We start from the raw sequence: 56,126 nt of genomic DNA, 5'->3' as shown, positions 1-56,126 counted from the left end.
TGGCACGTGGCCCGGGTCCGTTTGACACACCATGGCTCTCGTATTGCCATGATTCAAAGCGCTCTTTGCCCCACTCGTCATGCGCCGCACGCGCTTTCTTGCTGGCGTTTTCCGGCAGCGGCTCCCACTCCAACAGGGGAAAGTCGCGCGCTTCGCTGGCCGGGGCATTTTCCCGCACATAGGCGCAGAGGATTTCCATCACCCGCACGTGGTCGCGCCCGTTGTCGTTCTGCGTGCTGTCCTGCGCGATGCGTTCGAGCGACAGCAGCCCGCCGATGCGCACCTCGATATTGGGGACGGTGACGTCGCCGCCGTCGCGCTTGACGGTCTTTTCCGCGCCCAGCTGCTCCACCGCCTTCGAGATGCGCTCGGTGATGTGGCCCTCTTTCTGGTATTTCACCGTTTCCTGCTTGATGACGGTGCCCCAGATCACGAAGGGGCCGCCCAGGAAGGCGGCGATCACCGCGCCCATGCCGAAGCCGGCATCGCCGAGGACCGACGCCTGCCCGTCGAACAACAGCCAGAGGTGCCAGAGCGTGCCGCCCAGTAGGATCAGCCAGACCGGCACCAGCGCCACGCCCAGCGCCTTGAGCCAGTCCATCGCCGGATCGCTGCGCTGTTTGCCGCCCTGCGCGTCCAGCATCAGGTAGACCAGCCCAGTCGCCAGCGCGATCCCGAGGGCGGCGAGCAGAACCTGCGCGCCCGCCTGCGTCAGCGGCAGGGTCAGTGTCACCGGCATGTCTGGCATCCGTCTCCCCGAGTGGTCGTGTCCCCTGTGCGGCGACTATGGGCCAAACCCCGCCCCGGATAAAGCCGCCGCCCTTGTCCGGGTCTGGCGCTTGGCGTATGCGCGAGGGACCAAGACCCGGAGAGACCGATGCGCCTGACCCGCTATTTCCTGCCCGTCCTGAAAGAGACCCCGTCCGAGGCCCAGATCGTCAGCCACCGCCTGATGCTGCGCGCGGGCATGATCCGGCAGCAGGCGGCGGGCATCTATTCCTGGCTGCCGCTGGGCTTCAAGGTGCTGCGCAAGATCGAGGACATTGTCCACGAAGAACAGGCCCGCGCCGGGCACATCCCCATCCAGATGCCGATCCTGCAACCGGCCGACCTGTGGCGCGAAAGCGGCCGCTACGATGACTACGGCCGCGAGATGCTGCGTATGCAGGACCGGCACGAGCGCGACCTGCTTTATACCCCCACCGCCGAGGAGATGGTCACAGACATCTTCCGCGCGCATGTCAGCAGCTACAAGGATCTGCCGCTGACGCTCTACCAGATCCAGTGGAAGTTCCGCGACGAGGTCCGCCCCCGCTTCGGCGTGATGCGCGGGCGCGAGTTCTACATGAAGGACGGCTACACTTTTGATCTGACCGAGGCCGACGCGAAACACGCCTACAACCGCCACCTGGTCAGCTACCTGCGCACCTACGAGCGGATGGGCCTGCAGGCGATCCCGATGAAGGCCGAGGGCGGGCCGATCGGCGGCGATTACACCCACGAATTCCTGGTGCTGGCCGAGACCGGCGAGTCCGAGGTGTTCTACGATGCCGAGATCACCGACCTGCGCTTCGGCAACCGCGAGATCGACTACGACGACGCGGGCGCCTGCCAAGCCGTTCTGGACGAGTTCACCGCCCGCTACGCCCGCACCGACGACACCCACGACGAGGTGCTGTTCCACGAGCGCGTGCCCGAAGACCGCCGCCGCGTCGCCCGCGGCATCGAGGTGGGCCAGATCTTCTATTTCGGAACCAAGTATTCCGAGCCCATGGGCGCCACCGTGCAGGGCCACGACGGCAAGCCGGTGCCGGTGCACATGGGGTCGCACGGCATCGGCGTGTCGCGCCTGCTCGGCGCCATCATCGAGGCCAGCCACGACGACAACGGCATCATCTGGCCCGAAGCGGTCACGCCGTTTCACGTCGGCATCGTCAACCTCAAGCAGGGCGACGCGGAGGCCGACGCCGCCTGCACGGCCCTGCACGACCAGATCGCCGCGCTGGGGCTGGAGCCGCTCTACGACGATCGCGACGAACGCGCCGGCGGCAAGTTCGCCACGATGGACCTGATCGGCCTGCCCTGGCGGATCACGGTAGGGCCGCGCGGGCTCAAGAACGGGGTGGTCGAACTGACCAGCCGTCGGACCGGCGAGAGCGAGGAGCTACCGCCCGAACAGGCGGTGGATCGGATCGCGCAGATATACGCGGGGCACTGAGGCGTCGGGCGCAGGGTGGAGGATGCCCCACCCTGCGGCTGACCCTCGGGTCGCCGTGGTCGCCTTGTGCTTTGGGTCGGGGTCAGCGCGTCACGGCCGCGCGGCAGCGGAGCGGAGGATGCAGTGGCGATGAATGCAGCGATGTCTTTCGGCGCTGGCGGACCTTGGTGATGACTGCGGCGAAAGTGCGGTCCGAGCCAAATTTGATCGTTTTTGTATGATGCGCGGAGATCGTTTAGGCGCGCAAACCTGACATTGAACCGTAGTTTCGAAGGGCATGTTAAGTGGTGCAGGTTTGTTCAACTCATGCAAAGCGTGTTGAAGAAAGTCTGCAACTTTTCTTTACCGCCCTCAGTCGAAACAGCCGAGATTCCTAGGAAAACCGGTGACTCGTTCAAATATCTGATCTGCACACCGAAGCTTTCGGAAAAGGCGATTGTCCGGGCCTCTTCCTCAGTAATTCGTGCAAGCACATTCGTATAAATGCCACTCACTTGCCGCGTGCATCGTTGAGAAATGTCAATTTTAATGTTCTCGCCATTTACAACAATCTCAACTAACCCAAAGGTGGTTAGTTCATACTCTCGTCCCTGAGACTCGATAACGGCCCAGAACATAAAACCCGCCCCTTTCGTATAGCAGAGCATGACTTTATGGTGTCCATAAAAAGAATCGCGCTCGCCGCGGACATACATAATGTGATTGCGGGACTGAACGCTCCATTCCGCCTCGGTCACACCGTCGGTGATGACCCCTAGAGCGCGCAGCTTTTCCTCGTCTACCGCGTCAATTTTCGTACCAGCTGTAGCGGATGAAAGTTCAAGGAAGCCTGTCGACACCCCCATATCGTGCACATAACTCGCGATGCGAGCCGAGAGCACTTGAGATCGCTCCAAGTCATCAGGCGATGGGTTTCGGAAAGAGAATTGATGCACTCCAAATGTCGATCCATCTAGTAGGCAGCGCAGTCGCCCGCCGAGGTAGACAAGCGTAGCTGCGCTAGCACAGATGCCGGTGATGTACTTGCGTGGCAGGATAGGGGACGGGTCGTGGTAGTGCTCCAAGACACACGAACCTACCGACGTTGAAAACCAATGATCGCGAATGAGGTGACCGATACCAATTGCCGCCTCAACATCGCCGCCGCCAGAGTCTATATACACTGTCAAGCGGGGCGGGGGCTTTGTCGTGGCTAGAAACTTGCGAAACTTGGCGTCGTCGCCCGCCTCAATCCTTCCAATCGCGTTTATGCAATAAAATCCACCGAATAGCCGCTCAAAATCGGTCTGAGGCTCGGAAAAGTGGAATATCATTTGCCACACCGCAGAGACTGCTTGAGAGAGTATTGGTATCAAGGAGGATAGCGTCGCGCAATGTCATGTCATGTCATTGTCTTCTTAGCGCAGTGAGCTGTTATTAGGTTCTATGCGGGGAGCTACGGCTTCGTCCCGCAGAGCAGCCCTCGACGCGCGGCGCCGCGAACCGTCGCCCGACGCCCAGGCCCACCCTCCCCTCTGTCCCGCGCCCCGCTCATCCTGTATAGTGCGCCTAAACAGTCAGCGCTGGAGGCGGCAGTGACCCTACGCGTTCTCACCTTGGCCGGCGGGCTGGCCGGGGCGGCGGGCCTGTCCCAGTATCCCGCCTTCACGCAGCAATACACCCAGCACCTGGCGGGCCGGATCGAGGCGCTGGCGGTCGTGACGGCGGATTTCGACGCCTCGGCGGCGCGCGCCGGCCTGACGCGGGACCAGGCCCTGGCGCAGCTGGCCGGCACGGAGTTCCTGACGGATCGTCGCGCCGACATGACCCGGGCCTTTGCCCGTCTTGACCGGCTGAGCGCGCATTACGACGCCCTGCAGGGCGCGACCCCGGTGCAGCGGCTTGCCATGCCGCATCGCCTCGGCGACGCGGCCACGCTGCGCGGGACCTGGGCGATCTTCGAGCCGGGCCTGCCGCTGACGCTGGCCGGGGTGCTGTCGGCGCTGGCCGGGTTCCTGGCGGGCGCGGTGGGCCTGCCGGTGATCCTGTCCGGACTGACCCTGCCGGTTCGGCGGCTTTTCGGCCGTCCCGCTTGACCCTGCCCCGCGTTGCCCGCAGGTTGCGGCGACCCCAGCAGAAGGCCCCGGCACATGGCAGGCGCGACCGCCCCGTTTTCCCGTTTCGAGTGGATGATCGCCTGGCGCTATATCCGTGCGCGGCGCGCCGAGGGCGGTGTCTCGACCATGACCTGGATCAGCCTGGTGGGGATCACGCTGGCCGTTTTCGCCCTGATCGCCACGCTGGCGGTGCGGTCGGGGTTCCGCACGGAATTCGTTAACACCATCGTCGGGGCCAATGCCCATGTGACCGTCTACGAACAGGGCGAGGTGCGCCAGAACGGCACCGTCGACCGCAGCATCACCGACCACGCGGCCCTGTCCGAGCGGCTGCGTTCTGTGCCCGGCGTGACCCGGGCCGCACCGCTGGTGCGCGGGCAGGTCATGGCCAGCAATAGCGGCAACAACACCGGGGTGCAGGTCTACGGCATCGCGCCCGATGACCTTGCCACCATCCCGCGCATCGCCGACCCGGTCGACTCGCGGGGCGATATCGCCCGGTTCGGGCAGGGCATCGCCATCGGCTCGGGCGTCGCGCGGGAGCTTGGCGCGGCCGTTGGCGACCGCATCCGCATCATCAGCCCCGACGGGCAGAAGACGGCCTTTGGCACCAGCCCGCGCGTCAATGCCTACGAGGTCACCTACATTTTTACCGCCGGGCGCTGGGACATCGACCGCACCCGCGTCTACCTGCCGCTGGGCGAGGCGCAGACCTTTTTCAACAAGGACGGCGTGGCCGACGAGATCGAGGTCATGGTCACCGACCCCGACCGCGTCGAGACCTTCCTGCCCGCCATCCGCGATGCTGCGGGCGAGGGATACCTTGTCTGGACCTGGCGCGACAGCGCGGGCAGTTTCCTGCGGGCGCTGACGGTCGAGGACAACGTGATGTTCGTGATCCTGTCGATCCTCGTGCTGATCGCCTCGATGAACATCATCTCGGGGCTGATCATGCTGGTCAAGAACAAGGGCCGCGACATCGGCATCCTGCGCACCATGGGCCTGACCGAAGGGTCGGTGCTGCGTGTCTTCTTCATCTGTGGGGCCGGGATCGGCACCCTCGGCACGGCGCTGGGCATCCTGCTGGGCTGTCTCTTCGCGATCTACATCGACCCGATCTTCTCGGCGGTGAATTACGTTGCGGGCGGCGGCGTCTGGGACCCCTCGATCCGCGGCATCTACGACCTGCCGGCCGAGTTGCGGCTGGTCGATGTCGTCAAGGCCAGCGCCCTGTCGCTGGCGCTGTCGTGGATCGTGACGATCTTTCCGGCCCGCCGTGCGGCGCGGATGAACCCGGTGGAGGCGCTGCGCTATGAGTGACGCGCTGGACCTGAGCGGCATCGCCAAGGGCTACAACCACGGCCAGCCTAATGAAATCAACGTGCTGCTCGGCGTGGACCTGGCGGTGCAACCGGGCGAGGTGGTGGCCCTCGTCGCGCCCTCGGGGGCGGGCAAGTCCACGCTGCTGCACATCGCCGGTTTGCTGGACACACCCGACGCCGGCCAGGTGCGCATCGGCGGCGAGGACGTGACCGGCCTCGGCGACCGCCGCCGCACAGGCATAAGGCGCGACGACGTCGGCTTCATCTACCAGTTCCACCACCTGCTGCCCGAGTTCACGGCGCTGGAAAACATCGTGCTGCCGCAACTGGCAAATGGTGTATCGCGCGGCGCGGCCGAGGCCCGCGCCCGCGACCTGCTGGCGCGTGTCGGCATCGCCGACCGAGCCGATCACCGCCCCGCCGCCCTGTCGGGCGGGGAGCAGCAGCGCGTTGCCTTCTGCCGGGCGCTGGCCAACGCACCGCGCCTGTTGCTGGCCGACGAGCCCACGGGCAACCTCGACCCCGACACCGCCGACCGGGTCTTTGCCGCCCTGATGGAGCTGGTGCGCGACACCGGGCTGGCCGCGCTGATCGCCACCCACAACCATGCCCTGGCCGCGCGCATGGACCGCACCGTGCGGCTTGACGCCGGGCAGGTGGTCACGCCGGGCTGACAATGGCGTGAAAGGGTGCAACGCCGGTTGAGGGCGCGCCGTGCCTGCCTAGGATCGCGTCAAACAGATGAAAGGTGCCCTCATGCGTTCGTTCCTGCTTGCCCTGCCCCTCGCCCTTGCCGCCAGCGCCGCCGCCGCCGGCCCGGTCTCGCTGGCCGAGGGCTGGAACCACCAGCGGCTGTCGCTGTTCAGTTCCAATGATTACAGCTACGGGCAGACCCTCGGCATCGCCTCGGACGGCGCGGTCTCGCTGACCTGGAAACCGCTGGGCCGGTCGGACTGGGGCGCGCGGGCGGCCAGCTGGTCCTGGGCGGTGGATCGGTCGGTGCCCGCCACGGACCTGGCGCAAAAGGGCGGGGATGACCGCAACATCTCGCTCTATTTCGTGTTCCTGCCCCGCGACGAGGCCGAGCGGCTGCAGGGCGCGGGTCTCTTGCGCCTGCAACGCAACGACGCGGTGCGCATCCTGCAATACGCCTGGGGCGGCGCCCACGACCGGGGCAAGATCCTGGCCTCGCCCTATGCGCCCGGCCAGCAGGTCACGGTGGCCCTGCGGCAGGCGGGCACCGGGCAGCACACCGAAAGCGTGGACCTCGCCCGCGATTACGCCGCGGCCTTTGGCGGGCAGCCCGGCGCGCTGGTGGGGCTGGCCGTCTCGGCCGACAGCGACGACACCGACACCGCCGTCCGCGCCCGCATTTCCGACCTGACCCTGCGCTAATCGCAGATGCCCGCGATCGCCGTGTCGGGGTGCACGCCCGAAACGGTGATGGGTCGCGGGGCCTGGTCTGGCGGTTGCACGGGCATGACGGCGCGCAGCCGGTTCCAGATGCGCCGGGTGCGGTCGCCCGTCGGGTCCAGCGTGCGGCAGCAGACGTATTCCTCGACCAGCGAGGCCTGCTGTTCATAGCCCAGCGCCAGAAACGGCGTCCGGTCCGCGGGATCGAAGAGATAGGGATCGGCCCCGCCGACGTGCTCGGCCGCGCCGCGCAGGGGGTGATAGCCGGTGATCGCGCGGTTCTGCCATTGCCAGACATGCGTCATCTCGTGCGCGAGGAACATCGCCGCGGGCAGGTGCATCGCCTCGGGGTAGTCGGGCAGGTAATCGGGCAGCGTCCAGTCGGGGTTGGTCAGCACATGCGTGAACAGGACCGCCCCGGCCGTGCGCGCCTCGAACGTGGGGCCATCGAGTGGCGGGGCGATCTTCTCGCGGCAGGTGGTACGCGGGCGCACCGGGTAGGTCCGCGTGGTCAGGCCGATAAAACCGGCCTCGAGGAATCGCACCTGAGAGTCGTCCAGGCTGGGGCCCATGACCTCGTCCATCAGGCGTGTCTCGCCCTCGCTCAGCGGGCGGCCGCACGCGGCGAGGCAGAGCAGACAGAGAAGGGCGAGCCGCATGGCGCAAGCCTAGGCAATTCCTGACATGGATCAAGGCGCGGGCGGCGCGGGCCGGCCAGTCTGGCGGGGCGAGCAGGAGGGACACACCATGAGGAACGCCTTGTATGTCATGCCAATGGCGCTGCTGGGCGCCTGCGTTGACGCGCAGCCCGACACCAGCGTCGAGGCCGGGCGCGCGGCCTATCAAAAGCAGTGCGCCGCCTGCCACGGGCCCGATGGGCGCGGCGCGGGGGAGTTCGGCCGGCAGCTCTTCACCATACCGCCCGACCTGACCACCCTGAGCGCCCGCAACGGCGGCACCTTCCCGCGCGACGCGGTCATGTCGGTGATCGACGGCTACGACCGCAGCCACGCCTTTTCCGCGGCCATGCCCGAGTTCGGCGCGCTCGACCTCGGCCCCGCGGTGATCGTCGAGGACGACGGGATCGGCACCCCGGTGCCCGCCACGCTGCTGGCACTGGCCAATTACCTGGAGACGATCCAGGATTAGGGGGGCGCTGCGCCCGGCACCGCGCGCAAGCCGCGCGGGCGCCAGACCGCGGGATGGCGACCCTCGGGATGTTCAGGGCACTTTATGGCCGCAATATCCGAGCGACCGGGCATCGAAACGCTGGCGGAAGCCAATCGCCAGCCCGGGGGGCGGTCTGGCGATCGCGCGGCGGGCCTGCGGCCCTTGATTCCGCGCGAGTCAAAGCCCCACGTCACCCGATCTGAAGTCATCCGGTCAAGGCCTCGTAGTTTGCTGACGCACTGGCCAGATGCCTTGCTATATCTAGGCCCGATTGCCTCGACACGAGCGTTCGTTTTCTAAAATATCTGCTGGAGGGAACCTTTGAAGTGTTCAAACTCGTCGTCTGTCAGTGGCTCGATATCCAGAAGCTTGCAAAGTTCGAACGGGCGTTTCACTAGTCGCAATAGTCTATCTCGCAAGTGCGTATCTTCAATGCTACAGATTTGGCCATGAAGCTTAGAGTCAGTTGTGAGAAGCGCATCCATATCAAGCTCTATGGCGCAGGTAAGGTGCCATGCATCCTGTGAAGATTTATCAGTTTCTTTTATTTTACGAAGTGCCGACCAGATCTCGGAAAAAACTGGTGAATATTGTTTTTCGATCTGTTGGCGCAGTTCATCTATTGGCGATCCGCCGGGAATTTCAATTTGCAGCTCGGGTAACGTTACGTGTTTCACAATGGTGACCCCCGCAAAGAGTGAAGCGTCACCATAGGTAAATCCAAATTGCTGTCCAATCGGTTTGTTGATTGTTTCGAATATCAACGCGTCAGTTGTGTGAAACTTAAGTCCTAGTTCCTCTTTCTTGCTCGCAATCGAAGCAATATATCGCGTTTGGTCGCCGCCTCTGGTTTCTCGGACTGGTATCCCATCTTCAATAGTCTGTAGGTAGCCGGTTTGAATGGGTATTTTGCCTCCCCAAAGTTGTTCGCCAGTCTCAACCCACTCCCCTTTTAAGGCAACAGCGTGATGACGTACTGAACTGTCTAATAAGACATGCATAATTGCCTCACCTTGCTGAATAGTTCTCAAACATCCAACTCCTCCACAAATCTGGCATTCTCGGAAATATACTGAAACCGCAGTTCCGGCTTCTTGCCCATCAGCCGCTCGACCAGGTCGCCGGTCTCGCCCGGCTCGTCCTCGTCGATGGTCACGCGGATCAGCTTGCGCGAGGCCGGGTCCATCGTCGTCTCTTTCAGGTCCTTCGCGTCCATCTCGCCGAGGCCCTTGAAGCGGCTGACCTCGAGTTTGCCCTTGCCGCCCAGCCCGGCCTCAAGGGCCGCGTCCTTTTCCGCCTCGGACAGGCAGTAGCGCCGCTTCGCGCCCTGCGTGACGCGGAACAGCGGCGGACAGGCGATGTAGAGGTGCCCGGCGTCGATCAGGGGCCGCATCTGGCTGAAAAAGAAGGTCATCAGCAATGACGCGATATGCGCGCCGTCGACATCGGCGTCGCACATGATGATGATCCGGTCGTAGCGCAGGTCGTCGATGTTGAACTTCGTGCCCAGCCCCACGCCCAGCGCCTGCGTCAAGTCGTTGATCTCGGCGTTGCTGCCCAGCTTCGAGCTGGCCGCCCCCAGCACGTTGAGGATCTTGCCGCGCAGGGGCAGCAGGGCCTGGGTCTTGCGGTCGCGCGCCATCTTGGCCGAGCCGCCGGCGCTGTCGCCCTCGACGATGAAGAGTTCCGTGCCGCCACGGTTGGTGGCCGTGCAATCGACCAGCTTGCCGGGCAGGCGCAGGCGTTTCGTGGCCGACTTGCGGGCGGTCTCCTTTTCCTGCTTGCGGCGCTGGCGTTCCTCGGCCCGCAGGACCAGGAAATCGAGGATGGCCCCGGCCGCCTTGGTGTCGGCGGCCAGCCAGTTGTCGAAATGGTCGCGCACGGCGTTCTCGACCAGCCGCTGCGCCTCGGCGGTGGCCAGCCTGTCCTTGGTCTGGCCGACGAACTCGGGCTCGCGGATGAAGCACGACACCAGCGCGCAGCCCCCGGTGATCAGGTCCTCGCGGGTGATCTGGGCGGCCTTTTTGTTGTTGACCAACTCGCCGTAGGCCTTGATCCCCTTGAGGATCGCCGCCCAGAACCCGGTGACATGGGTGCCGCCTTCGGGTGTGGGCACCGTGTTGCAGTAGCTCTGCAGGAACCCGTCGCGGCTGGGCGTCCAGTGGATGGCCCATTCGACCTTGCCGGGGGTGTTGAATTTCTCCTGGAAATCCACGGTGCCGGAAAATGGCTTGTCCGAGTAGGTCGCCGACGCGCCCAGCGTCTCGCGCAGGTAGTCGGCCAGCCCGCCGGGGAAGTGAAAGGTCGCCTCGGTCGGGGTTTCGCCGTCATCGAGTGCCGATTTCCAGCGAATTTCGACGCCCGAGAAGAGATAGGCCTTGGACCGGATCGACCCGAAGAGCCGCGCGGGCTTGAACCGGTGGCTGCCGAAGATCTCGGGGTCGGGGTGAAAGGTGACCGTTGTGCCGCGCCGGTTCGGGGCCTGCCCGACCTGTTCGATCGGCCCCAGCGGCTTGCCGCGGGCAAACCGCTGTTCGTGCAGCGTCTTGTTGCGCGCCACCTGCACGACCATGGACTCCGACAGCGCATTGACCACCGAGGCGCCGACACCGTGCAGCCCGCCCGATGTCTGGTAGGCCTTGCCGCCGAACTTGCCGCCCGCGTGCAGGGTGCACAGGATCACCTCGAGCGCGGATTTGTCGGGAAACTTCGGATGCGGGTCGATGGGAATGCCGCGGCCGTTGTCCCGGATGGTGATGGAATTGTCCGCGTGAAGCTCGACCTCGATGCGGGTGGCGTGGCCGGCCACGGCCTCGTCCATGGCGTTGTCGAGCACTTCGGCCACCAGGTGGTGCAGCGCGCGATCGTCGGTGCCGCCGATATACATGCCGGGGCGCTTGCGGACCGGGTCCAGTCCCTCAAGCACTTCGATGGAGGCGGCGTCGTAATCCCCGGAGCCGGAGGGGTCGAGAAGGTCATCTGACATGGGGGCTGCTCTGCGTGTTGATTGGCGCGCAGTGTGGCGCAATCCCCCCGGCGGGGCAATCGGTTCATGCCGACCCGCCCCTTGTCACGGGGTGCGAGGGGCGTAGGGTCCAGATCGGCAACAGAAGGGGGTCCGACATGCGTGTTTTCTTCACCGGCGGCAGCGGCAAGGCGGGGCGCCACGCGATCCCGGTCCTGCAAAAGGCGGGGCATGACGTGGTCAATATCGACCGGGTGCCCAGCGGCCTGCCCGACACCAACGAGTTGCTGATCGACCTGTGCGACAGCGGCCAGGTCCTGGGCGCGATGACGCAATGGGCGGGCCTCGACGAGCTTGATCGCCCGCCGCAGCCCTACGACGCTGTGGTGCATTTCGCCGCCGTTCCGCGCATCCTCATCGGCTCGGACGGCGAGTGTTTCCGGCAGAACACGCTGGCCACCTACAACGTGATCGAGGCAGCGGTGAAGCTGGGCATCCCCAAGGTGATCTTCGCCAGTTCCGAGACCACCTACGGCGTCTGCTTTGCTGCCGGAGAGCTCAAGCCCGACTACGTGCCCGTGGACGAGGACCACCCCACGGTGCCCCATGACAGCTATGCCATGTCCAAGGTCTGCAACGAAGCGACGGCGCGCTCCTTTCAGGCGCGGTCGGGCTCGGACATTTACGGGCTCCGGATCAACAACGTGATCGAACCGCACGAATACGCCGCGATGTTTCCCGATTTCGTCGAAGACCCTGCGCTGCGGCGGCGCAACATCTTCGCTTATATCGACGCGCGCGACCTGGGCCACATGGTGGATTGCTGCCTGCGGACCGACGGGCTGGGATACGAGGTCTTCAACGTGGCCAATGACGACACCTCGGTCGGGATACCCAGCGCGCAGGTGATCGACGAATTCTACAAGGGCGTTCCGGTCAAGGGCGAGATTGGGCGCTTCGACACCTTCTATTCCAACGCCAAGGCGAAACGGATGGTCGGATTCAAGCCGCAACATGGCTGGCGCGACCGCATCGGGTAAGCGGGCGCGTCCGAAAGGGCCACCCGGGGGCGGTGGTCAGCCGCGTGCGCCCAACCCCACCTGCATGAGTGTGCGGCGAAGCGGCGCGATGCCGTAGAGCGCCGAAAGCCCCCGGGCGCGCAGGTCGCGCAGGATGGGCGTCCCGGCCATGGAGGCGCGGTTGAGCGCGTCCACCCCGCGCACCCGCAGCGCTACCTCCGCGTGGCGCCGGCGGTGATAGTCGGCCAGCATTCGCGCGTCGCCAAGGTGGTCGGGGTGCTGCTCGGCCAGGTCCAGCAGGCAGGTCAGATCGGCCAGCGACATGTTCAGCCCTTGCGCCCCGATGGGCGGGACGACATGCGCGGCCTCGGCCAGTAGCGCAGTGCGCTCACCCTGCATCCGGTCGGCCAGCTGGCTGATGATGGGCCACACGATGCGCCGGCCGGCCAGTGTCAACGGCCCGCTGACCCCGGCCGAGCGCTCCGTCGCCTCGGCCTCGAAGGCGGTGTCGTACAGGGCCATCCGGCGTTGGCATTCCGGGCCGCTGTCCATCCAGACAACGGCCGAACTGGGCGTGCCATCCAGGTCGGGCAGCGGGACCAGGGTGAAGGGCCCGCCCGCGCGGTGCACCTCTGTCGAGATGTTGTCGTGGGGTTGCGGGTGGGTGACAGCGAAGACGATCGCTTTCTGCCCGTAGCGCGTGGTCGTTGCGCCGATCCCGGCCGCCCGCCGAACGGGCGAGTCGCGGCCATCCGCGCCGATCACCAGCCGGGCGCGCAGGCGGCTGTCATCGGACAGCGTGACCAGCGCCTCGGCCTCGCGCGTGACCATGGACTTGAAGCCGGTGCCGGGGCGGAAGTCGACATTGTGCAACTCGGACAGGCGACCGACCAGGTGGTCGCGCAGCACAAGATTGGAAAAGTTCCAGCCGAACGGTGCGTCGGAAATGTCTGCGGCGTCGAAATCGCGGGTCACGCGGGGTTCGGGCGTCGGGCCGCCCGCGTCGACGATGCGCATGACCTGCAGGGGCGCGGCATGGGGAGAAAGCCGGTCCCAGACATCGGCCCGCGCCAGCAGGGCGCGCGCGGGCTGCATCAGGGCCGTCGTGCGCAGATCGGCGCCCTCCGAGCCGGCATCCGTGACCGGTGGGACCGGATCGGCCAGGATCACAGAGAAGCCCGCGCTGCCGAAGGCGGCGGCGGCCGTCAGCCCGGCCACTCCGCCGCCCGAGATGAAGATGTCAGCCTGTTCCATGGGCCAGACATAGGCGCGCGCGCGGGCCGTGGGAAGCAAACTCAGACAAGCTGCGACAAGAAGGCCGCCAGGTTGTCGGTGTGGTGGTGGATATGGTCGTGATGCGCCGGCTGCGGCGCGACATGGACGGTGCGCATTCCCATGGCATGCGGCGCCGCCAGGTTGCGGGTGTCATCCTCGAACATGGCCCCGCGCTCTGCCGGCAGGTCGTCCAGGGCGAAGACCGCCTCGAACGCCGCCTGTTCCGGCTTGGGGCGGAAGCCGGCATGTTCGACGCCGTAGACCGCGTCGAAGACGTCCGTAAGCCCGCGCGCGGCCAGCACGTTGCGGGCGTAGGGTTCGCAGCCGTTGGTATAGACGATCCTGCGTCCTGGCAGGGCGGCGATGGCGCGGGCCAGGTCGGGGGCGGGGTCCAGCACGGAAAAATCGATCTCGTGGACCTCGTCGAGATAGGGGCCCGGGTCCACATCGTGTTCGGCCATCAGCCCGGCCAGCGTGGTCCCGTACTGCCGCCAGTAGAGGTCGCGCAGGCGGTCGGCCTCGTCAAGGTCGACCCCGGCGGCGTGGGCGACATAGGCGGTCATGCGCGGCTCGATCTGGGCGAACAGGCCCGTCTCGGGCGGGTAGAGGGTGTTGTCCAGGTCGAAGACCCAGGCGCGGACGTGGGAAAATGCAGCTTTGACCATGCCGCGCTACTTAATGCGGAGTCGCGGGAGCGGCAATCCGTCCGACTTGATACAATCGGGTGCAACGGGATACGGTTTGTCGAGACGTGAAGGGAATGCACCATGGTCGAGCTGAAAACGCCTCAGAAGGACGCCTATCAACTGATCCTCGAGGCGATCGACACCGGAGTCTACAAGCCGGGCAGCCGCCTGGTGGAAAGCGAGCTGGCCGACCGGTTCGGCGTGTCGCGCACGCCGATCCGCGAAGCCCTGCAGCGGCTGGAAACCCAGAGCCTGCTGACACGAGACGGCCGGTCGCTGATCGTGGCGTCATTGGATCATTCGCAACTCAGCGAGCTTTACGTCGTGCGCGGCGAACTGGAGGGGCTGGCCGCGCGGCTGGCCGCGCGTCACGCCACGCCCGAGGAAAAGCACGTGCTGCGCGATATGCTGGAGGCCGACCGCAAGCTGCAGGACGACCCCGAGGCCATGGCACGGGCCAACCGCCGCTTTCACAAGCAGATCCACCTGGCCAGCCACAACCGCTACCTGGTGCAGCAGCTCGATCTCGTGCACCGGTCGATGGCGCTGCTGGCCTCGACCTCGATCGCGGCCGAGGGGCGCACGGTGGACACGCTGGAAGAACACGAGCGCATCGTGCGCGCCATCGAGGCGGGCGATGGCGACGCCGCCGATGCCGCGCTGCGCGAGCACATCAGCCAGGCCTTCGTCATTCGGCTGCGGCTGGATGCCGAGGCCGGAGACGCGATGCCATGAGGGTCCGCTGTGCCGTGGGCCGCCGCGGGCCCGGGGCGAAGATGCCATGGGCGGTCTTGTCCCAGTAAAAGGGGCGGCTGGCCAGTTCCAGCAACCCCTTGTAGGCGGCCAGCGCGGCCAGCGGGAAATAGACATGCAGTGTCGGTGCCCATTTCATCAGATCGGGCTTTCCCGCGTCCCGTACCGCCAGCGCGGAAATGCCGGCGCCGATGACCTCCGCGCCGATGAAGAGGAGTGCCAGTGCCAGTGCGACCGGGCCGGCCACGACCCCCGAGAGGGGATGCGGCAGACCCAGCGCGATCAGCCAGAGCGACCAGAGCGCCGGCATCAGCACGAATTGACTGAGCGTGCCCAGAAACAGCAACTGCACCCCCAGGAAGGCGCGCGGGCCGAGGTCGCGCCAGAGCTGCCGGGGCCGGCGCATGTGCACCGCCCAGGTCAGCGCGTAGCCCTTGAGCCAGCGCGAGCGTTGCTTGACCCAGGGCCAGGCGCGGGCGTTGGCCTCTTCCTCGGTCACCGTTTCCAGGATCTCGGTGCGATAGCCGTGACGGGCGAGGCGGATGCCGAGGTCCGCGTCCTCGGTTACGTTGTGGGCGTCCCATCCGCCCAGGGATTCGAGGATCTCGCGTCGAAAGAACAGCGTCGTACCGCCCAGCGGCACGGCCAGCCCCAGTTTCTGGATCCCGGGCAGAACGATGCGGAACCAGGTCGCGTATTCGATCGTGAAGCAGCGCGCCAGCCAGTTGGCGCGGCTGTTGTAATAGTCCAGCCGCCCCTGCAGGCAGGCCACGCGTCCATCGCGCGCGGCAAAGCGGTTGACCACCATGCGGATCTGGGCCGGGTCGGGGGCATCCTCGGCATCGAGGACGCCGACGATGGTGCCACGGGCGAAATTCAGGGCGTAATTCAGCGCCCGCGGCTTGGTCTGGAGCGTGCCCGGCGGCACCTCGATCACCCGCATGTGGCGCGGCAGGTCAGCATGCGCCACGGTCGCGCGGGTCAGCCTGTCGTCGCGTTCGACGACCAGGCAGATGTCGAGTTTCTGGTCCGGGTAGTCGAGGCGCCGCAGCCGCGCGATCAGTGCCGTGGCGATGTCGCGTTCCTTGAAAAGCGGCACAAGAACCGAGACCGTCGGCAGGTCGCGCATGGCAAGCGGACGGGGCGGGGGTGTCTCGGGTGGACGCCGCAGGAACAGGACCGTGGCGACAAGCTTGAGCGCAATCATGATGACAAGGGTCAGGACACCCCATCCGAGCAGCAGCGCGAAGCTCGTGGCGGGCCAGGTCATCAGGCCGCCCAGCGCGGCCAGCAGGCCAATGGCCCCGATCCCGCGCGCCCGGCACACGCGCCAGCCGCGGCAACTCTCGTGCAGCGGTGTCCGGCGTTCGGCCATGTCCTGAAGGGCGGTAGGGCAGGCCAGGGCGAGCTGCGCGTCCATCTGGTCGGGCGGGCAGGGCACCAGGCGGATTGTGCACGCCTTGAACCCGGGCAGATCGGATACATCGGGCGGGGTTTCGGCCCCCGCCGGGTCGACCAGAAGCACCAGCGTGCCGGCGAGGTAACGCAGGGGCAGCATCCGCCGCGCCAGGCAAAGATGCTCGCCCAGGGTGCGCACGAGCCGGGGGTCGGCTCTCAGATGCGTGGTGTCGACCGTTTGCAGAGTCTGTGCCGGGCCTGCCTGCGCGCGGGTCCGCCGCGCCAGGGCCGCCGCCCGCGCCGCGTGGTCCAGACCTGTCAGGCCCGGCACTGCGTCCGCGTCGCCCTGCGCAGGCCGGCCGCGCGCGGTCGACCTGTGCCTGAGTGTGAGGGTCATTCCCGCCCCGTTAACCAGTTCGTCCCGTGGATAACCGTGGGATAACTTTGGTTAACGGCTGGTTAATAAACTTTGGGTTGTGCGGCGCGACGGGTCGCGATGTGCAGGCAGCGCCGGCTTTAAGCCGCGCGCGCGTCCATCGCCTTGGCGAAGCGTTCGAAGAGGTAGTAGCTGTCCATCGGGCCGGGGCTGGCCTCGGGGTGATACTGAACCGAGAACACCGGGCGGTCGTCCAGCGCGACTCCGCAATTGGAGCCGTCGAAGAGCGAGACATGCGTTTCGCGCACGCCCGTGGGCAGGGTCTGGCTGTCGACCGTAAAGCCGTGGTTCATCGAGGTGATCTCGACCTTGCCGGTGCCCAGGTCCTTGACCGGGTGATTGGCGCCGTGGTGGCCGTGGTTCATCTTGACCGTCTGCGCCCCCAGCGCTAGTGCCAGCATCTGGTGGCCAAGACAGATGCCGAAGACGGGCAAGGCCGTCCTGTCCAGAACCTCGCGTATCATCGGCACCGCATAGGCCCCGGTTGCGGCCGGGTCGCCGGGGCCGTTGGACAGGAACAGCCCGTCGGGGGCCAGCGCCAGGACATCCTCGGCCGTGGCCGTGGCGGGCAGGACCGTGACCTCGCAGCCGGCGCTGGCCAGGCAGCGCAGGATGTTGCGCTTGGCGCCGTAGTCGATGGCCACGACCCGGTGGCGCGCCTTTGTCTGGCGGGCATAGCCCTCGGGCCAGGCCCAGCGCATCTCGTCCCAGCGGTAGGACTGGGTGCAGGTCACCTCGCGCGCGAGGTCCATCCCTTCGAGCCCCGAGAACCCGCGCGCGGCGGCCAACAGCGCGTCAAGGTCGAAGTCGCCGGCCGGGTCATGGGCCAGCGCGACGTGCGGTGCCCCCTGCTGGCGGATCGCCCGGGTCAGGCGCCGGGTGTCGACGCCGCCGATTCCGATGCGCCCGCGCTTGGCCAGCCAGGCCTCGAGCCGTTCGGTGGCGCGCCAGTTCGAAGGATCGGTCGGGTCCCAGCGGACCACCATGCCCGCGGCCACTGGGTCGGCGGTTTCGTCGTCCTCGGGATTGACGCCGACGTTGCCGACATGGGGGAAGGTGAAGGTCACGACCTGTCCGGCATAGGAGGGGTCGGTCATGATCTCCTGATAGCCGGTCATGGCGGTGTTGAAACACAGTTCGGCCGTGGTCTGTCCGGTCGCCCCGAACCCCGTGCCGTAGAAGACACTGCCGTCCGCAAGGACCAGGCACGCGGTCGGTTTGGCGGTCTCGAAACGGCCCATGCTGCGCGACTCCCCTGTGGCGGACTGAACGGGGTTTACGAGCGGGGCCGGATAGGGTCAAGGCCGCCGCGTCAACCGGCCAATCCGGCGCTTGTGAGGCTGTCGGGAAATGCGCTAGGCTGCGGTCTCGTGCCGAGGACGATGGCCGCAACCGGGGACTGACAGAATGGATTTGCGCAAACGCCTGAACACCGCCCTCAAGGCGGCGATGCGGGCCAAGGACAGCGAGCGGCTGGCGACGTTGCGCCTGATCAACGCGGCGATTAAGGACCGCGATATCGCCCTGCGTGGGGACGGCGCCGAAGAGGGTGTCAGCGACGCCGAAGTGCTGGCGATCCTGGGCAAGATGGTCAAGCAGCGCCAGGAAAGCGCCCACGCCTACGAAGAGGGCGGCCGGCTGGAATTGGCCGAGAAGGAACGCGCCGAGATTGCCGTGATCGAGGAGTTCCTGCCCCGGCAGATGGACGAGGGCGCGATCACTAGGGCCGTCGACAAGGCCATCGCCGAGGTCGGCGCCGAGACCCTGCGCGACATGGGCAAGGTCATGAGCAAGCTGAAGACGCAGTACGCGGGCCGAATGGATTTCGGCAAGGTCGGCCCCATGGTCAAGGACCGGCTGGGCTAGCACGGCGACCGGCCGGGCACCACTTTCAGGGATCGGGCCGCATTGTCATGGCTGACAGCTGCGCGAGGCGGATTTGCAGGTCATCGAAGAGCGTTGCACGTTCCTCCTCTGACAGGAAGGCCCCCAGTTCGACCTCGCGGCCCGCGCCCTTGAGGGTGACGTAATTCGGGACGGGCCCGTCCTGGTGCATCCTGACTTGGACCCAGTATGGGTTGGCCGCCCAGTTGCGGTGGCCGGTCTTGCGGTCGTGGCGGTCCAGTTCCATCCGGTCGGACCACAGGCGCAGTTCCTCGACGATCTCGCCATCGCGGTAGGAGCGGGACAGTCCCCACCAGACCCCGGTCAGCATCAGCAGGATGAATGGCAGGATCCCCCAGAGCACGGGCGAGCCGATCACCGCCAGAAGCGGCACCAGCACCAGCGCCCCGGTCAGCGATATGAAGATCACGAAATCCCGGCGCAGCAGCGACCGGTAGGGCCACAGGTGTAATTCGGCGCGCGGCCCGTCGGGCGCATCGGGGGTTGTCCATTCGTAGGGCATGACCAAAATTCCAGAATTTTGGTGGCGCACCGCCGGTCGGATGACACGGCGGTCGCAAATTAAAAGGGGCCCCGGAAGTCCGGGGCCCCGAGAGGTTCGGATGTGGCCCCGCTAGTGGGCGTGTTCCTTGTCCCAGTCCTCTTGCCGGGGCAGCTGCTCGAAAGTGTGTTCGGGCGGCGGCGAGGGCAGGGTCCATTCCAGCGTGTCGGCCCATTCGTTCCACGGATTGTTCTCGGTGGAGTTCTTCGGGCTCAGCAGCAGCTTGAACAGCATCACGATGAAGAACAGGAACGACGCGAAGGCGATGAAAGCGCCGATAGAGCTGACGTAATTCCAGGTGGCGAAAGCCTCCGGGTAGTCGATGTAGCGGCGCGGCATGCCCTGACGCCCGAGGAAGTGCTGCGGGAAGAACGTCAGGTTCGAGCCGATGAACATCGTCCAGAAGTGCGTCTTGCCGACCCACTCTGGGAACTTCTTGCCCGAGAACTTGGGCATGTAGAAGTAGATGCCGGCGAAGATGCCGTAGACGGCCCCGAGGCTCATCACGTAGTGAAAGTGGGCCACGACGTAGTAGGTGTCGTGATAGGCCCTGTCTACGCCTGCCTGCGACAGCACGATGCCGGTGACACCGCCCACAGTGAACAGGAAGAGGAAGCCGAAGGCCCAGTACATCGGCGTCTTGAAGTCGATCGAGCCACCCCACATCGTCGCGATCCAGCTGAAGATCTTCACCCCGGTCGGCACCGCGATCACCATCGTCGCCAGCATGAAGTAGCTTTGCTGGGTCAGCGACATGCCCACGGTGTACATGTGGTGCGCCCAGACGACGAAGCCCAGCACGCCGATGGCGACCATGGCGTAGACCATGGGCAGGTAACCGAAGATCGGCTTGCGGCTGAAGGTGGCGATGACGTGGCTGATGATCCCGAAGGCGGGAATGATGATGATGTAAACCTCTGGGTGACCGAAAAACCACAGAATGTGCTGGTAGAGCACCGGGTCGCCACCGCCCGCGGGGTCGAAGAAGGTCGTGCCGAAGTTGCGGTCCATCAGCAGCATGGTGATGGCGCCGGCCAGCACCGGCAGAGCCAGCAGGATCAGCCACCCGGTCACGAAGATCGACCAGGCGAACAGCGGCACCTTGTGCAGGGTCATGCCCGGGGCGCGCATGTTCAGGAAGGTGGTGATGATGTTGATCGCACCCAGGATGGACGAGGCGCCAGAGACGTGCACCGCGAAAATGGCCAGGTCCATCGAGATGCCCGCCGAGGAGGTCGACAGCGGCGGATACATAACCCAGCCGACGCCGGCGCCCGCTTGGCCGTTCCCGCCGGGGGCCAGCATCGAGGCAACGCCGAGCGCGACGCCGGCCACGAACATCCAGAACGACAGGTTGTTCATGCGCGGAAAGGCCATGTCCGGCGCGCCGATCTGAAGCGGCATCAGGTAGTTACCGAAGCCCCCGAAGAGCGCCGGGATGACCACGAAGAACATCATCAGCACCCCGTGGTAGGTGATCATGACGTTCCAGAGGTGCCCGTTGGGCGTGCATTCCGCCGCCGCGGCCGCTGTGAAACGGGCGCCTTCGAGGCACATGTACTGCACGCCGGGCTCCATGAGCTCGAGGCGCATGTAGACGGTGAAGGCCACCGATATGAACCCGACGATCCCCGACACCCAGAGGTACAGGATGCCGATATCCTTGTGATTGGTGGACATGAACCAGCGGGTGAAAAACCCCCGGTTGTCCTCGTGTTCGTGGCCGTGGATGGCGGCGTCTGCCATGTGGCGCTCCTCTGCAAAACCTCTTGCTCGGACGAGTCAGCGCAGACTCCCCCGTTAGTGGGGGTTGTAGAGCGGCGCAGAGAACGAGGCAACAACCCATGCCGGGAAACGCATGGGTTAAAATGGCGCAGTGTCGCTTTTCCGGTCATGCGGATGACAGGGTCCGGCGGCGATCGCGTTGACGCAGATCAAGTTGCCGGGATTTATGACGCCATTCGCGGTCACCCCGGAGCACGACCACGGGCAAACGCGAACGGGCCGCCCCGAGGGGGCGGCCCGCCGTGCCATCGGCAAAGGCTTTCCGGTCGCGGTGTCCGGCCGGTTGTTCAGCCGAGAACCGCGTTGTCGTCGCGCTTGACCGCGATCACCGAGGAGCGGGGCAGCCCCTCACCGTCGGGCCAGCTGCCGCCCGGGTGCTGGATGCCCACGAACATGGTGCGGCGGTCGTTCGACCAGCACAGCCCCGTTACCTCGCAGCCGTAGGGGCCGGTCATGAAGCGCGCGATCTCGCCCGTGACCGGGTCGCCCACCAGCATCTGGTTGTTGCCCATGCCTTCGAAATCGCCTTCGTTGTCGTAATCGCCGTCGGTCTGGATCCAGACCAGGCCGCTGCTGTCGAAGGCCATCCCGTCGGGCGAGTTGAACATGTTGCCCGGGGTGATGTTGGACGAGCCGGCGTAGGCGTCGTCATGCACCGTCGGGTTGCCGGCCATCACGTAGAGGTCCCAGTCGAAGGTCTCGGCGGCGTGATCGTCGCCATGCGGCTGCCAGCGCACGATCTGGCCGTAGTGGTTGACCTCGCGCGGGTTGGGGCCGCCCACGGGGGTCGCGTCGCCGCCGGCGTTGGGCTTGACGCCGCGGTTGCGATTGTTGGTCAGGCAGCAGTAGCCCTCGACCGCGTGCGGGTTCACCGAAATCCACTCGGGGCGGTCCATGGTGGTCGCGCCCACGGCCGAGCCGGCCTTGCGCGCGAAGATGCGGATCTCGGCCTCGCTGTCCATCCCCGTGGTTTCGGGGGTCAGGGGCAGCCATTCGCCGGTCTGGTCGTCGTTGAACTTGGCCACGTAGAGCGTGCCGTCGTCCAGCAGGCCCTCGGTCGGCCCGCCGGGCGCATAAGCGCCATTGGAGACGAACTTGTACATGAACTCGCCGCGCTCGTCGTCGCCCATGTAGACGACCACGCGCCCGTCGGCGGCCAGCACGACCTCGGCGTTCTCGTGCTTGAAGCGGCCCAGCCCGGTGTGCTTGACCGGCGTGCTCTCGGGATCGGTCGGGTCGATCTCGACGACCCAGCCGGCGCGGTGCGGTTCGTTGGGGTTCTGCGCGGTGTCGAAGCGCGCGTCCCACTTGTGGTAATCGTAGCCCCAGCCATCGGTGCCGATGCCGTAGCGGGCATAGCCGTCGACCAGCGCGTTGGGCTTCTGGTCCTGCGCCTCGGCGGTTGAGCCGAAGTAGCCGTTGAAGTTTTCCTCGCAGGTCAGGTAGGTGCCCCAGGGCGTGCGGCCCGAGCCGCAGTTGTTCATGGTGCCCAGGCTCTGCGTGCCGGTCGGATCGGCCGCGGTCTTGAGAAGGTCGTGCCCGGCAGCGGGGCCCGTGATCTGCATGGGCGTGTTGTGATGGATGCGGCGGTTGTAGGGGCTGTCGGTAACGATGGACCAGCCGGTCTCGCCCTCGGCCACTTCCACCACGGTCACGCCCTGCAGGTTCTGCAGCTTGCGCACGTCGCCGGCGTTGGCGGGCACGCCCTCCTGATCGGCCGGCAGGTTGGTGCCGCGGTTGGTGTATTCGCTGTTGATGGCGAGGATCGTGCGGCCGTTCAGCGAGAAGGTCTCCATCCCGTCGGTGTTCTCGCCGAAGACTCGGTCCGAGCCCTCGACCGGGCCGCCACCGGCGTTCACGTCATAGCCCGTGGCATCCGAGAACAGCGGATCGCCCCAGCGCATCATCGTGTGCCAGGAATAGCCCTCGGGCAGATGCACGTCGAAATCGGTCTGGATGTCGATGGGGGTGAAGGGGAAGCGGTTGGTGGCCGCCTGCGCCTCGGCCGAGGTGCCGCTCAGCAGGCCGGTGCCCATGGCCGCGGCCCCCGACCCGAAGGCCAGCACGCCGCCCAGAAAGCCGCGGCGCGAGATGGCGCGCTCGACCACCCGGTCGAACTCGTTGGTGTCGGGGCGGGGAAAGTTCTGCTCGTCCCAGTCGTCGGCGGACATGTTCACGGTGTCGATATCTTTCATCGGTCTCTCCTCTCGGAACGGGTTAAATGGATACGTTATCACGTAGTCCAAGCCGATGTCAGAGACGTGAGAGATTGATGACATCAGAAAGACTCAGGTATCCGCGGCCGCGCCCGCCGCCGGGCCAAATACCGCGTCGAAGTTCCGGCGCAGGGCGACGTCCAGGTCCGCCATGGTGACGGGCCGGCCGAGGTCGACCAGCGAGGTCACCCCGTGGTCCGCGATGCCGCAGGGCACGATGCCGCTGAAATGGTCCAGGTCCGGCTCGACGTTGATGCTGATGCCGTGAAAGCTGACCCATTTGCGCAGGCGGATGCCGATGGCGGCGATCTTGTCCTCGCGCGGGCTGCCGTCGGGCAGGGGGGGCTTTTCGGGGCGCTCCACCCAGACGCCGACGCGGCCCGGTCGCACCTCGCCGGTGATGTTGAAACTGTCCAGCGTGGCGATGACCCAGCGTTCCAGGTCGCGCACGAAACAGCGCACGTCGCGCCCGCGCCGGCCCACGTCGAGCATGACATAGGCCACCCGCTGGCCGGGCCCGTGATAGGTATACTGCCCGCCGCGCCGGCTCATGTGCACGGGAAACCGCCCCGGATCGACCAGGTCGGCTGGCCGGGCACTGGTGCCGGCGGTGTAAAGCGGCGGATGTTCCACCAGCCATATACACTCCACGGACCGGCCCGCGGCGATGGCGACGGCCCTTTCCTCCATGAAGGTGACGGCGGCCTCGTAGTCCGTCAGCCCGTCCGAGGTGATCCACTCGACCATGGCCTACCGGGGCAGCAGCCCCGCCTCCTTTATCTTGGGCAGGTTGGCGCGGCTGACCGGGATCTCCGGCCCCTTGGCCATGGTCAGGAGGGCGCGGTCGCCGTCGCGCCGGGCCGCGCGCACCTGCCCGAAGCCCACCCAGTGCGAGCGATGCACCTGCGCGCCAGGGGTGTCGCCCACCTCGCGCATGGCATCGGCCAGTCGCATCAGCACCATCTCCTCGCCCTTCAATGTCCGTATGCGGACATAGTGGTCCTCGACCGAAAGCGCCACCAGCGGGGCGCGCTTGTCCAGTGGCAGGCGCTGCAGGATCGGCGGTGGCCCGGTTGCGTCCCGCGCGGTCGGCCCATGGCGCGAGCCGAGCGCGACAACCGCGTTGACCACCAACGTGATCGCGACGAGCGTGCCGAGAAAGCCCGGCAGGTCATCCCGGTCGGGCCAGATGCCGAAGGCGGCCCGGTTCACCGCCAGCACGATGATAGCCACCACTGCGCCCGCCACCAGCCCGGTCAGCACCACGTCCTGCCAGAAGGGCCGTGCCCGGGTCACGGGCGCAAGCGTCGTGTTCACCAGCGCCGCGGCGCCGTAGGTCGCGACGACCAGTAGGGGCCAGTAGGCCAGCCGGGTGGTCAGCGCAACGCCATCCGTGCCGAACGGCCCGGCCAGGGCCAGGACAAGGCCCGCCGCAGCCAGCCCGGCCAGCGTGACCGGGTGCCCCATGTGGCCCCGCCATTCACGAAGCGCGGATGACTGGCGCGTGTCACTCACGAAGCGGCCCCGTCCTTTCGCGGAATCGATGTTGAGCCCCGGACCGGGGCTGGCTCAAGGGTAGGGCCAAGCCGATCCGGCGACAATACAACCCCGTCCACAGTCAGGAGGCCAAATGACCCTCGATCCGATCCTATACGCCCCGCTTGTCATCCAGTTGCACGTCGCCGCTGCCCTGCCGGCCCTGCTGCTGGGGCCCGTCGCGCTCTTTCGCAGCCGCCGCGACCGCTGGCACAGGCGGCTGGGCTATGCCTGGGTGGTCTCGATGCTGGTGCTGGCAATCAGCGGGTTCTTCATTCCCGCCCGCTTCGCGCTTGTCGGCCCCTTCGGCCCGATTCACCTGCTTTGCCCGTTGGCGATATGGGGCGTGCTCGATGGTGTGCGGCTGATCCGCCGCGGCGACGTGCGGGGGCACCGCATCGCCATGCAATCGGTCTGGTTCGGCGCGGTGGGCGTCACGGGCCTGCTGACGCTCTTGCCCGGGCGGGGGCTGAACCACGTGTTCTTCGGCGAGACGCCGAAGGTGGCCTTTGCAGTGATCGGCCTCGGACTGGTGGCGCTGGCATGGCTATGGCGGCGGCGCCCGCGCGCGCCGCGCGACCGGCAAATTACCCCTTGAGATGCGGCGGGGCTTTGTCTAAAGACCCGCTCACCAAGCCGATGACAGTGCGGTCGTGGCGGAATTGGTAGACGCGCAGCGTTGAGGTCGCTGTGGGGTAACACCCGTGGAAGTTCGAGTCTTCTCGACCGCACCAACCGGCGTTGATTTCCCCCGGGAAATCGGCGCTGTCTTCTGCCCCTCACGTGTTTCAAGCGAATGATATGCTTGCGAGCCTCGGCGACGGGTCAAACCGTCATGCCGCCGGCGCACCGCTGCGAACGGACGGTGTTGGCCGAGGATGCGTCGCGTCCGGACCGTGCGCCTCGTCGCCGCCACCGACTGGGCCGGGTCCGCAGGGGCGCGAGTGGCTACAACCGGTCCAGCACAGCCCCGGCCGTGCGCGCGGTATCGGCCCAGGTCGGCAGCGCCCGTCCGGCCGCCTCTGCGGCCTCGGCGCATCGTCGATAGGCTGCGGTGTCGGTTAACAGCCCGGCGAGCGCATCGGCAAAGGCCGCGTCATCCTCTGGTGCCACCAGGTGTCCGGCCGCGGTGGGCACTGTATCGGGCACGGCGCCGGCGCGGCAACTGACGATGGGCAGGCCGTGCGCCAGCGCCTCGTCGAAGACGAGGCCGTAGCCCTCGTAGCGCGTGGCCAGCGCGAAGACCGCCGCCTGCCAGTAAAGCGCAGACAGGTCGGCATCGGACAAATATCCGGCGATCCGGACGCGACCCCCGAGGCCGAGGTCAGCGTGCAGCCGGTCCAGCGCGGCGGCGTGGTCGGCGTCATGGGATTTCCCGGCGATCACCGCGGTCCAGTCCAGATGGGTGATCCGCGCCAGCGCGGTCAAGAGGACGTCATGGCCCTTGCGCGGATGCAGAATCCCGACGGACAGGATCAACGGCGGCGCGACCGGGGCGCGCGGGCCGGTCGGCCGATGCGCCCCCGGCCGCAGGACGGTGATCCGGTCGGCCGCCACGTCGTAGGATCGGGTCAGGACCTCGGCGGTGGCCGGGCTTGGCACGAAGACATGGTCGATGCGGGCGAGGTTCGCGCGCTCGTGCCGGAACAGGTGGTCGCGGCGCTCCGACTCCAGACCGACCTCCAGGGCCAGCGGGTGATGAACCATCGCCACGCTGGGCACATGCAGGGCGGCCAGCGCCTCGGTGTCCAGCGTCGCCGAGACGAAGCCGTCGAGGATGACCACGCGGTCGGGCGCCAGGTCCTGCAGTTGCTCGACGGCGTCGGCGGTGTCCTCTGCGTCCGGGTCCGGAAAAGACGTCCCGAGGCGAAGATGCGTGACGTCGTGGCCCTCGTGGCGCAGCGCCTCCAGCAGGCGGCGTTCGTAGATGAACCCGCCCGTGGCGGTGGTGATGTCCCCGGGGATCGCGAAGGCGGCGCGGCGCCGGGTCATGCAAGCTGCTCGGGGGCGTAGATGGCCAGCACCCGCCGCTCGACCCGGCCCACGAGGACATAGCCCAGGGCGGACAGCGCCGCGACCAGCACGACCGAGGCCCAGAGGACATCGTAGTCCGACAGCGAGGCCGAAAGCGCCATGAGGCTGCCGATGCCCGCGCCGGTGGCCAGCCATTCCACCACCGTAACCGCCAGCACCGAGGCCGGCACGGCCATGCGCGCCGCGGCAAAGAAGGCCGGCAGCATGGCCGGGATGCGCACCCGGACCAGCCGCGTCAGCGGCCCGGCCGCGTAACTGTCGAGCACGGACATGACCTGCCCTGGCGCCTGCCTCAGCCCCTGCAGGCAGGCGACGAATGTTGGGAAGAAGACCATCACCGCCACCAGCACGATCGTCCCCAGCGCCCCGCGTCCGATCAGCAGCACCACCAGGGGCGCCGTCGTCACGATGGGCACCGAGCGCAGGGCTATGGCCACCGGCATGGCCGTGCCGGCCAGCACCGGCACCAGGATCAGCAGCATCGCCAGCGCCGCCCCGGCCAGGAGGCCGGCCAGATAGCCTGGGATCAGGAAGATCGCGGTTTCGGCCAGGGCCGCGCCGATGGTGGCCCGGGTCGCCGCGGCATCCGGGGCCAGAAAAAGGGCTTCGACGACGTCATGCGGCCCCTTGGCGAAGAACGGGTTCAGATCGAAAAGCCACAGCGCCCCGGCCCAGCCGCCCAGCGCGAGGGCCAGCACGAGGCTGGCGTCGATCCACCCGTCGCGCCGCCGTCGCCGCCCGGTCACCGCCGGTGCAGACAGGATCACCGGCGGCTCGTCCAGCAGCACCCGGCGCGCCACCGCGCCGATGGCGAGGTAGACCGCCACCGACACCAGTGTGGCCAGGGTGGCGATGGCCCATGTCATCTCGACATCCAGGGCGCGGATGGCCCGCACGGTCAGAACGCCCATGCCGCGTTGCGCCCCGGTAAACTCGCCCACCATCGCCCCCAGAAAGGCCGCCGGCGCCGCGATCTGAAGCCCGGCGAACAGATAGGGCAGCGACGCCATGGCCCGCACGTGGACCAGCGTCGAGAGGCGGCCGCGCCCGTAGCTTCGCACCAGGTCGAACCAGCTTTGCGGCGCGGCGCGCAGGCCGATCAGCAGCGGGATCAGCGTGGTGTAATAGACGGCGAGCGCGGCCAGCGTGATCTGCGGCCCCGGTCCCGGCCCGAAAAGGACGCGCAGGATAGGGCCCGTCGCCACCAGCGGCAGGCAGAACACGAGCAGCGCCAGCCCGGTTATCACACCCTCGCTGCGCGGCCAGACCAGCGCCACCGCGGCGAGCAGGACCGCGGCCAGGTTGCCGATCACGAAACCGGCGGCGGCATTGGTGAGCGTCACGCCCAGCGCGCGGCCCATCAGCGCCCACTCGGCGGCAAGGTAGCGCGCGACCTCGCTGGGCGCGGCCAGAACGAAGGCTTCGGTCAATAGGCGCCCGGCCGCCTCCCATCCCGCAAGCAGCACCAGAAGGCCGACAACGGGGCCGAGGGCCGCGCGGCTGCGGCGCTCGATCGCCGGACCAATCGGGCGGTGGATCGTCAGGCTGGTCATTGCGCCGCCATCGGCGCGCTGCGCTCGGCCATCCCCTTGGACAGCGCGGCAAAGACACGGTCGGTCAGGGCGGTGGCCGCGTCGCTGCGGGCGGCAGGCCCGGCACGCGGACGGGGCAGGTCGATCGTGATGTCGTCCATGATCGTGGCGGGCCGCGGCGACAGGACGATGACCCGGTCCGAAAGTTGCACCGCCTCGCTGACCGAATGGGTCACGAGGATCGCGGTGGTTCCGCGGGCCTCCCAGATGCGCGGCAGGTCCTGCGACAGTTGCCGCCGGGTGAGTTCGTCCACCGCCCCGAAGGGTTCATCCAGCAGCAGCAGGCCCGGGCGCGTGGCCAGCGCACGCGCAATGGCCGCGCGTTGCCGCATGCCGCCCGACAGCTCCGCCGGGCGCGTCTCGGCAAAGCCGTCAAGGCCGACGAGGGCGATCAGCTGGTCGATCTCGGCCGGGTCGGCCCGGTGCCGCGCCAGTTTCAGCGCCAGCTCGATATTGCCGCGCACGGTTCGCCACGGCAGAAGCGACGGGTCCTGAAAGGCCATCGACAGGCCGGCCTGCCGCAGCGTGGACACGGGCGGTGCGCCGCCGATCTCGACCGTGCCGGAGGTCGGCGTGTCCAGTCCGGCCACCATCCGCAGCAGCGTTGACTTCCCGCACCCCGACGGCCCGACTAGCGCCGTCGTTTGGCCCTCCTCGAAGGTCAGGTCGATGGGGTCGACTGCCCGCGTGCCGCCCTCGAAGGTCTTGGCTAGCGCCGTGCACGAGACGTCCGGCGGTGGTGTCACGTCACGTTCCATGAACCTCTTCAAGAATGGATCTATCCCAGAGGTCGGGCGAAACGGTCCGCCCCAGAAGGCCCAGGGTCTCGACATTCGCCGCGACCGTGTCGTCGGTCCACCAGCCGAACCCGTTGGCGTCGGTCAGCTCGGAAAACATCAGCGGCACCTGCCGCGCGGCCTGGAGTTTCTGCGTTTCAAGGTCCAGCCCCGCGTCGGGGTGCATCTCGAGCGTCAGGCGCGCGGCGGCGTCGGTGTCGGCGCGATAGGCCTCCCAGCCGCGCACCTCGCCCGACATCAGCCGGACCAGATCGCCGCGCCGGTTGGCAAGGCTGTCCTCGGTGGCGATGTAGGTCTGCGAATGCACCGCGTAGCCGTGATCGGCCATCAGCATGGTCTGGTTCTCGACCCCCTGCATGTCCATGGCGACGGGCAGGTCGGTTTCCCAGCACAGCAGGCAGTCCACCTCGCCGGCCAGCAGCGGCTGCGCCGAATACTGCGTGGGCACGATGTCGATGCCGTCGATGTCCACCCCGTTCAGGGTGCACAGCGCCTCGAGCACCGGCGTGTTCGCAAGGGCCATGCCGATGCGCTTGCCCACCAGGTCGGCCGGCTCATTGACGGGATTGGCCGGAAGCGAGGCGATAACGAAGGGGTTTTTCTGCATCGCGACCCCGATGATCTTGAACGGTGCCCCTTCCGCGACGGCGGCCGCGGTGTAGTCGGCCGCCGAGATGCCCACCAGCGCCGTGCCCGACACCACCGGCGGTTCGACCGGGGCGTTGGGCCCGCCGGGCAGCAGCGACACCGCCAGCCCGCTCTCGGCCCACCAGCCGCGGTCGAGCGCGATGTAGCTGCCGGCGAACTGCGCGGAATGCAGCCACGAAAGCTGCAGGCTGACAGCGGTCTGCGCCATGGCCGGGCGGGCCGATCCCAGGCCCAGCGTGCCCGCACCGAGGGCCGCGGCGCCAGTGCCGAGGAAAGTGCGACGGTTCAAGTCTTTGGTCATGATCCACTCCATTCTCACGCGATCTAGGAAGTTAGCTTCCAGCCGCCCGGAAACAAGGCGACGGCCCGCGCCGGATCGTCCCGGCCCTGTCAGGGCGGCGTCAACTGCCCCGTGCCCCGCGCCTCTTGCCGCGGCGTGATCCAGACCAGCACAAGGCCCGGCGAGACCGCCGCGATGAGGACCAGCCCGAACGCGATGCTCGCAGCCAGTCCGCCGCTCGCGCTCACGCCGGCGATCGGCAGCAGGCCGGCCGCGGCGCCCTCTCGCAGACCCCAGCCCGAGATCGAGACGGGGATGAGCATGGTGAACAGGATCACCGGCACCAGCGCCGCGGTGGCCGACAGGCCGAGATCGACGCCGACAGCGCGTGCGCAGGCGGCGAAGGCCGCGAGATTGCACAGGGTCGTGCCCAGGCTCAGCACGATCTGCCCCGCCAGCACGGGGCGCGCGGCAACCGACCGCAGGAAGTCCGCGCGCATCTGCCGCGCCGTCGCGCCGGCACGGCCGGGAAGGTGGGTCGCCCCTTGCGCCAAGACAGGCAGGCAAAGGCCGACCGCGAGGACCCCGGCGACGGGCGCGGCAACCCACCCCGGCCAGTCCAGCCCGCCCGGAACGGCCAGCGTCGCGACGAACGCCGTGCCCAGAGTCGCGAACATGGCGATTTGGCCGGCCAGCCGCTCGAAGACAACCGCCTGGCCGGCCGCCATCAGCCCCGCGCCGCCCCTGGACCGGACGGCGCGTCCGGCATCCCCGATCATCCCGCCGGGAAGCGACTGGTTCACCACTTGCGACAGGTAGTATTCCCCCAGCGCCTGCCGGGTGCCCAGGGCGATCCCCAGGTGCCGTGCGGTCAGCTGCCAGCGCAGCGCCGACAGCAGGGTCTGCAGGCTCAGCAGGACGAGGCCGAGCGTCAACCAGCCCCACTGCGCCGACTTTAGGCTGCGCGCCGCCGCGGCGCCGTCGACCGCCCGCCAGATCAGCACCAGAAGGCCGAGGCTGAGCCCCGCCTGTCCGAGCCTGACCAGCCAGGCCGGGATTTGCCGCCCGCCCAGGGTCACGTGTCCGCCCCTTTGTTGACAGGGCGCGAATAGGCCTCGAGGATCATGTCGCGCATTCGCGCCATCGACCGCACCTCGGCCGTGTCGCGTGGGATCAGTCCGCGGGTCCAGCCCCAGTTTTCGGCCGCCGCGACCAGCGCCTCGGGGCCGATCAGGTGGACGGGCACATCGGGCCGCTCGTCCTGCGCCACGAAGCTCGCGGCCTGGTGATCCCCGACCACGAAGATCAACGGCGGATTTTCGGCATGACGGGCCGCGTAGTCGAGCACGACGCGAAGCGCGTAATCCACAGCCCGGCGATACTGGTCGCGCACCCGGTCATGATCGCGCCAGACCACGTCCGGCGGGTCGCCCGCCCGGGCCATGCGCGCGAAGATGGTGCCGTCCTCGATCGCCTCCCAGGCGACGAGGTCGGGCACCGGCACCCAGGGCGCATGCGACGACCCCAGCGCGATCTGCGCGAAAAGCGGCCTGTCGGCCGTCTGTTCGCGCAACAGCCTGTCAAGTGCGGCCAGGGTGAACTGATCGGGCATTGTCACCCAGTTGAAGGCCGGCCCCGCATAGCCGAGGTCCTCGGCCGCCAGGACGGTCTCGAACCCCATGCGGGTGGCTTCCGGCCATTCCAGGGTGATCTGCGGCATCACCGCGGCGGTATGAAAGCCCGCCTCCGCGGCAAGGTGGAAAAGCGATTGCCGCGTGCTGGCCAGCGCGGCACCGTAACGCGTCTGATCGGCGATCCAAAGCCCGTTGGCGAAGGTGGCATGGCTCAGCCAGCTCTGGCCGCCGCGCGTCGGCGCCCGCAAAAGGCCCGAGCGCATCGACAGCCCCGCGGCCTCCAGCCGGGCTTGCCCCTGTTCCAGCGTGGCGCGGTGCGTGTCGGCATAGAGCGGCGTGTCAAGGCTCGTGCGTCCATAGCTTTCGACGAAGACGACCAGGACATCCCGGTCGATCCCCGCCAACAGGTCAGCGCGGCCGGCAAAGGGGTCCTCGGCCGCGGCGGCCTTGAACGCGCGCAGATCGGCCAGGGTCTTGCGCGCCATGCCGAACCGCTCCACCCCGACTCGCGCCGTGAAGGCCGCCCCGGGGGGCGAGACCGGCAGGCTCCAGTGCCCCATGGCCGCGCCGACCTGCGCGGTCGCGACCCCGGCAGACAGGATCGACGCCGTGGCAAGACCGCCTGCAACGGGGCGCGGCGCGGCGATCCGCGCCCAGACGGACGTGGCCCACCACAGGGCCCAGGCGACGAGGGCCGATGTCAGCAAAGCCGCGAGCACGGCCCCGAGAGTGAGCGCCGGGCCCATGGCCCCCGTCGCCAGGCGCAATCCGGCCGGGATCAGCGGCAGATCGGCGACCGGATTGAACCCGCGCCCCAGCGCCGTGAACATCGCGAGGTCAGCCGCCTTCAGGACCGCGATCACCGTCAGGACCGCCACCAGCACGCCCCGCGCGACGACGCCCCAGCGCGCTGCCGGCAGGGCCGCCAGCCCGAGCAGGACGGCCGGTAGTTCCAGCGGAAACACGAAAAGCGCCGCCCATGTTATCGAGTCCGGGTGGTTGGGCTGGATCAGCAACACATGCAGGATCAGCGCGGCGAGGCCCAGCCGGGACAGGTCGGCCATGCACGGCCGCGTCATGCCCGGTGCCGCCAGAGCCAGACCAGATCCAACATGAACGACCAGGCCAGCAGCGCCAGCGCCACGGCCATGAGGACCGGGGTCGCGACCGCGGGCAGGACCGGCGCCTGCAGCGCGATCAGCGTGCCCAGTTGCACCACGCAAACGGTCTTGCGGCTGAACCGCGGCGGAAGGTCCCGCCGCATCCAGGGGAAAAACCACATCCCGCCGGCGAACAGGTATCTCGGCAGCCCGAGGAGGAGCGCGGCCGGCCCCACGGTACCGGCGGTTGCCGCGCCGATGGCCAAGACAAGCGCGAGGGCGGAGTCGACCTCGAGGTCGAAGCGCGCCCCGAAGGCCGAGGTCGTGCCCTGACGCCGCGCGACCCAGCCGTCGGCCCCGTCGAGCAGCAGCGTGACAAGCGCCACGGCAAGGATCGGCCAGGACGGCCCGGCGCCCGCAACAAGCGGCCCCAGCAGCGCCATGGTCAGGGCGAGCCGCGTCAAGGTGATGACATTGCAGGCCCCTAGTCGCGCATGCGGATAGCCGCCATGCAGCGCCCGCGCCGCCGCGGCCACGCCGATGGTGAAGCAGACCAGCACAAGGCCCGCCGAAGCGATGCCCGACGCGGGCAGAACGCTTGTCAGCGCGACGACAGCCGGCATCAGCGCAGCGGAAGCAATGGCGAAAACGCCGACCGGCGCCCCGATTGCGGGCCGATGCCCGGGCGTCATTGGCTTGGGGGTTTCCGTCCGGACGAATGACATGGGGATGACATTGGGCGCGTCCGGGAACAGTCAAGCCCGGGCGCGGGTTCTTGAAGCGCCGCCTGCGCGCGCTATGCTCGATTTTGCGGCGCGGAGCGAAAGACGGAGGGGTGCGTGGCCAAAGTCGACTTTCAATACAGACGCCCCGCGCGACTGCTTCATTGGGCGATGGCCGTTCTGGTCATCGCCATGATCGCAGCCGGGGTCCTGATGATCCGCCCCGACCTGAACCGCAGCCTGTCCAACGCGCTTTTCCTGTTTCACAAGAACGTCGGGATCGCGGTCTTCTTACTGCTGATCCTGCGAGCTCTGTACCGGTGGCGGCATCCGCCCGCGGGCCTGCCCGACGATCTGCCCGGCTGGCAGAGACGGGCCGCTGGGCTGTCGCACGGGTCTCTCTACGCGCTGCTTCTGATCATGCCCGTGGCGGGCTACATCCGGGTCAAGGCGGGGGGGTTCCCGATCGAGTCGCTGGATGCGCTGGGCGCGCCGTCGCTCGTGCCGCGCTCCGAGGCGCTGGCCGAGACGGCCAAGACTGTCCACTACTTCGCTGGGATCGCGCTGGGCGCTGTCATCGCCGTTCATATCGCCGCGGCGGCCTATCACGGCCTCGTTCGCCGGGATGGCGTGGTATCGCGCATGTGGCCACCCTTTGCCGGGCGCGGGGGATAGGGCTGTTGCCCGGATCGACTGTCGGATTAAGTCGGAGCGCATGCGCGTTGAACCACGCTTGATCCAACAGGCAGGCTCTGCCGACCCGGCATCGCCGCAGGACCCGTGGCCGCGGGCCAGCATCGTCGAGACGCCGTGGCACGGTCCAACGGTCACCGTCTTGGCACTCGCGCTGTCCATGACGATTGCCATTGTTGCCGCCTTCGTGACCAGCCTGACAGCCTGGACGCCGGCGGCCATGATCGCGCTGCCTCTTGTCACCGTGACCGCGATCTGGATTTCCGGCGGCGCGGCCACGGCGCTTCTGGGGTTGGTCGTGCCGGACGCGCGCAGCACGCGACTGCCCGCCCATTGGCGCCCGAGTACGCGGACGGCGCTCCTGATTACCGTTTGCAACGAGGACCCGCGGCCGCTCGCCGCGCACCTCGCCGCCCTGCGCGCCAGCCTGGCGCGGATCGGGCTGGGCGAGACCGTGCAGATTTTCGTCCTGTCGGACACCTCGGGGCGCGAGAATGTCGCCCGTGAGGAGGCGGCGCTTCTGACAGCGCATGCTGCTGGCGTGCTGACGTATCGGCGCCGTGCCGAAAACACCGGGCGCAAGCCCGGCAATATCGGCGACTGGGTCGACAGCCACGGCGCGCATTTCGATCACATGCTGGTGCTGGACGCCGACAGCCGCGTCTCGGCGCATCGCGTCGCGCGCATGATCCGGCGCATGGAGCAGGAGCCGGACCTCGGCCTCTTGCAGGCCGGAATCGGCATTCTCAGGGGGCGGACCCGCTTCGGCCGCCATCAGCGTGTCGCCTCGTGCTTGCTGGCGCCGGGGTTCGGCCGTGGCCTAGCCGCCTGGAGCGGGCGCAGCGGCAACTACTGGGGCCACAATGCGATCATGCGCGTGGCGGCGTTCCGCAGCGCCCGCAGCCTGCCGCACCTTTCGGGGGCTGCGCCCTGGGGCGGCATGATCCTGAGCCACGATTTCGTCGAGGCCGCCTGGATCCGGCGCGCGGGGTGGGCCGTCGCGCTCGACCCCGACATTGGCGGCAGTGCCGAAGAGGCCCCGCAGACCATCGACGCATTCCACGCGCGCGACCGACGCTGGTGCCAGGGCAATCTGCAGCACCTGCGGCTGTTGGCCGAACCCGGGCTGACGCCGACCAGTCGTGTCCACCTGGCCATGGGGGTTCTCAGCTATCTCGTGGCGCCGATCTGGCTGATCCTCGTCGTGCTGGTCGCGTTCGGCGGGGTTCCGGTATCGGGGGAACTGCCCCTGATCGTCGTGGCGGGCGTCTTGCTCACGCCCAAGCTCTGTGCGCTGCTGGAGCGCTGGCAGGCCGCCCGGACCCTGCGACGGCGCGTGGTCATGCTGCGGGCCGCGCTCGGCGAGCTTGCGGTGTCGTCGCTCATCGCGCCGCTGGTGATGCTGCGCCAGACGCGATCTGTCCTATCGGTGTGCCTTGGCCGCGACTGCGGCTGGAAGTCGGGCAAAGGGGCACAGCGCATGCTGCCGCCGGGGCTAGGCGAGGCGTTCGCCGGTTGGGCGCTCGTGGCGCTCGCCGTGCCGCTGGCGGGGCCGGCCGCGCTATGGCTTGCCCCCGTCGCCCTGCCGCTGTGTTGCGCGCCGCTGGTCATGCGCGTGCTGGAGGCGCCGGTCTGATGCGGCGGCGCAGCTTTATCGCCGGGGTTGCCGCGTCGGGGCTGATGCCCGGCCTTCGGTCAGCGGCCCGGCCCGCCGAGACGCTGCTGGCCAAGGCCCGCCGCCTCGCCGCGCGCCCCTTCGCCGCCCATGCCCCGCCCTTGCCGGAGCCTTTCGCCGATCTGAGCTACGAGGCCTACCGCGGCATTCGGCCCCTGCCGGGCCGCGCGGCCCTGCTGGACCACGGCCCAAAGTTCGCCTTCGACCTGCTGCCACCGGGCCTGTTCTTTCCCGACCCGGTGCGCATCGACGTGGACGATGGCAGCGGCCCCACGCCCGTCGATTTCTCGCCAGATCTCTTCGCCTTCGACGATCGCTTTTTCGCGGATGTGCCCGACACCGTGCCGGAGGCCGGCTTTTCGGGGCTGCGGCTGCGCCATCCGCTGAACGCGCCCGACCGCCTGGACGAGGTGCTGGTGCTGCAGGGGGCCAGCTACTTCCGCGCCATCGGGCAGGACATGGTCTACGGCCTGTCCGCGCGCGGTGTCGCCCTGGGAACCGGCGGCCCCGCGCCCGAGGAGTTTCCGCGCTTCACCCACCTGCGGCTGCACCCGGCGCGCGGGGGCACAGTCCGGATCGAGGGGGTCATCGACAGCCCATCGCTGGCCGGGCATCTCGACATGACCCTGCGGCCGGGGCGCGACACCGTCACCGATATCGCGGTCACGCTGCTGCCGCGCCGTGACATCGACGACATCGGTGTCGCGCCGCTGACGTCGATGTACCTCAAGGGGCCGCTGCGCAGCGCCGTCAGCGACGATTTCCGGCCGCGGGTGCACGACAGCGATCTTCTGCAGATCGAGAACGGCGCGGGCGAACGCCTCTGGCGGCCGATCGCCAATCCGGCCCGGGTCGAGACCTCGGCCTTCGTCGATGACGGCCCGGCCAGTTTCGGGCTGTTCCAGACCCCGCGCCGCTTCGAGGATTACCAGGACACCGAGGCGCGATATCACGCCCGCCCCTCGGCCATCGTGCGACCGGCGGGCGACTGGGGGCGCGGGGCGGTGATGCTGGTCGAGATTCCCACCGGTGACGAGTTCATGGACAACGTCGTTGCCTTCTGGCGGCCCGAGGTGCCGTTGCTGGCCGGCACCGAGCATCGCTTCACCTATTCCATCACCTGGACGCGGGCGGCACCGCAAGACGGTGCCGCGCGCGCCGTCCTCCAGAGCCGCAGCGGGCTTGCCCACCACCGCCCCGGCGCCCGCCGGTACGTCGTCGATGTCACGGGCGGCCCCGACGGCCTGCGGCCGGAGATCACCGCCCCGGCGACGGTCGCCATCGAGGGCGTCAGCGTCTTCGCCTTGCCGGACGGGCGCGGCACGCGGCTGACCTTCGTGCTCTTGCCGGGCGAGGGGATCGACGCGGCCGATATCCGTGTCGCCCTGCACGACGGCCAAAGCTCTGCGCCGTCGGTCTGGGTTCATCGTTGGACACGCGCGCGCGACGGCGGCGTCTAGCTTAGCCCGGCGGCGGTACTTCGATTTCGGCCCTGAGCGGCCGGTGATCCGAGGCGATGCGGATGCCCGGCCCGTCAAGCACCCGCGCGTGCCGGACATACGCGCCGCCCGCGCCGAGAACGCGATCCAGCCCCAGCAGGGGACGGCGCACCGGGAACGTGGCCGGGACCGGGCCGGTGTATCGGTCGCCGAGGACGGCGCGCGACAGCGCCGCGCCGCCCCAGGGGCGCCATTCGTTCAGATCCCCGCACAGGACGGTCGGCCGGGCGGGCCTGCGGAACAGGTACTGCCCCAGCGTCCGCAACTGGGCGATCCGCAGCACCTGGGTCAGCGACAAATGCGTGCCCACGACCCGACACGGCGCGCCGTCCTTGCGCAGGTCGGCAATGACGGCCCCGCGGTGGCAATGCCCGGGCAGGTCGATCACGGTGATGGACTCGACGGCGATACCGTCACCGGCAAGGAAGACGACCCCGAGAAAGCCATGGCTGTCCGGGCCCCAGCGGCTCTCCGGGGTGCGGTGAAGATGCCGCAGGCCGGTGCGTGCCGCGATGGCGTCGAGATCGAGAATCCCGCGGTGGGGCAGGGCCTCCGCGTCCGCCTCCTGCAAAATGACAAGGTCAGGCGGCGGCGCGGCGACCTCTCGCGTCAGCACGTCCAGCGTGCGCGCCGGGTCGACCACGCCATCCTCGCCGCGGCCGCGGTGTATGTTCCAGCTGATGATCGACAGGCATGTCATCGTGCGAGTCCTGACCCATTCACGGGAAAATGCCAAAGCCCGGGCCCGGGTAGGGACCAGCCGATCAAAGTTCCCCGCTGACCAGAAGTGGCGCGCGTCGATGCGGGATCAATGTCGCGGCGACGGTTCTGTCGCATGCGCGCGGCACCGGTGATGGCCTTGAGCCGCCTTGGTGCGCCGCGATGCCCGCGCAATGGGACCGGCCCGCCGCCGCCGCAGGCAGGTTGCCATTTTGCACATGTTCCGGGCGTCTTGCCCTGAATCCGGGCATCCGATCGCTGGGGTGCATCCGCAGCGCGGGGTGGGGCGGTGGCTGCGGTGGTGATGCCGGCACCGCGCGTTAGGCTTGTCACCAACCGCCCAAGGAGCTTGCCATGACGATCCAGACCGCCCCGGTGCGGGCCGCCGAGCGCAGCCAGGGCACGGCCCATGTGGCGCTGCGCGCCGGGCCGGGCCGGGGCAGGCTGGACCGGTTGCACCAGTCCGGGTCGGCCAAGGCCTTCGTGCATCCGGGCGAAACCGGGCCCGAGGTGGTGTTTCTGAACACCTCGGGCGGGCTGACGGGGGGCGACCGGCTGACCTGCGGCCTTGACCTCGGCCCAGGCACGCGCGCGACGGCCACCACCCAGACCGCCGAGCGCGCCTATCGCAGCCCCGGCGGTGCGGCCGCTGTGACGGTGCGCCACCGGGTCGGCCCGGGGGCGCATCTGGACTGGCTGCCGCAGGAGACGATCCTTTTCGAGCAAAGCCACCTGATGCGCGAGACGCGGATCGACCTCGACGCCGACGCCACCTGCCTGATGCTGGAGATGCTGGTGCTGGGCCGCGCGGCCATGGGCGAACACCCCGCCACGCTGCACCTGCGCGACACCCGCCGCGTGATGCGCGCCGGCCGGCCGGTGCTGGTCGAGCCGCTGCATCTGACGCCTGCGGCGCTGACTGCCGGACCGGCGGTGCTTGAAGGCGCCCGCGCCTTCGCCACGCTGGCGCTGGTCGCCCCCGGCGCGGCGGATGCGCTGGCCCCGGTGCGCGCCGCGCTGGACGAACCGGGCACCCGCGGCGGCGCCTCGGCCTTCGACGGCAAGCTGATGATCCGGCTGCTGGCTGAGGATGGCTTGCCGCTGCGCCGGCAGGTGGCGCGGCTTCTGGCGGTGCTGCGCCCCGGCCCGCTGCCGCGCGTCTGGCAGACATGACCCCCACCCGACAGGAGAGCCCCGAGCGATGAACCTGACCCACCGCGAAAAGGACAAGCTGCTGATCTCGGTCGCCGCCATGGTGGCCCGCGGGCGCAAGGCCCGTGGTGTCAAGCTCAACCACCCCGAGGCCATCGCGCTGATCTCGGATTTCGTGGTCGAGGGCGCGCGCGAGGGCCGCAGCGTGGCCGACCTCATGGAGGCGGGCGCGCATGTCGTCACGGCCGAGGACTGCATGGCGGGCATCCCCGAGATGATCCCCTCGGTCAAGGTCGAGGCCACCTTTCCCGACGGCACCAAGCTGGTGACCGTTCACGACCCCATCCGCTGACCTGGAAAAAGGACCGATCCCATGCGTTTTCTTCTGCCCCTTCTGCTGATCCTGCCGAGCCTGGCGCAGGCCCACGCCGGCGCGCACATGCACCCGCACGGCATCGACGCGCTCTGGCTGGTGCTGGTCGGGCTTCTGGCGCTGGCGGGCGGCTATGCCCTCGGGCGGGGCCGCAAATGATCCCCGGAGAGCTGTTTCCGGCCCAAGGCGAGATCACCTTGAACGCGGGCGCCGAGGTCACGGTGCTGGAGGTCGCCAACACCGGCGACCGGCCCGTGCAGGTGGGCAGCCACTACCACTTTGCCGAGGCCAATTCCGGGCTGGACTTCGACCGCGCCGCCGCCCGTGGCCAGCGGCTGGACATTCCCGCCGGCACCGCGGTGCGCTTCGAGCCGGGCCAGACCCGCGAGGTGCGCCTTGTGCCGTACGGCGGGGTGCGGCGCGTCTTCGGCTTCAACCAGCAGGTCATGGGGGCGCTCTGATGGCACGCACCCTTTCCCGCGCCGCCTATGCCGGCATGTACGGCCCCACCACGGGCGACCGGCTGCGGCTGGCCGATACCGAGCTGGTGATCGAGGTCGAGCAGGACTTCACGACCTACGGCGAAGAGGTCAAGTTCGGCGGCGGCAAGGTCATCCGCGACGGCATGGGCCAGTCCCAGGCGACCCGCGCCGCGGGCGCGGTGGATACCGTCATCACCAACGCGCTGATCCTCGACCACAGCGGCATCTACAAGGCCGACGTCGGGCTGCGCGACGGCCGCATCGCAGCCATCGGCAAGGCCGGCAACCCCGACACCCAGACGGGCGTCGATATCGTCATCGGCCCGGGCACCGAGGCCATCGCGGCCGAGGGCAAGATCCTCACCGCCGGGGGCTTTGACGCGCATATCCACTTCATCTGTCCGCAACAGGTCGAGGACGCGCTGCACTCGGGCATCACGACCATGCTGGGCGGCGGCACCGGCCCGGCCCACGGCACGCTGGCGACCACCTGCACGCCCGGCCCCTGGCACATCGGGCGCATGTTGCAGGCCGCCGATGCGCTGCCCATGAACCTGGCCTTCGCGGGAAAGGGCAACGCCAGCCTGCCCGACGCGCTGGCCGAACAGGTGCGCGCCGGGGCGGCCGCGCTCAAGCTGCACGAGGACTGGGGCACCACCCCCGGCGCCATCGACTGCTGCCTGGGCGTGGCCGAGGACATGGACGTGCAGGTGATGATCCACACCGACACCCTCAACGAGAGCGGCTTTGTCGAGAACACGCTGGCCGCCTTCAAGGGCCGGGCCATCCACGCCTACCACACCGAGGGCGCGGGCGGCGGCCATGCCCCGGACATCATGAAAGTCGTGGGCACCCAGAACGTGCTGCCCTCGTCGACCAATCCGACCATGCCCTACACCGTCAACACGATCGAGGAACACCTCGACATGCTGATGGTGTGCCACCACCTCGACAAGGCCATTCCCGAGGATGTTGCCTTTGCCGAAAGCCGTATCCGGCGCGAGACCATCGCCGCCGAGGACATCCTGCACGACATGGGGGCCTTTTCGGTGATCTCGTCGGACAGCCAGGCCATGGGCCGGGTGGGCGAGGTCATCCTGCGGACCTGGCAGACCGCCGACAAGATGCGCCGCCAGCGCGGACGATTGGCGGAGGAGACGGGCGAGAACGACAACGCCCGCGCCAAGCGCTATATCGCGAAATACACGATCAACCCGGCCATCGTGCACGGGCTGAGCGCGCATATCGGCAGCATCGAGGCGGGCAAGCGCGCCGACCTGTGCCTCTGGGACCCGGCGTTTTTCGGCGCCAAGCCCGAGATGGTGCTGATGGGCGGGTCCATCGTCATGGCGCAGATGGGCGATTCCAACGGCTCGATCCCGGCCGAGCCGGTGCACGCGCAGCCCATGTTCGGGGCGCTGGGCCGCGCGCGCGAGCGGTCCTCGGTGACATTCGTCAGTGCCTCGGCCCATGACGACGGGGTCGGCGCCGCGCTGGGGCTGGCCAAGGACACGCTGCCGGTGCGCGGGACCCGCAGCATCGGCAAGCGCGACATGATCCACAACAGCCTGACGCCCGAGATCGAGATCGACCCGGAAACCTACGAGGTGCGCGCCGATGGCGCGGTGCTGACCTGCGCGCCGGCCGAGGACCTGCCGCTCGCGCAACGCTATTTCCTGTTCTGAGGAGGCCCCATGTCTGAGCCTGATGTAACCGACTTGCCCGTGGCCCGCGCGGTGCTGTCCGACCCGGCCGCCGAGGTGGCCGATACCGTGCTGCTGGATTACGACGGGCGGATGCTGCGCCGCAAGCGGCTGGTGGGGCAGGGCGGGCTGGCGGTTCTGGTGGACCTGCCCGAACTGACCAACCTGGACGATCACTGGGGCCTCGCGCTCGCCGACGGGCGGGCGGTGGCCATTGAAGCCGCGCCCGAGGATCTGGTCGAGGTGCGCGGTGATCTGGCGCGGCTGGCCTGGCACATCGGCAACCGGCACACCCCCTGCCAGATCGGGGCCGATCGCCTGACGATCCGCCGCGATCCGGTGATCGAGGCGATGCTGGCCCGGCTGGGCGCGGACCTCGCCCCCGTCACCGGCCCCTTCCGCCCCGAGGGCGGGGCCTATGGCAAGGGGCGCACCATGGGGCATGACCATGGCCACATGCATGACCACGGGCACGGATGATGCTGACGCCCGCGCATCTGGCGCTGGTGCAATGGCTCTCGCCCGCCTTTCCGGTGGGGGGCTACGCCTATTCCCACGGGCTGGAGGCGGCCATCGCCGCGGGCACCGTTGCAGATGCACCGGCACTGGAGCGTTGGCTGGGCAACCTGCTGGACTTCGGCGCGGGCTGGCAGGACGCGGTGCTTTGCGCCCATGCCCTGCGCGGCGGGGCCGCCGAGGCCGACGATCTGGCCCGCGCCGTGCAGCCCTGCGCCGAACGCCTGCAGGAGGCCCGCGATCAGGGCGCGGCCTTTGCACGCACTGTCGCCGGGATCACCGGGCGCCCCTTGCCGGCGCGGCCGCTGGCAGTGGCGGTGGGCGAGGCGGCGGCGCCGCTGGACCTGCCCGCGCCGGACGTGATCGCGCTTTACCTGCAGGCCTTCACCGGCAACCTGGTGACTATCGCCACCCGCCTTGTCCCGCTGGGCCAGACCGAAGCGCAGGCGGTGCTGCACCGGATGGGGCCGCGCCTGCACGCGACAGCCCTGCGCGCGGCCGAGGCGCCGCGCGACGCGCTGGGTGGCTGCGCGCTGGCCGGGGACCTGGCCGCGCTGACCCATGAAACGCAAGACGTGAGGATATGCCGCACATGACCACATCAGCCATGAACGGCCCGCTGCGCGTGGGCATTGGCGGCCCGGTCGGGGCCGGCAAGACCACCCTGACCGAGGGGCTGGCGCGGGCGCTGTCACCGCGGTGCTCGATGGCCGTCGTCACCAACGACATCTACACCCGCGAGGACGCCGAGGCGCTGATGCGCGCGCAGGTGCTGCCCGGTGACCGCATCCGCGGCGTCGAGACGGGCGGCTGCCCGCATACCGCGATACGCGAGGATGCCTCTATCAACCTGGCGGCCGTGGCCGAGCTGACCGCGGCCTTTACCGACCTGGACCTCGTGCTGATCGAATCGGGTGGCGACAACCTGGCGGCCACCTTCAGCCCGGAACTGGCGGACCTGAGCATCTACGTGATCGACACCGCCGCCGGTCAGGACATCCCGCGCAAGCGCGGCCCGGGGCTGGTCAAGTCCGACTTTCTGGTGGTCAACAAGATCGACCTGGCCCCCCATGTCGGCGTCGATACCGCCCGGCTGGAGGCCGACACCCGACAGGCGCGGCAGGGCCGCCCGCATGTACTGGCGCAGCTTGATCGCGGCGTCGGGCTGGACCGGGTCATCCGGTTCCTGATCGAGGACGGCGGCCTGCCCGTTGCCCTGGACAGGGCGTCGTGACCCTGCCGGTTGCGCAGTTGAACGGAAGTTTCGACGGGAAAAACGCCTGACCACGCGGAATTTCGCGGGAAAATTGCACCTCGAAACGGCCCAAGTCAGGTCAAATGCCGAGATTCAGGGACCGCGGCGACGTCAATCATCTAATCCGTTGCAATCCGCGTCCCGGATTGCTTTAGTCTAGCAATGCAAGTGCAGCGGCAAGCTGCCAGGTAACAGGGAGACACGGCTTGGCCGATGGTGCATCCAACGACGCGTTCGTGGAATTTGAGCGCGTGCAGAAAAGTTACGATGGCGAGACGCTCGTCGTCAAAGACCTCAACCTCGAGATGCCGCGCGGCGAATTCCTGACCATGCTCGGGCCCTCCGGCTCGGGCAAGACCACCTGCCTGATGATGCTTGCGGGGTTCGAGACTGCGACCCACGGCGACATTCGGCTGGGGGGCAAGTCGATCAACGATATCCCGCCGCACAAGCGCGGGATCGGCATGGTCTTCCAGAACTACGCCCTGTTCCCGCACATGACGATTGCCGAGAACCTCTCCTTCCCGCTGGAGGTGCGCAATATCGGCAAGTCCGAGCGCGAGGAAAAAATCCGCCGCGCGCTCGACATGGTCGAGATGGGCGATTTCGGGGGCCGCCGGCCGGCGCAGCTGTCGGGCGGCCAGCAGCAGCGGGTGGCCCTGGCCCGTGCGCTGGTGTTCGAGCCCGAGCTGGTGCTGATGGACGAGCCGCTGGGCGCGCTGGACAAGCAACTGCGCGAGAAGATGCAGTTCGAGATCACGCACCTGGCGCACAACCTCGGGATCACCACGGTCTACGTCACCCACGACCAGACCGAGGCGCTTACAATGTCGGACCGCGTCGCCGTCTTCGACGACGGCAAGATCCAGCAGCTCGCAGCGCCGGACACGCTTTATGAAAGCCCCGAGAACAGCTTCGTGGCGCAGTTCATCGGCGAAAACAACACGCTGGAGGGCACGATCAAGGAACTCAAGGGCGAGACCTGCATCGTCGCGCTCGACGACGGCGAGGTCATCGACGCCAAGCCTGTCAACGTCGACAAGGTCGGCGACCGGACCCTCGTGTCGATCCGGCCGGAACGGGTCGAGATCGACCAGTCGCGCCTGCAGGAGGGCGCGCATACCCTCGATGCCGAAGTGCTGGAATTCATCTACATGGGCGACATTTTCCGCACACGGCTGCGGGTGGCGGGCAAGGATGATTTCATCATCAAGACCCGCAACGCCCCCGACCAACAACGCCTGCAACCCGGCCAGAAGATCAAGATCGGCTGGCTGGCAGAGGATTGTCGTGCCCTCGACCCGTAAGGGCGCAGCGGCACGGCACACGCGCGACGGCCCTGACCCGGTTGCCGTTCGCACGAAACCAATGAAACCGGGAGACATACGGGAGTATGAAATGAAACTTCTCACGACTTTCACCGCGACGACCGCGCTTTGCGCCGCCGGCTCCATGGCCGGTGCCCAGGACATGGTTGACGACATGACCCTCGTCAGCTGGGGCGGGGCCTACCAGAACTCGCAGATCGAGGCCTACGCCAAACCCTACATGGAGATGAACCCGGAGGTCTCGATCACCTGGGACGAGTCCTCGAACGAGGCCGTTGCCAAGCTGCGCGCCATGAACGAGGCCGGCAACATCACCTGGGACCTGGTCGACGTGGTCGCCGCCGACGCGCTGCGCCTTTGCGACGAGGGCCTGGCCATGGAAGTGGACCATGACGAGCTGCTGGCCCCTGCGCCGGACGGCACCGATGCCAGCGACGACTTCGGCGACCTGATCGTCAGCGACTGCTTCATCCCGCAGATCGTCTATTCGATCACCTTCGGCTACCGCTCGGACATGGTGCCCGAGGGCGTCGATGCCCCCGACGACATTTGCGACGTCTTCGACCTGGAGACCTATCCGGGCAAGCGCTCGCTGGAAACACGTCCCATCAACAACATGGAATGGGCGTTGATCTGCGACGGTGTGCCCAAGGACGAGGTCTACGACGTGCTGGCCACCGAAGAGGGCCAGGACCAGGCGCTCGCCAAGCTCGACACCATCAAGGACGACGTGATCTGGTGGTCGGCCGGCGCCGATACGCCGCAGCTTCTGGCCGACGGCGAGGTCTTCATGGGCTCGACCTACAACGGGCGGCTCTTCTCGGCGATTGAGGAGCAGGACCAGCCGATCGAGATGATGTGGGACGCGCAGGTCTTCGACCTTGACGGCTGGATCATCCCGACCGGCCTGTCCGACGAGCGTCTGGCCCGCGTGCAAGACTTCGTCCGCTTTGCCACCGACACCCAGCGTCTGGCCGACCAGGCGGCCTATATCTCCTACGGTCCGGCGCGCGAGTCCTCGGCGCCGCTCGTGGGTGAGCATGCCGAACTGGGCATCGAGATGGCCCCGCACATGCCGACGGCCCCGGAAAACAGCGAGAACGTCTTTGTGTTCAACTACGGCTTCTGGGCCGACTACCGCGACGACATCGACGCCAAGTTCCAGTCCTGGCTGGCCCAGTAAGGGCACGGCCGATCGGAGGGGCCGGTGATCCGGCCCCTCCACTTCCAATTCGTTTGGACCTTTAACAAGACAGACCGGACAACCGGCAGATCGACGGGGAAGCGATGAGTGATAGCACAGAGACCGGCCCGGTGCTGGCCGCCGACGGATCGCCGCTCAAGCAGAGCCTCGCCAAGGCCCTGCGGCGCGAGAAGATGCGCGCGCTGGCGCTGATCGCGCCGCTGCTGTTCTTCATCGTTCTGACCTTCATCATCCCGATCCTGTCGATGCTGTTCCGCTCGGTCGAGAACCAGATCGTCTCGGACACCCTGCCCGGGACGGTTGCGGCGATCCAGGACTGGGATACCGACAGCGGCGACGCCCCCGACGAGATCGTGTTCCAGCACCTGTTCATCGATCTTTTCAACGCCGACGAGGCCAAGGAACACACCAAGCTCGGCTCGCGCCTGAATTACGAACAATCCGGGCTGTCGTCGCTATTCCGCAGCTCGGGGCGCAATGTCGACGACATCGGCGAGTCCTTCCAGGACCCGCTGGAAGAGATCGACCCTGCCTTCGAGGAGGCGGATTTCTGGTACGACATGATGAACGGCGCGGGCGGCGAGGGCCTGCTCGAGGAACGCCGCGCCATGTGGGAGGCCCAGGAAGGCGACACCCTCGCCGGTGACGTCGGCTTCGTGCCGTCACAGGCCATGATCGACCTGCTGCCTTGGACGACCACCGCCTATACCGATTTCGCCATCTGGACGGCCATCGAGGACGAGGACGTCGTCGCCGAGGAGGAACCCTGGGAAGCCGTCTACGGCGCGCTGGGCATGGACCTGCGCAACCCCGAGACCGTCGCCGCCATCGCCGAGTACGACGGCCCCGGGGCCGCGCAACTTCAAGCCGTCGTGGACAACCTCGACCGGTTGCCCGAGACTTCGTTCCGCGAGGCCTTTGCCGAGATCGACGAGGATTGGCTCGACCCCGAGGTCTGGGGGACGATCTCGGTCTACTCGCCCAACTACACGCCGGGCTATTTCCTGACGGCCATCGACATGAAGCTCGGGGCCGACGGGGTCGAGGCCCAGCCGGAAGACCGCCAGCTTTACATCAAGCTGTTCAACCGCACACTGTTCATGTCGCTGGTCATCACCGGGTCCTGCATCCTGCTGGGTTACCCGGTGGCCTGGCTGCTGGCCAACCTGCCGCTGCGCACCGCCAACGTGCTGATGATCCTGGTGCTCCTGCCCTTCTGGACCTCGCTGCTGGTGCGCACCTCGGCCTGGAAGGTGCTGCTCCAGCAACAGGGGGTCATCAACGAGATCCTCGTCTGGCTGGGCTTCGTGGACGATGCCAACCGATTGATCCTGATGAACAACCAGACCGGCACGATCATTGCCATGACGCATATTCTGCTGCCCTTCATGATCCTGCCGCTCTACTCGGTGATGAAGACCATCGACCCGTCCTACCTGCGGGCGGCAAAATCGCTGGGGGCGACGAATTTCGTGGCCTTCTGGCGGGTCTACTTCCCGCAGTCGGTGCCTGGAATCGGCGCGGGCTCGATCCTCGTGTTCATCCTGTCGATCGGTTACTACATCACGCCCGAGATCGTCGGCGGCACCGATGGTGTCTTCATCTCGAACCGGATCGCCTACCACATCTCCAGTTCGCTCAACTGGGGCCTCGCGGCCGCGCTGGGGTCGATCTTGCTGGTGGTCGTGCTGGCACTCTACTGGCTCTATGACCGGATCGTGGGCATCGACAACGTGAAACTGGGGGGCTGAGGCCATGAGCAATCTGACCGTGGACGTCAAGCGCCCGCCGCTGAGCTTCACCATGCCCGTGGTTGCGGTGCTCGGGGCCTGCTTCGGTTTCGTGACCGGCAACATCTTCGGCCAGGCCTGGCTGGGCTTCGTCATCGGGGCCGTGATCGGGGCCGGGCTGGCCGGCATCCTGGCGCAGATCGTGCAAGTCCGGCTCTGGCAGAAGGTCTGGGGAACCTGCGCGGTCTTCGCCCTCGCGGGCCTTATCGCGGGCGGAATCGGCGGGCTTGTCGGCGGCGCGGTGATGGGGCTGTCGATGGGGTGGTTCGCCACCTGGATCGGCTCGGGGCAATACCGCGCCGGGGTGCCGATCTACTACACGGCCGGGCAGACACTTTGGCACAACGTCTTCCTGTTCATCTGTGCCTTCGTCTTCTTCTTCCTGGTCGCGCCACTGTTCCCGGTCATCTGGCTGAGCTTCAACGCCGAGAACTTCTTTACCTTCACGCCGGAAATGCTGGCCTTTCAGGCCGAGGGTTACAGCCTCAAGCATTACCGCGAGTTCTTCAGCGGCGGCGGCCACCCGGTGCAGGGCATCCTTTACGGGGCCGTCATCGGTGCCGTGCTGGGCGCGCTGGTGCAGCTGCTGCCCAACGTCCAGCGCGGGCTTGCGCGGGTCGTCGTGTTTGCCGTCGTCGGCGCGCTGATCGGTGTCGTGGTCGGCAAGATGTGGGGCGTCTCGGGGGCCGAGTGGATGACGCCGCTCAAGAACTCGCTGATCATCGCGCCCTTCGCGACGCTGATCTCGGTCAGCCTGGGCACGCTGGCGGCCATCGGCCTGTCGCAGACCCATGTGCCGGGGCGCCAGGCGATCATGGCGGTGCTGATCTCGCCGATGATCGTGCCGTTGATCATCTCGGCGACGGGCATGTTCTTTTTCTACGCGCCGCTGGGCAACTGGCTTGAGGCGAACCTCGGCCTGAACCAGACCTTCGTCGGCTACGTCAAGGTGATCCTGGCCCATGCCGCCCTCGGCGTGCCCTTCGTCATCATCACGGTGACGGCGACACTTGTCGGCTTTGACCCGTCGCTGACCCGCGCGGCGGCGAACATGGGCGCCAACCCGGTGACGACGTTTTTCAGGGTGCAGATGCCGCTGATCCTGCCGGGCGTTATCTCGGGCGGGCTCTTTGCCTTCATCACCTCGTTTGACGAGGTAGTGGTCGTGCTCTTCGTCGGCTCGGCGCAGCAGCAGACGCTGCCGTGGCAGATGTTTACCGGCCTGCGCGAACAGATCAGCCCGACGATCCTCGCGGCGGCGACGATCCTGGTGACCATCTCGATCTGCCTGCTGACGACGGTCGAGGTGCTGCGGCGCCGCTCCGAGAAGCTGCGCGGCATGAGCCCCGGCTGAGCCGCTCGCGGCAATGGCGAAGGGCCGCCCCGTCGGGGCGGTCTTTTCATGTCAGGGCAGGATCGACAGCCAGACGGTCGCCGTCAGGATCGTCAGCCCGGTGCCGATCAACACGGCAGAGGCGGCGACCCGCCGGGCAACCCCGTAGAGATTGGCAAAGAGGTAGGCGTTCACGCCCGGGGCCATGGCGCCGGTGAGAACGGCCGAGCGCAAGCCGTCTGTGGACAGGCCCAGCGCCCGGCCCAGCCCGAAGGTGATCGCCGGGTGCAGCACCAGCGAGATGGCGCAGATGAACAGGATCACGCGCATGTCGCCCTCGGGGCGGTAGCGGTGCAGCACCCCGCCCAGCCCGAAAAGCGCCGCCGGGATACCGGCCCGGACCAGCAGATCAACGGCATCCGTCATCACCGCCGGCAGGGCGACCCCGGCCAAGTTTACCCCAAAGCCGGCGGTGATCCCCAGCACCAGCGCGTTGGAAAAGATCGCCCGCACCACCTTGCCGGGCAGCGCGCGGGCCGGTGTTCCGCCCGCCCGGGCGATCTCCATCGCGGTGATGCCGATAGCATAGCAGAACGGCGCGTGCAGGGCGATGATGGCGTAGTTGGCCGTCAGCGCCCCGGTGCCGTAGGCCCGTTCGGTGATCGGCAGGCCCAGCAGCAGCGAGTTCGAGAAGAGCCCGACAAAGCCGATGGCGATGCTGTCCTCCCAGCTGCGCCGGAACAGCGCCCGCGCCCCGGCAAGCCCCGCCAGGAACCCGGCCAGCGCGCCGCAGTAGAAGGCCAGCAGCAGTGCGACGTCGAAATCCCGGCCCAGCTCCAGCGTCGCGATCGCGCGGAACAGCAGCAGCGGGATGGCGATGCCCTGGGCAAAGGTCATCAACCCGTCGATGCCGCTGTCGGTCATCCAGCCCCGCCAGCGCGCAAGATAGCCCGCCCCCACCACCAGAAAGACCGGCGCGATCACCGAGGCCAGCGCGCCCACGGGGCCTCAGCCGGGCAGGGTCAGGGTCATCCCGTCGTGGGCGGGGGTGACATTGGCGGGCGTCTCGGCCGCGACCGTGGCCCAGTCCAGGTCGATATGCATGTTAGTGAGCACCGCGCGCGAAGGCGCGGCCTGGGCGATCCATTCCAGGCTCTTGGCCAGATGCGCGTGGGTGGGGTGTGGGTCCCGGCGCAGCGCGTCGAGGATCCACAGGTCAAGCCCCTCCAGCAGCGGCCAGGCCGCGTCGGGGATATGCGCCACATCGGGCAGATAGGCCGCGTTGCCGATACGGAACCCCAGGGCCTCGATCGTGCCGTGCTCCACCGCGAAGGGGGTGAAGGTGATCGGCCCGCCCGCGCCGTCGATGGTGACGTCGCCGTCGATGGTGTGCAGGTTGCAGATCGGCGGATAGGGCGAGCCGTCGGGCTGCACGAAGGCATAGCCGAAGCGCGACAACAGCTGCTGGCCGGTGTCACCGTCTGCCCAGACATCCAGCTGGCGGCGCATGTTGAAGACGATCATACGCAGATCGTCCAGCCCGTGGACGTGATCGGCGTGCGAATGGGTATAAAGGACGGCGTCCAGTTCGCCAACGCCCGCGTCCAGCAGTTGCTGGCGCAGGTCGGGCGAGGTGTCGATCAGCACGCGCGTGGTGCCCTCTGGCCCTGCCCGCGTGACGAGGAGCGAACAGCGCGTGCGCCGGTTGCGCGCATCCTGCGGGTCGCAATCGCCCCAAAGCCCGCCAAGGCGCGGCACGCCGCCCGAGGAGCCGCAGCCGAGTATGCGCAGGGTGATCTCGCTCATCAGGCGGCCGCCTGCCACTGCGCCGCCTTGGCAAAGAGGCGGTCGAAATTCTCGGCCGTCTGCCGGGCGAAATCGTCGGGGTCCATGCCGAAGACCTCGGCGCCGACACGGGCGGTATGCGCGGTGTAGGCTGGCTCGTTGCGCTTGCCCCGATGCGGCGGCGGGGCCAGGTAGGGGCTGTCGGTCTCGACCAGCACCCGATCGACCGGCGCGGCGGCGAAGATATCTCGCACTTGCTGCGACTTGGGAAAGGTCGCGATGCCGGACATCGACAGGTAGAAGCCCATGTCGAGCGCCGCGCGCGCCAGCTCCGGTCCCGAGGAATAGCAGTGCATGACGCAAGGATAGGGGCCGTCGGCATAGCCGTCGCGCAGGATCGCGGCCATGTCGTCGTCGGCGTCGCGGGCATGGATGATCAGCGGCAGGCCCGTCTCGCGCGCGGCGTCGATGTGGACGCGCAGGGAGCGGCGCTGCGCCTCGGCGCTCTCGGCGGTATAGTGGTAATCCAGCCCCGTCTCGCCGATGCCGACGAACTTGGGGTGGCGGGCCAGCGCGACCAACTCATCCACGCGGGCCAACGGTTCGTCCCCCGCGCTCATCGGGTGGGTGCCGGCGGCGTAGAACACCGGGTCGTGCGCCTCGGCGATGGCGCGCACCTGCGGCTCATTGCGCAGGCGGGTGCAGATGGTCACCATGCGGGCGACGCCGGCGGCCTGGGCCCTTTCGATGACATCGGGCAATTCGCCCTCGAAATCGGGGAAATCAAGGTGGCAATGGCTGTCGACGAGTCGCGCTTGGGTCATGGCACCCTGTCAGGCTGTGGTGGCATCGGCGACGGTGCCTTGCGCCGTCTGCTCGATCCTGAAGACGGTATCTAGAATGAGCAGGGCAGGGTCAAGGTTGACCGCCTTGCCGTGGCGGGTCCGGTCCGAGACCTCTTGCGCCAGCGTGGCCCAGGCCCGCGCGGCGCGGGCATCGGGCGCGAGGCGGGCGAGCAGGCGGGCCTCGCCCGGGGCCCCCTGGTCGGCCGGCGGCCCCTCCAGCCCGGTGCGCGCGGCACGCGACAGGAAACGGTCGATCAGGTCGAGGGTGAGCGTGAACCGCGCCTCGGCCGTCCGGCCCGCGCAGCTTTCGGCCAGCTTGATGGCCCGGGGCCGGTCAAAGCCGGTGGCGCTGTCGAACAGGCCGACCAGGTCGGCGTAGATCGCCAGCCCGTCTAGGTTGATCAGCCGGATCGCCTCGCCGACCGAGCCGCCGGTCAGAGCCGCCAGCGCCCCCGGCGCGTCGGTGTGGCTGTGGGCCTGGGCCAAGGCCTGTGCCATGGCGTCGGGGGGCAGCAGCCCGCAGCGCAGCACCCGGCAGCGCGAGCGGATCGTCGGCAGCAGCCGCGACGGCTGATGCGCCACCATGAGGATCGTCGCACCCTCCGGCGGCTCTTCCAGCAGCTTGAGCATCGCGTTGGCAGCGTTGACGTTCATCTCGTCGGCGGCGTCCACGATGACGACCCGCCGCCCGCCGTCGGCGGCCGACAGGCCGAAGAACCCGCGCAGCTTGCGGACCTCCTCGACCGTGATCACGGTCTTGAGCTTGTCGGTCTTGTCGTCCCAGCCGCGGCGCAGAACGAACAGCCGCGGATGCGCGCCCGAGGCCAGAAGCCGCATGTCGGGGTGGTCGGGGTCCACGTCGAGCCGGTCGGGGGGCGGGGGGGCATCTCCGAACAGCCCGGCGTCGGGGGCCTCGGGGGGGTGCGACAGCAGAAACCCGGCGATTTTCCAGGCCAGCGTGGCCTTGCCCACCCCGCGCGGCCCGGTGATCAGCCATCCCGAGTGCAGCCGCCCGCCGTTGAAACTGTCCAGGAACTCGGCCGCGGCGGCGTCCTGTCCGTAAACCTGCCGCGTTTCGCGCGGGTGCGGCGCACCGTCGACCTGGTCGGGCAGGGGGCGGTCCTCGGGGGCGGTGGCCATCAGGCCCCCTCGCGTGTGGCCAGTTGGGCGGCGATCTCTTCGGCCACGGCCTGCGCGTCGCGGTTGCCGTCGATCACCACGCAGCGCCCGGGGGTGTCGCGGGCCAGTTGCAGGAATCCGTGGCGCAACGTTTCCTGAAAGCCCAACCCGAACGCCTCGAAGCGGTCCTCGCCCGAGGCGCGGGCCAGGCCACGGTCCAGTGCCACGGCCGGGTCCATGTCGATGACGAAGGTCAGGTCGGGCTCGCGCCCGATCATCAGCGCGTGCAGCCTGTCCACGCGTGCGCGCAGATCGCCGCGGGTGGCGCCCTGGTAGATGCGGGTCGAATCGGCGAAGCGGTCGCAGATCACGGTCCTGCCCGCCTCCAGCGCGGGCTGGATGGTCTTTTCCAGGTGGTCGCGGCGAGCTGCGGTGAACAGCAGGATCTCGGTTTCGGCCGACCAGCGGCCGGGGTCGCCGGTCAGCAGCAGCCGGCGGATCTCCTCGGCACCGGGACTGCCGCCCGGTTCGCGGGTCAGCAGGGCCTCGGGCAGACGGTCGGCCAGCAGGCGCGCCTGGGTGGACTTGCCCGAGCCGTCGATACCTTCGAAGGTGATGAACATGCGGATCCGCCCGGAAAAGCCCTGAACTCAGGCGCCGTCCTCGGCGTCGGTCCCGGCGTTGTCAAGAAACTTGCCCATCAGCACGTCGGCCGCGACCCGCAGCCGTGCTGCAAAGCCCCCGCGCGCCACGTCCGCATCCGCGACCAGCGGCGCGCGCGTCTCGGGCAACCCGTCCAGCCGGATCACCAACTCGGCGATCTCGTCGCCCGACGCGATCGGGGCCGGGACGGGGCCGTCGTAGACGACCTCGGCTTCGATGTCGCTGGCGGCCGTCAGGGGAACCAGCATCGACAGATCTTCCTTCACCGAAAGCCCCACGAGCGGGCGTTCGCCCCGCCAGACCTCGGCCTCGGCCAGGCGCGTCCCGGCCTCGGCCACGCTGCGTTCGGCGAACTGACGGAACGCCCAGTTGATGATCTGCTCGGCCTCCTCGGCGCGGGCGCGGGCGGTGGCCAGCCCGGTTATGGCGAAGATGATGCGCCGGTCGCCCTGCTTGGCGCTGCCCACCAGGCCATAGCCCGCCTCTTCGGTGTGGCCGGTCTTCAGCCCGTCGGCGCCGATCCCAAGCCCCAGCAGCGGGTTGCGGTTGCTGACGTTCTGCGGCGCGCGGCCGTCGAATTCGTACCGCTGCTCGGCAAAGAGCGGGTAGAACGTTGGAAAATCGGTGATGACCCGGTCGGCGAGGATGCCGAGGTCGCGCATGGACATGCGGTGCCCAGCCGCCGGCCAGCCGTTGGAATTGGTGAAGGTCGAATTCGTCATCCCGAGGGTTTCGGCCCGGGCCGTCATCAGCCGGGCAAACCCGGCTTCGGTGCCATCCGGCGACAGCGCCTCGCCCAGCACGCAGGAGGCATCGTTGCCCGAGAGCACCACGACCCCGCGCAGCAGATCCTCGACCCGGACGCGGTCGGTCGGGTCCAGGAACATCGTTGAGCCGCGGTATTCGAAACAGTGCTGCGAGACCGGCAGAACGTCGTCCACGCCCAGCCGGCCGTCGGCAATGGCCTCGAAGGCCATGTAGAGCGTCATCAGCTTGGACATCGAGGCCGGCGGCAGCGGCCTGTCGGCGTTCTTTTCCAGCAACACCGTGTCCGTGGTCTGGTCGAGGACAAAAGCGGCTTCGGCGCGGGTGTCGAAGCTCTGGGCCAGCGGGGCCTGCGCCACGGCCAGCACTATCGCGGCGGCCAGCAGGAACGGGGTCGGGATCAGGCGGATCATGGCGGGGGGCGTCCTTGGGTGTCCGGTCGGGTCAGTTGGTGACGAAATAGGCGTCCGAGAACCCCATGCCGCGCACCTGCTCGCGGATTGCGGCGCGGTCCTCGGCCGAGGTGGCCGGGCCGACGATGACGCGCCAGAAGGTGCGCCCCTGGCTTTCTTGTTCAAGCACGGTCGGCACGATTCCGTTGCCGCGCAGGCGGTCGGCGGTGCGGGTGGCATTCGCCTCGATCGAAAAGATCCCGATCTGGACGTAGGGTTTCTCCAGACCGCCCGCGGGGTCGGGGGCCGGGTCCGGGGCAGCGGTAGAGGGGGCGTCGGACGCGTCCGCCGCCTCTATGGCTGCTGCAGCCCCGGCGATCGGGTCAGTCTCTGTCTCGTCCCCCGGCGCGTCGACGTCGAGCGGGGCCGCGGCAATGTTCTCGGGGGTGTCGAAATCTGCGGTCGGGGAGGGGTCTGGCGCGGCCGCTTCCTCGCGACGCAGGGCCGTGACCTGAAGCTCGGCCGGGTTGCCGGCCAGCATTTCGAGCGCGGCTGCGGCGTCAGAAGACACCTGCAACCGCGGCCCCGGGTTTTCGCGCTCGCGCCGGAACAGGGCGCCGATGACGAAACTGTCGTTCTCCTGGTTGCGGATGATGACCCGCTCGGGGGCGTCGACCTCGGGGTGCGCCACCCAGACCCCGCCCAGCGAGGGGCGTCCGTCCCACAGGCCCTCTTCAGTGACCTGGAAGACCTCGGGCGCCTCGACGTCCCGTTCGACCAACTGGACCGACTGGCCGTCGGCCGCGTTCTCCTGCGGCGGTTGCGCGCCCGGCGACGTCCCTGCGCCAAAATCGAAGCCGCCGTCGCCGTCGCAGCCCGTCAGCGCCAGAAGCGCGGCCCCCGCAAACAGGGCCGTGCGCGTGTGTCGTCCTGGTGTGCCTGTCATGTCGTGCCCTTGTCGTTTCCGTGCCGGTTGCCCGGTCTTGTGGTTCGGTAATGCGGCCACGCTCGGCCGGCCAGCCCCGCTAAATAGGCCTTCGGTAGCCTCCGTGCCGGGACCTCCGGCTATCGCATGCCATCCAGCTAGCAAGATAGACCGGTGGGCCGCGTTGTGAAAGCACTGTCGCGGCCGTTCGGCGGATTTCCACATTCCTGATTGTGCTTCCAGAATCGCTCGGATCCCCTTACGCCACCCGCCGACGGAGGAGTGGCAGAGTGGTCGATTGCACCGGTCTTGAAAACCGGCGTGCGTGAGAGCGTACCGTGGGTTCGAATCCCACCTCCTCCGCCACC

54 protein-coding genes and 2 tRNA genes (1 of these 56 running past the window's edge) are annotated in these 56,126 nt (G+C 68.1%); 27 read left to right on the top strand and 29 right to left on the bottom strand.

Annotated elements, in window-relative coordinates; genetic code table 11:
- Positions 1–739 carry the 5' portion of a pentapeptide repeat-containing protein gene (locus BU124_RS04820; protein WP_179141863.1) on the bottom strand. The gene continues 710 nt to the left of window position 1, outside the view, so only the first 739 of its 1,449 coding nucleotides appear in the window; its start codon is at positions 737–739; its stop codon lies off the left edge, out of view.
- Positions 740–877: 138 nt separating this feature from the next.
- Between BU124_RS04820 and proS the strand changes: the two genes are divergently transcribed.
- Positions 878–2,218, top strand: coding sequence for a proline--tRNA ligase (gene proS / locus BU124_RS04815; RefSeq protein ID WP_084861322.1), 1,341 nt, complete (start codon positions 878–880; stop codon positions 2,216–2,218).
- Positions 2,219–2,517: 299 nt separating this feature from the next.
- Here proS and BU124_RS04810 read toward each other — a convergent pair whose 3' ends face one another.
- Positions 2,518–3,531, bottom strand: a complete 1,014-nt coding sequence (locus BU124_RS04810) for a COG3904 family protein (protein WP_084861321.1) — start codon at positions 3,529–3,531, stop codon at positions 2,518–2,520.
- 261 nt (positions 3,532–3,792) lie between these two features.
- On the opposite strand from BU124_RS04810, the gene BU124_RS04805 reads away from it, so the two are divergent.
- The 4 genes from BU124_RS04805 to BU124_RS04790 all read left to right on the top strand — a co-directional run bounded on the left by BU124_RS04805 (position 3,793) and on the right by BU124_RS04790 (position 7,031).
- A complete protein-coding gene (locus BU124_RS04805) occupies positions 3,793–4,293 on the top strand; it encodes a DUF2937 family protein (protein WP_084861320.1) in 501 nt (166 codons plus the stop codon).
- Between the two features lie 54 nt (positions 4,294–4,347).
- Positions 4,348–5,634, top strand: a complete 1,287-nt coding sequence (locus BU124_RS04800; RefSeq protein ID WP_084861319.1) for a lipoprotein-releasing ABC transporter permease subunit — start codon at positions 4,348–4,350, stop codon at positions 5,632–5,634.
- Positions 5,627–6,310 carry an ABC transporter ATP-binding protein gene (locus BU124_RS04795; protein ID WP_084861318.1) on the top strand — a complete coding sequence of 228 codons (684 nt, stop codon included), beginning with the start codon at positions 5,627–5,629 and terminating at the stop codon, positions 6,308–6,310. Before BU124_RS04800 ends, BU124_RS04795 begins: the two co-directional genes overlap by 8 nt.
- A gap of 82 nt (positions 6,311–6,392) precedes the next feature.
- Entirely contained in the window at positions 6,393–7,031 is a 639-nt protein-coding gene (locus BU124_RS04790) for a DUF3047 domain-containing protein (RefSeq protein WP_084861317.1), read from the top strand.
- On the opposite strand, the gene BU124_RS04785 is transcribed toward BU124_RS04790, so the two are convergent.
- A complete protein-coding gene (locus BU124_RS04785; protein ID WP_084861316.1) occupies positions 7,028–7,708 on the bottom strand; it encodes a hypothetical protein in 681 nt (226 codons plus the stop codon). The two genes, BU124_RS04790 and BU124_RS04785, sit on opposite strands and share 4 nt — an antisense overlap.
- 88 nt (positions 7,709–7,796) lie before the next feature.
- Between BU124_RS04785 and BU124_RS04780 the strand changes: the two genes are divergently transcribed.
- Positions 7,797–8,198 (top strand): c-type cytochrome, encoded by a 402-nt coding sequence (locus BU124_RS04780; RefSeq protein ID WP_143529890.1) that lies wholly within the window; start codon positions 7,797–7,799, stop codon positions 8,196–8,198.
- Positions 8,199–8,515: 317 nt separating this feature from the next.
- On the opposite strand, the gene BU124_RS14535 is transcribed toward BU124_RS04780, so the two are convergent.
- Both BU124_RS14535 and parE read right to left on the bottom strand, forming a co-directional pair.
- Positions 8,516–9,250 (bottom strand): hypothetical protein, encoded by a 735-nt coding sequence (locus BU124_RS14535; RefSeq protein WP_143529889.1) that lies wholly within the window; start codon positions 9,248–9,250, stop codon positions 8,516–8,518.
- Entirely contained in the window at positions 9,247–11,205 is a 1,959-nt protein-coding gene (parE, locus tag BU124_RS04775) for a DNA topoisomerase IV subunit B (protein WP_084861315.1), read from the bottom strand. Before parE ends, BU124_RS14535 begins: the two co-directional genes overlap by 4 nt.
- Before the next feature lie 137 nt (positions 11,206–11,342).
- Here parE and BU124_RS04770 point away from each other — a divergent pair, with 137 nt between their 5' ends.
- Complete coding sequence (locus BU124_RS04770) at positions 11,343–12,224, top strand: NAD-dependent epimerase/dehydratase family protein (protein ID WP_084861314.1); 882 nt, start codon at positions 11,343–11,345, stop codon at positions 12,222–12,224.
- A gap of 36 nt (positions 12,225–12,260) precedes the next feature.
- Here the strand turns inward: BU124_RS04770 and BU124_RS04765 are convergent, their stop codons facing one another.
- Positions 12,261–13,457 carry a UbiH/UbiF family hydroxylase gene (locus tag BU124_RS04765; protein WP_084861484.1) on the bottom strand — a complete coding sequence of 399 codons (1,197 nt, stop codon included), beginning with the start codon at positions 13,455–13,457 and terminating at the stop codon, positions 12,261–12,263.
- Between the two features lie 41 nt (positions 13,458–13,498).
- Positions 13,499–14,143: a pyrimidine 5'-nucleotidase gene (locus BU124_RS04760; protein WP_084861313.1), complete on the bottom strand. Its 645-nt coding sequence runs from the start codon at positions 14,141–14,143 to the stop codon at positions 13,499–13,501.
- A gap of 102 nt (positions 14,144–14,245) precedes the next feature.
- Here BU124_RS04760 and BU124_RS04755 point away from each other — a divergent pair, with 102 nt between their 5' ends.
- Positions 14,246–14,899 carry a GntR family transcriptional regulator gene (locus tag BU124_RS04755; RefSeq protein ID WP_084861312.1) on the top strand — a complete coding sequence of 218 codons (654 nt, stop codon included), beginning with the start codon at positions 14,246–14,248 and terminating at the stop codon, positions 14,897–14,899.
- Here BU124_RS04755 and BU124_RS04750 read toward each other — a convergent pair.
- Positions 14,853–16,712 (bottom strand): glycosyltransferase, encoded by a 1,860-nt coding sequence (locus BU124_RS04750; RefSeq protein ID WP_084861311.1) that lies wholly within the window; start codon positions 16,710–16,712, stop codon positions 14,853–14,855. The genes BU124_RS04755 and BU124_RS04750 overlap by 47 nt on opposite strands.
- 119 nt (positions 16,713–16,831) lie before the next feature.
- Positions 16,832–17,992, bottom strand: coding sequence for a glutamine-hydrolyzing carbamoyl-phosphate synthase small subunit (carA, locus tag BU124_RS04745; RefSeq protein WP_084861310.1), 1,161 nt, complete (start codon positions 17,990–17,992; stop codon positions 16,832–16,834).
- A 166-nt stretch (positions 17,993–18,158) separates the two neighbouring features.
- Here carA and BU124_RS04740 point away from each other — a divergent pair, with 166 nt between their 5' ends.
- A complete protein-coding gene (locus BU124_RS04740; RefSeq protein WP_084861309.1) occupies positions 18,159–18,617 on the top strand; it encodes a GatB/YqeY domain-containing protein in 459 nt (152 codons plus the stop codon).
- A gap of 25 nt (positions 18,618–18,642) precedes the next feature.
- Here the strand turns inward: BU124_RS04740 and BU124_RS04735 are convergent, their stop codons facing one another.
- The 5 genes from BU124_RS04735 to BU124_RS04715 form a co-directional block, all read right to left on the bottom strand.
- Positions 18,643–19,158: a DUF2244 domain-containing protein gene (locus BU124_RS04735; protein WP_084861308.1), complete on the bottom strand. Its 516-nt coding sequence runs from the start codon at positions 19,156–19,158 to the stop codon at positions 18,643–18,645.
- 111 nt (positions 19,159–19,269) lie between these two features.
- Positions 19,270–20,943, bottom strand: coding sequence for a cytochrome c oxidase subunit I (gene ctaD / locus BU124_RS04730; protein WP_084861307.1), 1,674 nt, complete (start codon positions 20,941–20,943; stop codon positions 19,270–19,272).
- Between the two features lie 326 nt (positions 20,944–21,269).
- On the bottom strand, positions 21,270–23,177 hold the full coding sequence (locus BU124_RS04725; RefSeq protein ID WP_084861306.1) for a PhoX family protein: 1,908 nt from the start codon (positions 23,175–23,177) through the stop codon (positions 21,270–21,272).
- A 93-nt stretch (positions 23,178–23,270) separates the two neighbouring features.
- Positions 23,271–23,945, bottom strand: coding sequence for a lipoyl(octanoyl) transferase LipB (gene lipB / locus BU124_RS04720; protein WP_084861305.1), 675 nt, complete (start codon positions 23,943–23,945; stop codon positions 23,271–23,273).
- Between the two features lie 3 nt (positions 23,946–23,948).
- A complete protein-coding gene (locus tag BU124_RS04715; RefSeq protein ID WP_143529888.1) occupies positions 23,949–24,713 on the bottom strand; it encodes a LytTR family DNA-binding domain-containing protein in 765 nt (254 codons plus the stop codon).
- 115 nt (positions 24,714–24,828) lie between these two features.
- Between BU124_RS04715 and BU124_RS04710 the strand changes: the two genes are divergently transcribed.
- Entirely contained in the window at positions 24,829–25,332 is a 504-nt protein-coding gene (locus BU124_RS04710) for a DUF2306 domain-containing protein (protein WP_084861303.1), read from the top strand.
- 49 nt (positions 25,333–25,381) lie between these two features.
- Positions 25,382–25,468: transfer RNA gene (locus tag BU124_RS04705), tRNA-Leu, on the top strand.
- Positions 25,469–25,682: 214 nt separating this feature from the next.
- Here the strand turns inward: BU124_RS04705 and BU124_RS04700 are convergent.
- The 7 genes from BU124_RS04700 to BU124_RS04670 all read right to left on the bottom strand — a co-directional run bounded on the left by BU124_RS04700 (position 25,683) and on the right by BU124_RS04670 (position 33,442).
- Positions 25,683–26,726 carry a glycosyltransferase family 4 protein gene (locus tag BU124_RS04700; protein ID WP_084861302.1) on the bottom strand — a complete coding sequence of 348 codons (1,044 nt, stop codon included), beginning with the start codon at positions 26,724–26,726 and terminating at the stop codon, positions 25,683–25,685.
- Positions 26,723–28,321, bottom strand: coding sequence for an ABC transporter permease (locus BU124_RS04695; protein ID WP_084861301.1), 1,599 nt, complete (start codon positions 28,319–28,321; stop codon positions 26,723–26,725). The genes BU124_RS04700 and BU124_RS04695 overlap by 4 nt, the downstream gene beginning before the upstream one ends.
- Positions 28,318–29,106, bottom strand: coding sequence for an ABC transporter ATP-binding protein (locus tag BU124_RS04690; protein WP_245831612.1), 789 nt, complete (start codon positions 29,104–29,106; stop codon positions 28,318–28,320). The genes BU124_RS04695 and BU124_RS04690 overlap by 4 nt, the downstream gene beginning before the upstream one ends.
- 1 nt (position 29,107) lies before the next feature.
- Positions 29,108–30,106, bottom strand: coding sequence for an ABC transporter substrate-binding protein (locus BU124_RS04685; protein ID WP_143529887.1), 999 nt, complete (start codon positions 30,104–30,106; stop codon positions 29,108–29,110).
- Between the two features lie 89 nt (positions 30,107–30,195).
- Complete coding sequence (locus BU124_RS04680; RefSeq protein ID WP_245831611.1) at positions 30,196–31,164, bottom strand: lysylphosphatidylglycerol synthase transmembrane domain-containing protein; 969 nt, start codon at positions 31,162–31,164, stop codon at positions 30,196–30,198.
- The gene (locus BU124_RS04675) at positions 31,161–32,783 is read right to left on the bottom strand and encodes a sulfatase-like hydrolase/transferase (RefSeq protein WP_084861299.1); all 1,623 of its coding nucleotides are present in this window, start codon (positions 32,781–32,783) and stop codon (positions 31,161–31,163) included. The genes BU124_RS04680 and BU124_RS04675 overlap by 4 nt, the downstream gene beginning before the upstream one ends.
- An 11-nt stretch (positions 32,784–32,794) precedes the next feature.
- Complete coding sequence (locus BU124_RS04670) at positions 32,795–33,442, bottom strand: CDP-alcohol phosphatidyltransferase family protein (RefSeq protein WP_245831610.1); 648 nt, start codon at positions 33,440–33,442, stop codon at positions 32,795–32,797.
- A 216-nt stretch (positions 33,443–33,658) separates the two neighbouring features.
- Here BU124_RS04670 and BU124_RS04665 point away from each other — a divergent pair, with 216 nt between their 5' ends.
- The 3 genes from BU124_RS04665 to BU124_RS04655 are packed head-to-tail and all read left to right on the top strand — an operon-like array spanning position 33,659 to position 37,369.
- The gene (locus BU124_RS04665; RefSeq protein ID WP_084861297.1) at positions 33,659–34,216 is read left to right on the top strand and encodes a cytochrome b; all 558 of its coding nucleotides are present in this window, start codon (positions 33,659–33,661) and stop codon (positions 34,214–34,216) included.
- Between the two features lie 40 nt (positions 34,217–34,256).
- Positions 34,257–35,870, top strand: a complete 1,614-nt coding sequence (gene mdoH / locus BU124_RS04660; protein ID WP_084861296.1) for a glucans biosynthesis glucosyltransferase MdoH — start codon at positions 34,257–34,259, stop codon at positions 35,868–35,870.
- A 44-nt stretch (positions 35,871–35,914) separates the two neighbouring features.
- Complete coding sequence (locus BU124_RS04655) at positions 35,915–37,369, top strand: OpgD/OpgG family glucan biosynthesis protein (RefSeq protein WP_245831608.1); 1,455 nt, start codon at positions 35,915–35,917, stop codon at positions 37,367–37,369.
- Between the two features lies 1 nt (position 37,370).
- Here the strand turns inward: BU124_RS04655 and BU124_RS04650 are convergent, their stop codons facing one another.
- Positions 37,371–38,108: an endonuclease/exonuclease/phosphatase family protein gene (locus BU124_RS04650; RefSeq protein WP_084861294.1), complete on the bottom strand. Its 738-nt coding sequence runs from the start codon at positions 38,106–38,108 to the stop codon at positions 37,371–37,373.
- 374 nt (positions 38,109–38,482) lie between these two features.
- Between BU124_RS04650 and BU124_RS04645 the strand changes: the two genes are divergently transcribed.
- The 12 genes from BU124_RS04645 (at position 38,483) to BU124_RS14985 (ending at position 49,285) form a co-directional block, all read left to right on the top strand.
- Positions 38,483–39,301 carry an urease accessory protein UreD gene (locus tag BU124_RS04645; RefSeq protein WP_084861293.1) on the top strand — a complete coding sequence of 273 codons (819 nt, stop codon included), beginning with the start codon at positions 38,483–38,485 and terminating at the stop codon, positions 39,299–39,301.
- 28 nt (positions 39,302–39,329) lie between these two features.
- Positions 39,330–39,632 (top strand): urease subunit gamma, encoded by a 303-nt coding sequence (locus BU124_RS04640; protein WP_084861292.1) that lies wholly within the window; start codon positions 39,330–39,332, stop codon positions 39,630–39,632.
- Between the two features lie 21 nt (positions 39,633–39,653).
- Entirely contained in the window at positions 39,654–39,812 is a 159-nt protein-coding gene (locus BU124_RS14745; protein ID WP_179141862.1) for a hypothetical protein, read from the top strand.
- Positions 39,809–40,114, top strand: coding sequence for an urease subunit beta (locus BU124_RS04635; RefSeq protein WP_084861291.1), 306 nt, complete (start codon positions 39,809–39,811; stop codon positions 40,112–40,114). The genes BU124_RS14745 and BU124_RS04635 overlap by 4 nt, the downstream gene beginning before the upstream one ends.
- Positions 40,114–41,820: an urease subunit alpha gene (ureC, locus tag BU124_RS04630; RefSeq protein WP_084861290.1), complete on the top strand. Its 1,707-nt coding sequence runs from the start codon at positions 40,114–40,116 to the stop codon at positions 41,818–41,820. The genes BU124_RS04635 and ureC overlap by 1 nt, the downstream gene beginning before the upstream one ends.
- A 9-nt stretch (positions 41,821–41,829) precedes the next feature.
- Positions 41,830–42,318, top strand: a complete 489-nt coding sequence (locus tag BU124_RS04625) for an urease accessory protein UreE (RefSeq protein WP_084861289.1) — start codon at positions 41,830–41,832, stop codon at positions 42,316–42,318.
- 2 nt (positions 42,319–42,320) lie between these two features.
- Entirely contained in the window at positions 42,321–42,950 is a 630-nt protein-coding gene (locus BU124_RS04620; protein ID WP_084861479.1) for an urease accessory protein UreF, read from the top strand.
- Entirely contained in the window at positions 42,947–43,588 is a 642-nt protein-coding gene (gene ureG / locus BU124_RS04615; protein ID WP_084861477.1) for an urease accessory protein UreG, read from the top strand. Before BU124_RS04620 ends, ureG begins: the two co-directional genes overlap by 4 nt.
- 227 nt (positions 43,589–43,815) lie before the next feature.
- A complete protein-coding gene (locus BU124_RS04610; RefSeq protein ID WP_084861288.1) occupies positions 43,816–44,916 on the top strand; it encodes an ABC transporter ATP-binding protein in 1,101 nt (366 codons plus the stop codon).
- Positions 44,917–45,007: 91 nt separating this feature from the next.
- Complete coding sequence (locus BU124_RS04605; RefSeq protein WP_084861287.1) at positions 45,008–46,120, top strand: extracellular solute-binding protein; 1,113 nt, start codon at positions 45,008–45,010, stop codon at positions 46,118–46,120.
- A gap of 104 nt (positions 46,121–46,224) precedes the next feature.
- Positions 46,225–47,892: an ABC transporter permease gene (locus BU124_RS04600; RefSeq protein WP_084861286.1), complete on the top strand. Its 1,668-nt coding sequence runs from the start codon at positions 46,225–46,227 to the stop codon at positions 47,890–47,892.
- Positions 47,893–47,896: 4 nt separating this feature from the next.
- The gene (locus tag BU124_RS14985; protein ID WP_245831607.1) at positions 47,897–49,285 is read left to right on the top strand and encodes an ABC transporter permease; all 1,389 of its coding nucleotides are present in this window, start codon (positions 47,897–47,899) and stop codon (positions 49,283–49,285) included.
- Between the two features lie 51 nt (positions 49,286–49,336).
- On the opposite strand, the gene BU124_RS04585 is transcribed toward BU124_RS14985, so the two are convergent.
- From BU124_RS04585 to BU124_RS04555, 7 genes are read right to left on the bottom strand one after another with little or no spacing between them, the layout of a single operon-like run.
- Positions 49,337–50,266, bottom strand: coding sequence for an AEC family transporter (locus BU124_RS04585; protein WP_084861285.1), 930 nt, complete (start codon positions 50,264–50,266; stop codon positions 49,337–49,339).
- A 6-nt stretch (positions 50,267–50,272) separates the two neighbouring features.
- Positions 50,273–51,070, bottom strand: coding sequence for an MBL fold metallo-hydrolase (locus BU124_RS04580; RefSeq protein ID WP_084861475.1), 798 nt, complete (start codon positions 51,068–51,070; stop codon positions 50,273–50,275).
- Positions 51,070–51,873, bottom strand: a complete 804-nt coding sequence (locus tag BU124_RS04575; protein WP_084861284.1) for a TatD family hydrolase — start codon at positions 51,871–51,873, stop codon at positions 51,070–51,072. Before BU124_RS04575 ends, BU124_RS04580 begins: the two co-directional genes overlap by 1 nt.
- Before the next feature lie 9 nt (positions 51,874–51,882).
- Entirely contained in the window at positions 51,883–53,034 is a 1,152-nt protein-coding gene (locus tag BU124_RS04570; protein WP_084861283.1) for a DNA polymerase III subunit delta', read from the bottom strand.
- Positions 53,034–53,636 (bottom strand): dTMP kinase, encoded by a 603-nt coding sequence (gene tmk / locus BU124_RS04565; protein ID WP_084861282.1) that lies wholly within the window; start codon positions 53,634–53,636, stop codon positions 53,034–53,036. Before tmk ends, BU124_RS04570 begins: the two co-directional genes overlap by 1 nt.
- 27 nt (positions 53,637–53,663) lie before the next feature.
- A complete protein-coding gene (locus BU124_RS04560; protein ID WP_084861281.1) occupies positions 53,664–54,854 on the bottom strand; it encodes a D-alanyl-D-alanine carboxypeptidase family protein in 1,191 nt (396 codons plus the stop codon).
- Between the two features lie 31 nt (positions 54,855–54,885).
- Complete coding sequence (locus BU124_RS04555; protein ID WP_084861280.1) at positions 54,886–55,779, bottom strand: SPOR domain-containing protein; 894 nt, start codon at positions 55,777–55,779, stop codon at positions 54,886–54,888.
- Positions 55,780–56,034: 255 nt separating this feature from the next.
- Between BU124_RS04555 and BU124_RS04550 the strand changes: the two genes are divergently transcribed.
- Positions 56,035–56,124: transfer RNA gene (locus BU124_RS04550), tRNA-Ser, on the top strand.
- Positions 56,125–56,126 lie beyond the last annotated feature (2 nt).

Source organism: Salibaculum halophilum (assembly GCF_002094885.1).
Lineage (GTDB): Bacteria > Pseudomonadota > Alphaproteobacteria > Rhodobacterales > Rhodobacteraceae > Salibaculum > Salibaculum halophilum.
This window is presented reverse-complemented; position numbering and strand designations above follow the sequence as displayed.

Bases quoted from the DNA above. Each gene is read 5' to 3' on its own strand.
- proS (WP_084861322.1), top strand. From the start codon at position 878: ATGCGCCTGACCCGCTATTTCCTGCCCGTCCTGAAAGAGACCCCGTCC.
- BU124_RS04810 (WP_084861321.1), bottom strand. From the start codon at position 3,531: ATGATATTCCACTTTTCCGAGCCTCAGACCGATTTTGAGCGGCTATTC.
- BU124_RS04800 (WP_084861319.1), top strand. From the start codon at position 4,348: ATGGCAGGCGCGACCGCCCCGTTTTCCCGTTTCGAGTGGATGATCGCC.
- BU124_RS04795 (WP_084861318.1), top strand. From the start codon at position 5,627: ATGAGTGACGCGCTGGACCTGAGCGGCATCGCCAAGGGCTACAACCAC.
- BU124_RS04790 (WP_084861317.1), top strand. From the start codon at position 6,393: ATGCGTTCGTTCCTGCTTGCCCTGCCCCTCGCCCTTGCCGCCAGCGCC.
- BU124_RS04785 (WP_084861316.1), bottom strand. From the start codon at position 7,708: ATGCGGCTCGCCCTTCTCTGTCTGCTCTGCCTCGCCGCGTGCGGCCGC.
- BU124_RS04780 (WP_143529890.1), top strand. From the start codon at position 7,797: ATGAGGAACGCCTTGTATGTCATGCCAATGGCGCTGCTGGGCGCCTGC.
- parE (WP_084861315.1), bottom strand. From the start codon at position 11,205: ATGTCAGATGACCTTCTCGACCCCTCCGGCTCCGGGGATTACGACGCC.
- BU124_RS04770 (WP_084861314.1), top strand. From the start codon at position 11,343: ATGCGTGTTTTCTTCACCGGCGGCAGCGGCAAGGCGGGGCGCCACGCG.
- BU124_RS04765 (WP_084861484.1), bottom strand. From the start codon at position 13,457: ATGGAACAGGCTGACATCTTCATCTCGGGCGGCGGAGTGGCCGGGCTG.
- BU124_RS04760 (WP_084861313.1), bottom strand. From the start codon at position 14,143: ATGGTCAAAGCTGCATTTTCCCACGTCCGCGCCTGGGTCTTCGACCTG.
- BU124_RS04755 (WP_084861312.1), top strand. From the start codon at position 14,246: ATGGTCGAGCTGAAAACGCCTCAGAAGGACGCCTATCAACTGATCCTC.
- BU124_RS04750 (WP_084861311.1), bottom strand. From the start codon at position 16,712: ATGACCCTCACACTCAGGCACAGGTCGACCGCGCGCGGCCGGCCTGCG.
- carA (WP_084861310.1), bottom strand. From the start codon at position 17,992: ATGGGCCGTTTCGAGACCGCCAAACCGACCGCGTGCCTGGTCCTTGCG.
- BU124_RS04740 (WP_084861309.1), top strand. From the start codon at position 18,159: ATGGATTTGCGCAAACGCCTGAACACCGCCCTCAAGGCGGCGATGCGG.
- BU124_RS04735 (WP_084861308.1), bottom strand. From the start codon at position 19,158: ATGCCCTACGAATGGACAACCCCCGATGCGCCCGACGGGCCGCGCGCC.
- ctaD (WP_084861307.1), bottom strand. From the start codon at position 20,943: ATGGCAGACGCCGCCATCCACGGCCACGAACACGAGGACAACCGGGGG.
- BU124_RS04725 (WP_084861306.1), bottom strand. From the start codon at position 23,177: ATGAAAGATATCGACACCGTGAACATGTCCGCCGACGACTGGGACGAG.
- lipB (WP_084861305.1), bottom strand. From the start codon at position 23,945: ATGGTCGAGTGGATCACCTCGGACGGGCTGACGGACTACGAGGCCGCC.
- BU124_RS04710 (WP_084861303.1), top strand. From the start codon at position 24,829: ATGACCCTCGATCCGATCCTATACGCCCCGCTTGTCATCCAGTTGCAC.
- BU124_RS04700 (WP_084861302.1), bottom strand. From the start codon at position 26,726: ATGACCCGGCGCCGCGCCGCCTTCGCGATCCCCGGGGACATCACCACC.
- BU124_RS04695 (WP_084861301.1), bottom strand. From the start codon at position 28,321: ATGACCAGCCTGACGATCCACCGCCCGATTGGTCCGGCGATCGAGCGC.
- BU124_RS04685 (WP_143529887.1), bottom strand. From the start codon at position 30,106: ATGACCAAAGACTTGAACCGTCGCACTTTCCTCGGCACTGGCGCCGCG.
- BU124_RS04675 (WP_084861299.1), bottom strand. From the start codon at position 32,783: ATGGCCGACCTGTCCCGGCTGGGCCTCGCCGCGCTGATCCTGCATGTG.
- BU124_RS04670 (WP_245831610.1), bottom strand. From the start codon at position 33,442: ATGCCGGCTGTCGTCGCGCTGACAAGCGTTCTGCCCGCGTCGGGCATC.
- mdoH (WP_084861296.1), top strand. From the start codon at position 34,257: ATGCGCGTTGAACCACGCTTGATCCAACAGGCAGGCTCTGCCGACCCG.
- BU124_RS04655 (WP_245831608.1), top strand. From the start codon at position 35,915: ATGCCCGGCCTTCGGTCAGCGGCCCGGCCCGCCGAGACGCTGCTGGCC.
- BU124_RS04650 (WP_084861294.1), bottom strand. From the start codon at position 38,108: ATGACATGCCTGTCGATCATCAGCTGGAACATACACCGCGGCCGCGGC.
- BU124_RS04645 (WP_084861293.1), top strand. From the start codon at position 38,483: ATGACGATCCAGACCGCCCCGGTGCGGGCCGCCGAGCGCAGCCAGGGC.
- BU124_RS04640 (WP_084861292.1), top strand. From the start codon at position 39,330: ATGAACCTGACCCACCGCGAAAAGGACAAGCTGCTGATCTCGGTCGCC.
- BU124_RS14745 (WP_179141862.1), top strand. From the start codon at position 39,654: ATGCGTTTTCTTCTGCCCCTTCTGCTGATCCTGCCGAGCCTGGCGCAG.
- BU124_RS04635 (WP_084861291.1), top strand. From the start codon at position 39,809: ATGATCCCCGGAGAGCTGTTTCCGGCCCAAGGCGAGATCACCTTGAAC.
- ureC (WP_084861290.1), top strand. From the start codon at position 40,114: ATGGCACGCACCCTTTCCCGCGCCGCCTATGCCGGCATGTACGGCCCC.
- BU124_RS04625 (WP_084861289.1), top strand. From the start codon at position 41,830: ATGTCTGAGCCTGATGTAACCGACTTGCCCGTGGCCCGCGCGGTGCTG.
- ureG (WP_084861477.1), top strand. From the start codon at position 42,947: ATGACCACATCAGCCATGAACGGCCCGCTGCGCGTGGGCATTGGCGGC.
- BU124_RS04605 (WP_084861287.1), top strand. From the start codon at position 45,008: ATGAAACTTCTCACGACTTTCACCGCGACGACCGCGCTTTGCGCCGCC.
- BU124_RS04600 (WP_084861286.1), top strand. From the start codon at position 46,225: ATGAGTGATAGCACAGAGACCGGCCCGGTGCTGGCCGCCGACGGATCG.
- BU124_RS14985 (WP_245831607.1), top strand. From the start codon at position 47,897: ATGAGCAATCTGACCGTGGACGTCAAGCGCCCGCCGCTGAGCTTCACC.
- BU124_RS04580 (WP_084861475.1), bottom strand. From the start codon at position 51,070: ATGAGCGAGATCACCCTGCGCATACTCGGCTGCGGCTCCTCGGGCGGC.
- BU124_RS04575 (WP_084861284.1), bottom strand. From the start codon at position 51,873: ATGACCCAAGCGCGACTCGTCGACAGCCATTGCCACCTTGATTTCCCC.
- BU124_RS04570 (WP_084861283.1), bottom strand. From the start codon at position 53,034: ATGGCCACCGCCCCCGAGGACCGCCCCCTGCCCGACCAGGTCGACGGT.
- tmk (WP_084861282.1), bottom strand. From the start codon at position 53,636: ATGTTCATCACCTTCGAAGGTATCGACGGCTCGGGCAAGTCCACCCAG.
- BU124_RS04560 (WP_084861281.1), bottom strand. From the start codon at position 54,854: ATGATCCGCCTGATCCCGACCCCGTTCCTGCTGGCCGCCGCGATAGTG.
- BU124_RS04555 (WP_084861280.1), bottom strand. From the start codon at position 55,779: ATGACAGGCACACCAGGACGACACACGCGCACGGCCCTGTTTGCGGGG.